Raw genomic sequence first — 56,825 nt, forward strand, 5'->3', positions numbered from 1 at the left:
CTCGTCGAAACCATCGAGGCAGCCGAATGCAAGAACTACTTCGAAAACGCAGGCTACGCTTCCGTCAAAATATGAAACGCTCTAGATATTTCAGTCGATTTTATCCGGTCCCAGCGACGCCACGGTCTTCAACGCGCCGTCGAGCATGTCGCCCTTCTCGTCCTTCAGCGCCATCTCGCGCAGGCGGCGGATCCAGTCGGCGGCGTCGGCGCGGCCCTTGACCAGGTCGAGCGCCGACAGCACCCGGTCGAATTTCGACTGTGCGCGGACATGGGTGTCGCTGTAGCCCTTGATCAGCCGGCGGCAGTTGAGGATCTCGACGGCCAGCGCGTAGTCCTGGCGAACATGGTCGAGCGCCAGCGTGTACCAGCGATCGAGATGCGCGATCTCGACCTTGTGACGCAGCAGGCTGCGGCGCCACCGGCGCAGGCCGCCGATGAACCAGAGCGCTGCAAAGCCGGCGAAACTGTCGGTGCGGATGCGGCGGCCGTGGTTGATGCGACGATCGAGAAAGGCGGCGAGCTTCGGCAGGCTTTCGATGTAGCTGCCCAGACCCGCCGGCAACGTGCCGCAGAATTCCTCGATGCGCGGATGGAAATACTCGGTCACCTGCAGGATCGAGCCGTCCTTGACGCCGACCTCACGGCGCACGCGTTTGTCGCGCGTCGAGCGCGTCTTGAGATCGGCGACGCGGATCATGTCGTCGTAGCATAGCGCGTTGGCCAGATGCTTGGCGGCAGCGATCGACAGGCCATAGCCGCGATCCGGCCCGTCCAACGCGACGGCCTTGTCCAGCCAGTCGAGATACTCGCGCCCGTAAGCGATGTCCTGATAGTCGACGACCTTTCTCAAGCCCCGAAGTGCCATGTCGCGTACGGCCACCGGCAACAGGTCGATGCGGGCAGCCAAGGTCTGCCAGCCCTGCAGCAGGTTTTGCGGGCCACTCACCTGTCCTGTGCCCAGGGCAGATTCGACTATCGCGGGCTCGGCCGGCTTCGGCGCCGGTGCTGCCGTGCCGCGCGCGCGGTCAAACGCAGCGCCGAAGGCAGCGAGGCTGGCCTTGACGCCCCGGCCGCCGGCACCGATCGCCTGTTCGTAGCTCTCGCGGGTGAAGGGCAGCGCATCGGACCCCGCCAGCGCGCCAAGCAGGCTGGCCGAGATCATCGAACCATTGTCGGCGGCGATCTTTTCCATGTCGAAAGCGATGAAGCGCTTCGATGCTGCTTCCGCCGTCGCATGAACCTTGGAGGACGAGGCCCGGCCATCGCCCGGCTCGATCTTTTCCGACACGGCGGCGATGCGGTGCGACGAGGCGATCAGCGTCGTGCGGTCGGGCGTGACGAAGCCGCGAATGATGGCACGGCCGGCTTCCATCAATTCGGCGGCGATCAGGATGTCGACGTCGCCCTGCGACGGCGACAGCGCGAAGACCGGCAGCCGGCCGGTGTCGCGGGCCATCTCCACATAGTAAATGGTGGCGCCGGTACGCTGGGCGACGCCGGCGACCGAGGTCGATTGCGCAACAAAGCCGTTGCGCTCGGCGACATCGGTGATCCAGTCGGCGAGCACGCCACCGCCTTGGCCGCCGACCGCCAGCACGGCGAGCTTGATGACACGTTCGCTATCCTGAGCGCCGGCGCGGGCGCGAAATGGCGGGACAGCGTCAAGCATCGGCGAAGGTCAGGCGCCGGCTTTCGCGGCGGCGCTGCAACAGGCTGATGGTGGCACGGCGCGCGGCTTCCAGGAAGCGATCCCAGCGGCTCGGATTGTGTACGACGTCGGCGCGATAGAAGGATGGGCACAGCACCGCCGCATCGGCGACCTCGCCGCAATTGCCGCAGCCGACGCAGCTCTGGTCGATATGCGCGACCGGATCGTCGCGCAGCGGATCGTCGAGCGACTTGACCGACAGCGACGGGCAGCCGGACAGCCGCATGCAGGCATGGTCGCCGGTGCAGATGTCCTCATCGACGCCGAACTTCGGCTTCACGACACGGGTCCCGCCCTTGATCGCCTTGTCGACCAGCGGCTTTTCGCGGCGCTGCCGGTTGAGCATGCATTCGGACGAGGCGACGATGACCTTCGGCCCCTTCTCGTCCGTCGTCAGCGCCTCGCGCAGCGTGTCCTGCATCTTGGTGACGTCATAGGTGCGGTCGACATGGCGCAGCCATTTGACGCCCATGCCTTTCACCGCCTCGGTGATCGGATGCTTGGTCGACTTAGTCTTGTTGCCGGCGCGGGACGACAGAATGTCCTGCCCGCCGGTGGCCGCCGAATAGAAATTGTCGACGATGACGATCACGCCGTCGTTCTTGTTGAACACCGCATTGCCGATCGAGGAGGTCAGGCCGTTGTGCCAGAAGCCGCCATCGCCGACGAAGGAGATGGAGCGGCGCTTGGCATCGGGTGAATTGAACGCAGAGGCCGAGGCCGGTCCCAGACCGTAGCCCATGGTGGTGGCGCCGAGCTCGAAGGGCGGCATGATCGAGAACAGATGGCAGCCGATGTCGGAAGCGATGTGATGCTTTCCGAGCTCCTGCTCGACCAGCTTGGTCGCGGCAAAGATCGGCCGTTCCGGGCAGCCGATGCAGAAGCCCGGCGGACGGCCCGGCACGACATTGATCAGGTCGGCTGCGTCGACGCCATCGCCGACCTTGTTGGGCGCCCGCACTTCGCCGGGCAGCAGATGCGGCGCCTCGGCGCGCAGGAAGGCGCCGATGCCGTCGAGCATGACCTGGCCGGTGTATTCGCCGGCCATCGGCAGATGTTCCTTGCCGACCAGCCTGGTGCCGCGCCCGGCCTTGTGCAGCATCGAAGCAAAGGCCTGTTCAATGTAGTTGGGCTGGCCTTCCTCGACGACCAGCACCGACTGCTTGCCCTCGCAGAAGGACAGGAACTCGTCATCGATCAAGGGATAGACGGCGTTGAGCACATAGAGCGGCACGTCGGTGTCGCCATAAGTGTTGGCAAGGCCTAGCCGCTGCAGCGCGCGAATGACCGAATTGTACATGCCGCCCTGCATGACGATGCCGACCGAACCATGATCCGAGCCGAAGAACTCGTTGATCTTGTTCTTGCGGATGAAATCGACCGCCGCCGGCCAGCGCTTCTGCACCTTCTCCTTCTCATGCAGGAAGGAAGCGGGCGGCAGCACGATGCGGCCGGTGTCGCGGCGGGGCGCGTCGAGCGCATCGGCGACCGTCATCGGCGGCCGCTTGTTGTCCTTGGCGATGAAATGGCCATGCACGTGGCAGCAGCGGATACGCACCTGCAGCATGACCGGCGTGTTGGAAATCTCCGACAGTTCGAAACCGTCCTCCACCGACTTGACGATCGACGGCAGGTTGGGGCGCGGGTCGAGCAGCCAGACTTGACTTTTCATGGCGAAGGCATGGCTGCGCTCCTGCATGATCGAGGAGCCTTCGCCATAGTCCTCGCCGACGATGATCAGCGCGCCGCCGGTGACGCCGCCGGAGGCGAGATTGGCCAGCGCGTCGGAGGCGACATTGGTGCCGACCGTCGACTTGAAGGTCGCCGCACCACGGATCGGGTAATGCACCGAGGCGGCCAGCATGGCGGTGGCGGTGGCTTCGGAGGCGCTGGCCTCGAAATGCACGCCGAGCTCGCCCAGAATGTCCTGTGCGTCGGTCAGCACGTCCATCAGATGGCTGATCGGCGCGCCCTGGTAGCCGCCGACATAGCCGACGCCGCATTGCAGCAGCGCTTTAGTGATGGCGAGGATGCCTTCGCCGGCAAATTCCTCGCCGGCACCCAGCCGAAGCTTTTCGACTTCCTTGGCAAAAGAGCGTTCGGCCATTTTTTTCTCCTTCCGGTACCGCCCGAGGCTGGCGACGCGTAGGTCTAGATGTCGTGCTTGCGAATGTTCTTCAGCATCTTCAAAAGCGTGGCGATAAGTGCGGAATATTCGGCGTCGTCGATATCGTCGAACATCGCCTCGAACGCGTCATGCATGGCCGGCCAGGCGCGCGCGAACTCGGCGCGGCCGTCGTCGGTCAGGAACACGTGGCGGATGCGGCTGTCGGTGACGCCCTGTTCGCGTCGTACCAGGCCCTGGCCCTCCAGCGAGTCGAGCGTCCGGCTCAAGGTTGACTGCTCGATGACCGTATAGACCGAGAGGTCGTTGACGGTGATGCCGTCGGTGACCGACAGCACGGCCAGCGTGCGCACCTGCGGAATGGTCAGGCCCTGCTTGCGGAAATCGTCGCGCAAGGTGGCGTTATAGCGGCCCATGATGCGGTTCATCAGATAGGGCGCGAATTGCTGCAGGCCGATCTGCCCCAGGGTCGAAATGCGCTGGCGCTTCTCAGTGACCTTCTCTTCCATCACAGCCTCCCCGCAAGGAGAAAGCCGGAGCCGCCGCCAAGGCCGGCACCCGGATGGGTCGAGGCGCCGATATGGTAGAGGCCCTTGATGCCGGTCTGATGGTTGCGGCTGCTCTTGAACGGCCGCCACAGGAACGACTGGTCGATGGTCGAGGAACCGCCATAGGGGTCGCCGCCGACCAGATTGATGTTCATCGCTTCGAGGTCAGCGGGCGAATAGGCGCGACGCGCAATGACGCTATCTCTGAAGCCGTCGATATGGCCGGCGAGGATGGCCTCGGCGCGATCGGCATAGGCTTCGCGTAGCGCAACGGTCCACTGCCCGTCTGCCGGTGCCTGCAGCTTGCCGGCTGCGTCACCCTTGATGTGGCGAGGCGCCTCGGGCAGTTGCAGCCACAGGATCGCCTTGCCTTCGGGGCAGCGCGACGGATCGAGCGCATGCGGCTGGCCGGCACAGATGGTCGGCACCTCCGGCAGCATGCCGCGCGCCGCCTCGTTGCAGGCTTTCGAGACGCCATCCAGTCCCGGCGTCAGATGCAGCAGCGCCACCTTGTCCAGGCCTTCGCCCCGCCATGCGGGCGGTTTGTCCAAGGCGTAGTGGATCTGGAAATTGCCTTTGCCATAACGGTACTTTTGCGTCGCCTCGACATCGGCTTTGGGTGCATCCGCGCCAAGCAGCCTGCCATAGAGCTGCGTCGGTGTAACCGAGCAGATGACGCCCTTGTTGGCCGTGATTGTCTCGCCCGAGGCCAGTCGCACGCCGGTCGCGCGGCCATTGCTTTGAACGATCGAAGCGACATCGGCGCCGGTGCGGATGTCGCCGCCGCGTTCCCGGATCAAAGCCTCGAAGGCCGCCAGCAGGTTTTTTGCCCCGCCCTTGACGATCGGCGCGCCCGCCGCCTCAAGCGCGAAGGCGATAACCCTGGCGATCTGGCCGGAAAAGGCGTCTTCGGGGCCGAGCCCGGCATGCAGCACCCAGGGCGCCCACAGCGCGCGGATGGTTTCGGACCGGTAGGTGTTTTCCAGCCAGCCGCGCGCCGGCACCAGTGCCTCGCCGAGAAAGGCGGCAAGACCGCGCGGGCCGCGCCGCCAGCCATCGCCGGCCAGCAGCTTGGCGGTCGGATAGGACCACAGGCTGCCGCCGAGCAAGCCGAACAGCAGGCCGGCATTGCGCTCGATGCCGCCGACATCATCCGCGTGCCGGTCACCGTCGCCTGCCGCGATCGCATTGAGGGCGGCGACGTTGGCGGCACGGTCGGTGCTGAGCACGGCATGGCTGCCATCCGGCCGCAGCACGCCGGTCGGCGTGCCCGTGTGGCAGAACTCCAGCCCGTGCCGTGCAAGGTCGGCGCCCAGCGCCGCAAAGGCCGGCGAGGTGATGAACAGCACGAAGGTCGTCGCCATCACATCATGGATGAAGCCGGGCGCGGTGATCTCCTCGGTGCGCATGCAACCGCCAATGCGGTCGTTGCGCTCCAGGACGAGCACACGCGCCCCTTTGCCGCCGAGCATCGCCGCGCAGACCAGCGCGTTGATGCCGCTGCCGACGATGATGTGATCCGGCTGGGTCACGGCAAACGCTTTCGCTTAGCCCTTCGACACCAGCGCCAGCGCGCGGATCGGGCTGCCGGTGCCGTGTTCGATCTTCAGCGGCGCCGCGATCAGGATAGCGCCCTTCGGCGGCAGCTGGTCGAGGTTGCAAAGGCTGGCAAGACCGTAGCGGTTGGCCTTGTGCATCAGCGTGTGCGCCGGGAATGGCGGCTCCATGCCGCCGGCTTTGCCGGCATCCGTGCCGATCGTCTCCGAGCCCCAGCCCTTGATGTCCTTGCTGATCAGGAACTGGATGGCTTCGGCCGTCGGGCCGGGCGTGTGCGGGCCGGTCTCGTTGGCGTTGAGGAACTCGGCTTCCGAGCCGTTGCGCTTGTACCAGTCGGTGCGCATCACCACCCATTCGCCGGCATTGATCGCGCCATGCTTGGCTTCCCATGCCTTGATGTGGTCGACAGTGAGCAGGAAATCAGGGTCGGCGGCGGCTTCCTTCGAGCAGTCGATGACATTGACCGGGCCGACGAAGTTCTGCGCCGGAATGGTGTCGGTGGCACCGTCCGGATAATCCTTGCCGGAGATCCAGTGCTGCGGCGCATCGAAATGCGTGCCCGAATGCTCGCCGAGCTTCAGCCAGTTCCAGGCCCACCACGGACCGTTCTTGTCGTAACGGGAGATGTTGTGGATCTCGACCTTCGGCGTGTCGACGGCCAATTCCGGCGGCAGCTTGATCAATGGCGTGTCCGGCCCGAGTGGCGCCGACAGGTCGACCACCTTGATGGCGCCTGAAAGAAGCTGGCTGGCGACTTCGCCGAGGAGTTTTTGGGTGTCCATGGTCTGAAGTTCCCTCTTTCGTGTGATGATCAAGGCTCGTCTCGGCCCTTAATATCCTACTAGACGAAAACATATGCATCTGCAATTATCTTTAAGCATAAAGGAAATGGGGACGAGGCGTGAGCGAGTTCGACGCCATCTTTGTCGGGGCCGGCCACAACAGTCTGGCATGCGCCGCGCATTTGGCGCTCAAAGGCTGGAAAACCGGGATATTCGACCGCAACGCAGCGATCGGCGGCGCCGTCCAGACGCGCGAATTCACCCTTCCCGGCTTCCGCCACGATTTCGGCGCGATGAATGTGAGCCTGTTCGCCGGCTCGGCCTTCCACCGGAAATATGCAAATGAATTGAAAGCGCAGGGGCTGGAGTTCGCGCCCGTTGCCGACTGTTTTGCCAGCGCATTCCCGGACGGACGCTGGTTCGGCGTCAGCAACGATATGGAAAAGACCGCTGCGCGCATGGCCGCCTTCTCCGCCACTGACGCCACGACATGGCGCAGGCTGGTCGCCGCCTTCCCGGCGGAGGCCGAACATCTGTTCCGGCTGCTGGGCTCGCCGATGAGCGCCCGCGCGCTTGCCGGCATCGCGTGGAACCTGTGGCGCAAGAAGGGCATGTCTGGGGCGCTCGATACAGGCCGGCTGCTGTTGTCCTCGCCCCGCGCCTGGCTGGAGGAAAATTTCCAGTCGCTGCATATCAGGGCAACGCTCGCCACCTGGGGCATGCATCTCGACTTCGCGCCCGACATCGCCGGGGGTGCGGTGTTCCCCTATCTGGAATCAATGGCCAACCAGAGCTTTGGCATGGTGCTGGGCAAAGGCGGCGCCGACACCATCATCCGCGCCCTGTCGGGCATGGTGACCTCCGCCGGCGGCAAGATTGTCACCGGCGCCGAAGTGGCCGAGATCACCGTTTCCGCCGGCAAGGCGACCGGCGTCCGGCTCGCTTCGGGCGAGACGCATACCGCCGCCAAAGCGGTCATTGCCGGCGTCGCGCCCAAGGCGCTGACCGGCAAGCTGCTGCCCAATGGTTCGGGTAACGCCGGCTTCGACACGGCGATGCAAAAGTTCCGCCACGCGCCGGGCACGATGATGATCCATCTGGCGCTCGACGATTTGCCCGAATGGCGCGCCGGAGCCGAGTTGCGGCAGTTCGCCTATGTGCATCTGTCGCCGTCGCTCGACGCCATGTCGCGCACCTATCAGCAGGCGATGGCGGGCATGCTGCCGGACGAGCCGACGCTGGTGGTCGGCCAGCCGACGGCGATCGACCCCTCGCGAGCGCCTCAGGGAAAGCATGTGCTGTGGGTGCAGGTGCGCATGCTGCCCGCCGAAATCACAGGCGATGCCGCCGGCAAGATCGCACCCGCGCATTGGGACGAGGTGAAGGACGCCTACGCCGAGCGTGTCCTCGACATCATCGAGACCTATGCGCCCGGCCTGCGCAACAAGATCCTCGGCCGCGCCGTCTTCTCGCCCATCGATCTCGAGCGCGAGAACCCGAACCTCGTCGGTGGCGACCAGGTCTGCGGCAGCCATCATCTGGCGCAGAATTTCTTGTTCCGCCCTGCGCGCGGCTATGCCGGCTGGAACACGCCGGTGGCGCATCTGCACCTCACCGGAGCCGCGACATGGCCGGGCGCCGGCACAGGTGCGGCGTCGGGCTTCATGCTCGCACAACAGCTTGGCGGGAGGTAGGAGCCGGAGATTTCCTTGAGGCTACGAGGGGCAAGGCGCTGCTGCCCAAGAAGCCTGAACCAATGGCCTGAAGACGCCGCGCAGAAACAAAACCAACAAGGGGAACGACCATGACAATCAACAGACGGGAATTGCTGGGATACAGCGCCGCGGCACTCGGGGTGGCCGCTGTCGGCCTGCCGCAGATCGCCAAGGCAGCCGCCGGCGAACTGACCATCGCCTACAATGTCAACTTGCCGTCCTGGGATCCGACCACCGGCCCTTCGGCCGTCAACCCGACGATCCAGGGCCTCTACCAGTCGGTGTTCGACCAGTTCATTCCGCAGAAGCCCGATTTGTCCTTCGCGCCGGGCCTGCTGACCGAATGGGGCTGGAACGACGACCGCACCAAGATCACGATGACGGTGCGCGAAGGCGTGACCTGGCATGACGGCTCGCCGTTCACGCCAGAGGACGTTGTCTGGTCGCTGCAGCGGGCAGGCGACGAAAAGACCGGCAACCCTATCCAGTTCGTCTGGAAGAACGTCAACAATTTCAAGATCGACGGCAACAAGATCACCGGCGACGTCGTGCAGTTCGACCCGGTCTATTTCAAATGGATGTCGTTCCTGACCGGCTACATCATGCCGAAAGCCTACTACGAAAAGGTCGGCGCCGAAGGTTTCGAGAAGGCGCCGATCGGCACCGGCCCCTACATGGTGGAAAAGTTCGAGCGCAACGCCTTCCTGCGGCTCAAGGCAAACCCGAACTATTGGGGCGGCAAGCCGGCCTTCGAGAATGTGACAATCAAGTTCGTCGCCGATGCGGCAAGCCGCGTCGCCGAGATCGAATCCGGCTCCTCGCAGGTGACGCTCGAAATCCCCTATGAGGAGTATGACCGGCTGATCGCCAAGGACGGGCTGGCCGGCTCGTGCAAGAACGTTTCCGACATCGGCATGATCTTCTTCAACGACATCGAGGCGATGCTGGACAAGAACGTCCGCCAGGCCGCCGTGATGGCCGTCGACAAGAAGCTGCTGGTCGATCGCCTGCTGCGCGGCTACGGCCAGCCGATCGATACGCTGGAAACGCCGGAATACGCATCCTACGACGCGTCGATCAAGGTCGAGCACAATCCGGAAAAGGCCAAGGAATTGCTGGCCGCTTCCGGCTATTCGCCGGAAAAGCCGGTCAAGTTCACCATCCAGACGACCAAGGGCTTCAAACCCAAGGACTATGAGATGGTCCAGGCGATCGTCGGCATGTGGCGCAAGGTTGGCATCGAGGCGACGATCGAAGTCTACGAGATCGCCAAGCACTACGAACTGCGCGCCGCCGACAAGCTGGCGCCGGCGGCCTTCTACAATTGGGGCAATGCCATCGGCGATCCGACCACCTCGACCGGCTTTGCCATGTACGGCCCGAGCCCGCATTCGGTGTGGGACAGCCAGGATTTGATCGACATGATCAATCCGCTGTGGGGCGAAAAGGACGAGGCCAAGCGCATCGCCGGCTGGAAGGCGGTCGACAAATACATCGCCGAGCAGGCCTATGTGCTGCCGCTGATGCAGTATGCGCAGCCGATCGTGCATGCCAAGGGCGTCAATGTGGTGCAGCATGTGTCCGGCGCGCTGCTGCCGGCCCTGATGACCCCGGCCTGACCGATATGGGAAGGCACGCTGTCGTGAGGTAGCGTGTCTTCTTTAACGACGCAGGCCCTCTCATCCGGCCCTTCGGGCCACCTTCTCCCCGCTGGGGAGAAGAGACTTGGCTCAGCCGTCGGCGACCTCTTCTCCCCTCGGGGAGAAGGTGGCCGCGAAGCGGCCGGATGAGGGGGCTGTTCGTTCCATCAGCCACCGAACGCAGTAAACCTACGCCGGAATGCTCCTACAAAGATTCCTGATCCGTCTGCTGACGATGCTGATCACGCTGTTCGGCGTGGCCGTCGTCGTCTTTGTCGTGATCCGCGTCGCGCCCGGCGATCCTATCGCCATGATGCTGCCGCCCGGCGCGACGGATGCCGACCTCGCCCGGCTGCGGGCGCTCTATGGGCTCGACAAGACCATCGTGCAACAATTCTTCATTTGGCTGTCGGGCGTCGCCAGGGGCGATTTCGGCACCTCGATCTCGCTGCGGCAGGATGTGCTGGGTCTCGTCTTCAACCGGCTGCCGGCGACGCTGGAGCTTGCCATCGTCGCGCTCATCATAGCGGTGGCGCTCGGCGGCACGACGGCAATCATCGGCGCGCGCGAGCGCGGCACGGCGGTCGAGGCCGGCATCGACATCGCCAGCGGCGCGGCGCTCTCCATTCCCGACTTCCTGTGGGGCCTGGTGCTGATCCTGCTGTTCGGCGTGCTGGTGCCGATCTTCGACATTTCCGGCCGGGTGTCGCCGCAGCTCGACCTGCCTTTCGTCACCCAGTTCTATCTGTTCGAGAGCCTGTTGCGCCTGCGCCTCGACCTGACCTGGGACCTCCTGAAGCACATGCTGATGCCGGCGGTGGCGCTGGCGCTGCCGCTGGCGGCAATCATCTCGCAGCTGTTGAAACAGTCGCTGAAGGAAGTGCTCGACCTCGACTATGTCGTGCTGGCTCGGGTGAAGGGGTTCTCGGAAACGCAGGTCATCCTGCGCGAGGCGCTGAAGAACGCCGCGCTACCAACGCTGACGCTGGTCGGTGTGCAGTTCACCTTTCTCATTGGCGGCACGGTCATCGTCGAACGGCTGTTTTCTTATGAAGGCCTCGGCAACATGGCGATCGACGCCGTCATCAACCGCGACCTGCCTTTGATTCAAGGCATCGTGCTGGTCTTCGCGCTGCTGTTCGTGCTGATCAACCTCAGCGTCGACATGATGTACGCGCTGCTCAATCCGAGGCTACGCCATGGATGAGGGTCGTGCTCAAAGGCGAGGTGTGTCGCCACGTTTGTGGCTTGCCGGCGGCTGGCTGCTGCTGGCGCTGCTGGCCGCGATCTTCGCACCGCTGGTCGGGCCGCAGGACCCACTGGCGCAGGATTTGATGCTGGAACGGCTGCCGCCATTCTGGATGAATGGCGCCGAACCCGGCTATTGGCTCGGCACCGACAGCCTCGGCCGCGATCTGTTGTCGAGGCTGATCTTCGGCGGCCGCATCGCCTTCATCGTCGCCTTTTCCGCAGCCATCGCTGCGTGCCTGGTCGGTTCGACCCTCGGCCTGATCGCAGGCTATTTCGGCGGTTGGGCCGACCGCATCATCTCGCGCGTCGTCGATGTCTGGATGGCGTTTCCGCCGGTGCTGTTCGCCATATTGCTCGTGGCGGTGCTTGGCACGGGCTTGAGTTCCGTCATCCTGGCCATCGCCATCATCGACTGGACGCGTTTTTGCCGGGTGATCCGTGCCGAGACGATGGGTCAGTCGCGCATGGACTATGTCGAGAACGCCCGCATCGCCGGCTATGGCCGCATCGGCATCATGCTGCGCGAAGTGCTGCCCAATGTGGTGCCGTCGATCGTCGCATTGCTGTCGCTGGAAATGGGCATCGCGGTCATCGTCGAGGCGATCCTGTCCTTCGTCAATCTGTCGATCTCGACCGACGATCCGACCTGGGGCGGCATCATCGCCGAGGGCCGGCTGTCGATCCATCAGGCCTGGTGGGTGCTGGTGTTCCCGCTGATCACGCTGATCCTGACCGTGCTGTCGTTCAGCCAGTTCGGCGAGGCGCTGAAGACGCGTTTCGATCCGGTGCTGCGATGAGCGGCTGTCTCGACATCAGGGATCTGAGCGCGGTGCTGCCCAACGGCCAGCGCGTGCTGCGATCGGTGTCGCTTGCGGTCCAGCCCGGTGAAGTCCGCGCGCTGGTCGGCGAAAGCGGCGCCGGCAAGACGATGATCGGCAAGGCGGTGCTCGGCGTCCTGCCTTCGAGTGTGCGCATTGTCGAAGGCGACATGCGGCTTGAAGGCGAAGACCTCGGCAAGCTTCCGCCCAAGGCACGGCGCACGCTGATCGGGGCACGCACGGCGCTGATCCCGCAGGACCCGCTGACAGCGCTTAACCCGTCGCGCCGCGTCGGCTCGCAGATGACTGACCGGCTGGTGCGCATCCTCGGCTGGAGTGGCGAGAGGGCCGATACCCGCATTCGGCAATTGCTGGACGAGGTGCAAATCCGCGATCCCGACCGTGTGCTGAAAAGCTATCCGCACGAACTGTCAGGCGGCATGCGCCAGCGCGTGCTGATCGCCGCCGCCTTCGCCGCGGAGCCAAGGCTGATCGTCGCCGACGAGCCGACCACGGCTCTCGATGTGACCGTACAAAAACAGATCCTGCGGCTGATCGTGCAGTTGCAGCGCGAGCACGGCACGGCGATCCTGTTCGTCACCCATGACCTCGGCGTCGTCGCCAAGATCAGCCAGAAGGTATCGGTGCTCTATGCCGGCAAGGTGGTGGAGGAGGCCGAGACCGCAGCGCTCTTCGCCGCGCCGCAGCACCCCTATACACGAGCGCTGATGGCGGCGACGCCACGCTACACCGATCCTTTCGCCTCGCTGAAGCCGGTGGACGAGGCGGTTCTGGCCGGGCTTGCTTCGGAGATCGCTGCCGCCGACCAAGCCTGGAGGCGGCCGCATGGCTGAGCCACTGTTCTCCGTGCGCGGGCTGAAGGTCGCGCTGCCCGACATGACGCGCAAGCCACTGATCGGCCGCGCGCCATTGGTCGAAATCCTGAAGGGCCTGGACTTCGACCTGCCCAAGGGCTCGGTGACCGGCATCGTCGGCGAATCCGGATCGGGAAAATCAACGCTCGGCCGCGCTTTGGTACGCCTGCTGGAACCCAGCGCAGGCAGCATCACTTTCGACGGCCGCGACATCACCCATCTGCCGGAAGCCGAACTGCGGCCGCTGCGCCGCAATCTGCAGATGATCTTCCAGGATCCGATGTCGTCGCTCAACCCGCGCCGCACCATTGCCAGCATCATCGCCGCGCCGCTGAAACAGAACGGCCTTGGCGACAATCTGAAGGCACGCGTCGCCGAGGCGCTGCAGCGTGTCGGCCTGCCGCAGAGTTTTGCCAGCCGCTACCGCCACGAACTGTCGGGCGGCCAGCGCCAGCGCGTCGGCATTGCGCGCGCTCTGGCGCTGTCGCCGAAATTCGTGCTGGCCGACGAGATCGTCTCAGGGCTCGACGTGTCGACGCAAGCGCAGATCCTGACGCTGCTGGAAAAGCTGGCGGCGGAAATGGGGCTGACCGTCGCTTTCATCAGCCACGATCTGTCGGTCATCCGGCGGCTGTGCCGGCAAGTGATCGTCATGCGCGAAGGCGTGATCGTCGAAGCGAGCGCCACCGACGCCTTGTTCGACAAGCCGCAGCAGGCCTACACGCGCGATCTCATCGCGGCCATTCCGCTGCCCGAGATCGATGCGAGCTGGCTGGACATTCCTTCCGCCGCCAAGGCGCCGACATGAATGCATACGCACGCCGAAGAGCGGGCCTCGGGCGTGCGACCAAAAGACCCAAGTCCCGCCAAATGGAGAGGACTGACATGAAGACCACTATCGCAATTGCAACGCTGGCCGCCGCGATGCTCGGCAGCGCCGGCATGGCCTCGGCGGATTCGATCCCGGGCATGCGCGGCCACGACCACACCGGCATCACCGTTCCCGACATGAAGCAAGCGGTCGACTTCTTCACCGAAGTGGTCGGCTGCAAGAAGGCGATGTCGTTCGGTCCGTTCGCCGACGACAAGGGCACCTTCATGCAGGATCTCCTGGGCGTCGACCCGAAGGCGGTGATCGAAGAGGTCACCATGGTCCGCTGCGGCTATGGATCGAACATAGAGCTGTTCAAATACACAGCACCGGACCAGAAGGACCTGACGCCGAAGAACAGCGACATTGGCGGCTTCCACATAGCCTTCTATGTCGACGACGTCGCTGCCGCCAAAGCCTATCTCGAAGGCAAGGGCGTCAAGACGCGGATGGGGCCGCTGCCGGTCAAGGAAGGGCCGGCCGCCGGCCAGACCATCCTCTATTTCCAGGCGCCGTGGGGGCTGCAACTGGAAGCGATCAGTTATCCCGACGGAATGGCCTATGAGAAGGACGCCGAGACGGTGCTGTGGAGCCCGAAGAACCCGGAAAAGTGATCCGGCAGCGCGCTTGCGCGATGATACGCAGGCGCGCTTTCGCCATGTCAGGACAATCGTTTTGATATAAAACTTTAAGCTTGAAATATCTTGTCGCCGGCGCGATACTGAACTCCAGCAAGCGAAGAGGAGATCGCAGACATGAAGGTTGCGGTTCTCGGCGGCGGACCAGCCGGCCTCTACTTTGCCATTTCGATGAAGCTGAGGGACGCCGCGCACGATGTGACGGTGTTCGAGCGCAACCGCGCCGACGACACGTTCGGCTGGGGCGTCGTGCTGTCGGCCGAGACGCTCGACAATCTGTCGAAAAACGACCCGGTCAGCGCCGTCTGGATCAAGAAGCACTTTGCCTACTGGGACGACATCGCCGTCATCCATGACGGCGTGCGTACGGTCTCGTCAGGTCACGGTTTCTGCGGCATCGGCCGCAAGCGGCTGCTGGTCCTGCTGCAGCGCCGGGCGCGCGAACTCGGCGTCAAGCTGATGTTCGAGACCGACATTGCAGATCCCAAGCCCTACATGGAGACGCATGATCTGGTCGTCGCGGCCGACGGCCTGAACTCCAGGGCGCGCAACAGTTTCGTCGACATCTTCAAGCCCGACATCGACACCCGCAAATGCAAGTTCGTCTGGTTCGGCACCCAACAGAAATTCGACGACGCCTTCACCTTTATCTTCGAGAAGACCGAGCATGGCTGGGTGTGGGCGCACGCCTACCAGTTCGACAGCGACACCGCGACCTTCATCGTCGAGTGCAGCGAACAGACCTGGACTGCTTTCGGCTTCGGCGCGATGTCGCAGCAGGAATCGATCGCCGTTTGTGAGCGGATCTTCGAAAAACATCTCGGCGGCCACGCGCTGATGACCAATGCCAACCATATCCGTGGTTCCGCCTGGATCAATTTTCCGCGCGTGCTGTGCGAGCGCTGGTCTTACAAGAATCTGGCGCTGATGGGCGATGCGGCCGCGTCAGCCCATTTCTCGATCGGCTCCGGCACTAAACTCGCCTTGGAAAGCGCCGTGGCGCTGGCCGAATATGTCGAGTCCGAGCCGGACCTCGACGCGGCGTTTCGTAGATATGAGGATGCTCGCCGCACCGAGGTGCTGAAGCTACAATCGGCGGCGCGCAATTCGCTGGAATGGTTCGAGGAGGTCGAGCGCTATCTCGGCCTCGATCCGGTGCAGTTCAACTATTCGCTGCTGACCCGCTCGCAACGCATCAGCCACGAGAATTTGCGGCTGCGCGATGCCGAATGGCTGGGCGGGGCGGAGGAATGGTTCCAGCGCCAGGCGGGTGCCGGCGGCATGCGCCGCGCGCCGATGTTCGCGCCGTTCAAGCTGCGCGATATGGTGCTGCAGAACCGTGTCGTCGTCTCGCCGATGGCGCAGTACAAGGCCGTCGACGGCTGCCCGACCGATTGGCATTTCACCCATTATGCCGAGCGGGCCAAGGGCGGCGCCGGGCTCATCTATATCGAGATGACCTGCGTCAGCCCGGAAGGGCGGATCACACCCGGCTGCCCCGGCTTCTACGCGCCCGAACATGAGGTGGCGTGGAAGCGGCTGGTCGACTTCGTCCACACCGAGACCGAAGCCAAGATCTGCGCCCAGATCGGCCATTCCGGCGCCAAGGGCTCGACCCGGCTTGGCTGGGAGGGCACCGACGTGCCGTTGGTCTCAGGCAATTGGCCTGTGATGGCAGCCTCGACCGTCGCGTGGTCGCCGCAGAATCAGGTGCCGAAGGCGATGGACCGCGCCGACATGGACCGCGTGCGCGACGAATTTGTGGCCTCTGCCGAGATGGCCAATCGTTGCGGCTTCGACATGCTCGAGATCCACGCCGCGCACGGCTATCTCCTGTCGTCCTTCATCACGCCGGTGACCAACCGGCGCACGGATGCCTATGGCGGTTCGCTGGAAAACCGCATGCGCTATCCCCTCGAAATCTTCCGCGCGGTGCGCGCCGCCTGGCCGGCGGAAAAACCGATCTCGATGCGCATTTCGGCCAATGACTGGGTCGGCATCGAAGGTGTGACGCCAGCCGATGCGGTCGAGATCGCCCGGCTGCTGCATGAGGCCGGCGTCGACATTTGCGACGTCTCGGCCGGCCAGACCTCGGCACTGGCGAAGCCGGTCTATGGCCGCATGTTCCAGACGCCGTTTTCCGACCGCATCCGCAACGAGGTCGGCATGGCCACCATGGCGGTCGGCAACATCTACGAGCCGGACCATGTCAACTCGATCCTGATGGCCGGCCGCGCCGATCTGGTGGCGCTGGCACGGCCGCATCTCGCCGATCCCTACTGGACGCTGCATGCGGCGGTGACGCTCGGCGACCGCGGTGTCAAATGGCCGGACCCCTATCTGCCCGGACGCGACCAGCTCTACCGGCTGGCCGAGCGCGACGCCGCAGCGGGGCTGAAAGTATGAGTGTTTTTCGTTTGCCACGTCAGCGCTATACCCCCACCCCTAACCCCTCCCCACAAGGGGGAGGGGGACCAAGTCACCGTCGGCTCTGGAACCGCAGAAGTTTACAACGGATGGGTGCTGCCGCTGCCTTCTCCCTCCCCCTTGTGCGGAGGGTTAGGGGTGGGGGTACTTGGCGCCAGGTTTCGAGGATTGGCGCATGATCGCGGGCAAGCATGCGCTGGTCACAGGCGGCGGCTCCGGCGTCGGCCGGGCCATCGCGCTGGCGCTGGCTGCTGCCGGCATCGACGTGACCATCTGCGGCCGCCGGGAACCGGAGCTCACTGAGGTGGCCGGCGAGAACGACCGCATCTTCGGCATTGTCGCCGATGTCACCGACGAGGCGGCAATGGCGGCGCTCTACGAGAGGGCGCAAGCCGCGCGTGGCCCCTTCGACATCGTCGTCGCCAATGCCGGCATGGCCGGCAGCGCCCCGGCGCACAAAACCACCCTTATCGACTGGCAGCGAACACTCGACGTCAATTTGACCGGCGCCTTCCTGACGGTGAAGCCGGCGCTGGCCGGCATGGCCGCGCGGAAAACGGGACGAATTGTTTTCATCGCCTCGACCGCCGGCCTGAAAGGCTACGCCTACGTCGCGTCTTACGTCGCCGCCAAGCATGGCGTCATCGGCCTGATGCGGGCTCTTGCCGCCGAAACAGTGAAATCCGGCGTCACCGTCAACGCGGTGTGCCCAGGCTTTGTGGAAACCGAAATGCTGGAAGAGTCCATCCAGCGCATCATCGAGAAGACCGGCCGCTCGGTCGAGCAAGCGCGGTCAAGCCTCGCCTCGACCAACCCGCAAGGCCGCTTCATCCAGCCGGATGAGGTCGCCGCGGCTGTGCTGTGGCTCTGCGGCGACGCCGCCCAGTCGATAACGGGACAGGCGATTTCCATCTCAGGAGGCGAAACATGGTAGCCGGCCCCCTGCCCGCGCCGTCGGGACCCGGCAAGGACCGCTTGCGTCTGTGGATCAGGCTGCTGCGCGCCTCACGCACGATCGAGGCCGAGTTGCGCGAGCGGCTGAAGAAGGAGTTCAACACCACGCTGCCGCGCTTCGACGTGATGGCCGCCCTCTATCGCGCGCCGGAAGGCATGCTGATGAGCGACCTGTCGCGTTTCCTGCTGGTCTCCAACGGCAATGTCACGGGCATCGTCGACCGGCTGGTTTCGGAAGGACTTGTCGCCCGCGCGAGGCGCAATGGCGACCGCCGCACGTCGATGGTGCGGCTGACCGAGGAAGGCACGCAGGCCTTCGCCACCATCGCCGCGGCGCATGAAGGCTGGATCGGTGAATTGCTGGGCAAGGTCAGCGAGGACGACGCGCGCCGGCTGACCGGCATGCTGACCTCGTTCCGCAGCAACTGGGAGGGACGCGAATGACCGCAATGGCCGGACGCAAGCCGAAGCATTTCCTCTGGGAGGTCGAGGGCAGGATCGCAAAGATCCGGCTCGACCGGCCCGAGCGCAAGAACCCGCTGACCTTCGACAGCTATGCGGAACTCCGCGACACATTCCGCGACCTCGTCTATGCCGATGACGTCGACGCCGTGGTGTTCCTGTCCAATGGCGGCAATTTCTGCTCCGGCGGCGATGTCCACGACATCATCGGCCCGCTGGTCAAGATGGACATGAAGCAGCTTCTCGCCTTCACCCGCATGACCGGCGATTTCGTCAAGGCGATGCTGAATTGCGGCAAGCCGATCATTGCGGCGGTCGACGGCGTCGCGGTCGGCGCCGGCGCCATCATTGCGATGAGCTCCGATATCCGCATCGCCACGCCGGAAGCCAAGACCGCGTTCCTGTTCACCCGCGTCGGCCTCGCCGGCTGCGACATGGGCGCCTGCGCGATCCTGCCGCGCATCATCGGCCAGGGCCGCGCCGCCGAACTGCTCTACACCGGCCGCACCATGACGGCGGCGGAAGGCGAACGCTGGGGTTTCTACAACCGGCTGGTCGATGCCGCCTCGCTGGAGGCCGACGCGCTCGATATGGCGGCGCGCATCGTCTCCGGCCCGACCTTTGCGCACGGCATCACCAAGACGCAGCTCAACCAGGAATGGTCGATGGGTCTCGACCAGGCGATCGAGGCGGAAGCGCAGGCGCAAGCGATCTGCATGCAGACCAGCGACTTCGAGCGCGCCTACAAGGCGTTCGTGGCCAAGGAAAAGCCGGTGTTCGAGGGGGATTGAGGATGAGCGGTTTGCGCCCAGGCACCCCCCTCTGCCCTGCCGGGCATCTCCCCCGCAAGGGGGGAGATCAGCGGTTTCGTTGGCAGCGCCCATACTGCAATTTTGGAGATTGGCGAAAGCCAAAACAACGTCCGATCTCCCCCCTTGCGGGGGAGATGCCCGGCAGGGCAGAGGGGGGTGTGAAGGATCGCTGCGCGGAAGGAGGCGCCCATGCCTGACCGTTCCTTCCTCTCCTGGCCGTTCTTCGAAGACCACCACCGCCAGCTTGCCGAGCGCCTCGAGGCATGGTGCGCTAAAAACCTGCCAGTCGATCACCATGATGTCGACGCCGCCTGCCGCGAGCTGGTCAGCAAGCTCGGCAGGGACGGCTGGCTGAAGCCGACGGCGCTCGACACGGACAATCCTGGCCCCCTCGACGTCCGCACTTTGTGCATCACGCGCGAGACACTCGCCCGTCATGACGGGTTGGCCGATTTCGCCTTCGCCATGCAGGGGCTCGGCACCGGCGCGCTCAGCCTGTTCGGCACGCCGCAACAGCAGCAATGGCTTTCGAAGACGCGCGCTGGCAAGGCGATATCAGCCTTTGCCCTGTCGGAGCCGCGCTCGGGATCGGATGTGGCCAACACGGAGATGACGGCGATCCGCGACGGCGACAGCTACGTCTTGTCCGGCGAGAAGACGTGGATCTCCAATGGCGGCATCGCCGACCTCTATGTCGTCTTTGCCCGCACCGGCGAGGCGCCGGGCGCCAAGGGGCTTTCCGCCTTCCTCGTGCCTGGCGACGCCAGGGGCCTTGGCATCGCCGAACGGCTGGAAGTAATCGCGCCGCATCCGCTGGCGCGGCTGTCTTTCGACCAGGTCCGCCTGCCGGCCGCCGCACTGATCGGCAAACCGGGCGATGGCTTCCGCATCGCCATGTCGGTGCTCGACGTGTTCCGTTCGACCGTCGGCGCGGCGGCGCTTGGCTTTGCCCGCCGCGCACTGGACGAGAGCATCAAACGCGTGGCGGAGCGCAAACTGTTCGGCGCCCCGATGGCCGAATTGCAGATGGTGCAGGGGCATATCGCCGATATGGCGCTCGACGTCGATGCGGCGGCGCTTCTGGTCTACCGCGCTGCGTGGACCAAGGACATGGGGGCCGCGCGGGTCACACGCGAGGCGGCGATGGCCAAGCTGTTTGCCACCGACAAGGCGCAAGAGGTGATCGACAAGGCTGTGCAGCTGCATGGCGGCGACGGTGTCCGCAAGGGCCACATCATCGAAAGCCTGTATCGCGAGATCCGCGCGCTGCGCATCTACGAGGGTGCCTCCGACGTGCAGAAGGTGGTGATCGCGCGGCAGGTGATGGGCGCGGCCTGACGGCAGAGATTTTGACGAGCGTTCGATTTTGAAAATTGGGTTTTGGAATACCGGGAGGTTTTGAATGCACAGGATTCTGCAGCCCGAAGGCTGGGCAAAACCTGTCGGCTACGCCAATGGCGTCGCCGCGCGCGGGCAGCTCGTCTTCGTCGGCGGACAGGTCGGCTGGAACGGGCAATGCCAGTTCGAGACCGACGATTTTGTCGGCCAGGTGCGGCAAACGCTTCAGAACATCGTGGCGGTGCTGGCCGAGGCCGGTGCCGGACCGCAGCACATCACCTCGATGACCTGGTATTTTACCGACAAGGCCGAATACCTAGCCAACCTCAGGGGCATCGGCGAGGCCTATCGCGAGGTCATCGGCCGGCATTTTCCGGCGATGGCCGCCATGCAGGTGGTGGCGCTGGTCGAAGACCGGGCCAAGGTGGAGATCCAGGCGACTGCCGTTATTCCGGAATAGGGAATTCGTTCGTCCGGAGTAAACGCCCATTACTTCGTCATCCACGGGCGAAGCAAGGAGCGAAGCGACGCGGCGCAGACCCGAGGATCCATGCCGGGACTCCAAAGCGTCACCACGGTCCAGAATTCTGCACCGCTGCACACTCCACGGCCGAAGTCGCGGCATGGATCCCAGGGTCTCCGCGACGGAGCTGCGCTCCTGCTTCGCCCAGGGATGACGACGTTGGGGAGGGCTTCGGCTAATTCCGAATATCCGCGATGATCCACCGCAACTGATCACCACTACTATGCGCGAAGCCCCGCCTTCCGCAAAATCGGCAGCACGTGATCGCAGAAATAGGGCAACTCCCTGGTGTAATTGACGAAGGACAGCGCGATGCCCTGGTAGCCATGCCCGGCAATGGCGACCATGTCGGCGGCGATCGTTTCCGGCGTTCCGATCAGCGGGTAGGTGCCGGCGCCGCCGGCGAAACGCTGCCGGTAGCGGTCATAGGCGTGCGGGTCGTGCGACTGCGAGAATTCCTTCTTGCCGGCCATGTGGGCATCGACGGCGTCGTGGTCGGCCATATGGACCGCATAGCGCGTGTAATATGCCCGCGCCTCTTCCATCGTCGGGCGGCAGACGACATGCGCCACGGTGTAGACGCCGACATCACGGCCCACCTTGTCTGCCCGCTCGCTGATGTCGGCGACATGTTTGCCGGCATCGCCCATTTCGGAAAAGGTCGTGAACAGATAGTCGCATCTCGCGGCGGCGAAATCGCGGCCGGGCCCGCCGAAAGCGGCGTTCATGGTCACCGGGCGCGGCACCTGCAGACTGGCCGGACGGCTGACGGCTTCCTTGAGGCGGTAGTAGGTGCCCTCATAGTCGAGCGGGTCGGGCGAGGCATAAAGCTTTTCGAGGATTTCGATCCATTCCGCTGCCTGGTCGTAGCCCTTCTCGACCAGAGGCGTGCCGAACATGCCGAATTCCTTCGGATTCCAGCCGCAGACGATATTCAGGCCGGCGCGACCCTGGCTGATGTGGTCGACCGTCGCCAGCGCCTTGGCGGCATAGAGCGGATGCACCAGCGGCACATGCACGGTCATGAACAGGCCGATCTGCTCGGTGGCCATGGCAAGGGCCGCCGCCCAGGTGAAGGTCTCGAACGACCATTCCCGCACCTTGTTGCGGCCGCCAAAACCGCGCCAGCGGGCGATCGGCAGCATGAACTCCAGCCCGGCACGGTCGGCGATCTGGGCTGCGGTCAGATTGTCCTGCCAGCTTGCCGTCCAGCGTTCAGGCACATCGGTTATGGCCAGCCCGCCATCGGCATTGGTCGAAAAGACCCCCAGCTTCAATCTGTTCGGGCCGTGCAAGGGGTGTGGTTTGTTCATGTCGCGACCTCCCGGCGAGAGAGCACACGCTAGGCCCGCGCGGAGATATTTCAAGCCTGAAATAGCTTCGCGTCGCCATCGCTCGCGGGTATCGGTTCCAGCGGGCCGCACCGTGTCGGCCACGCAACGGACACCGCAGCTTTTTAAGCTTAAAACTTTCGCCTTGAAAAGCGCCGCACTTTGGATAAGCATTCCAGAGTCGATGGCGATTGCCGTGCCGGACGGGCTTGCCGGCCAGTCCATCGTGCAGACCAGTTCATCGTGCCGGCCAGTCCATCGTGGGTGCTCCGGGTGGGAGTCTCAGTTCTTGTCGTTCATACTGCCCCAGTCATCATCCAATGCGCGCCATGCCTTCGATGAAGTGCGCGCGCAGATCCGCGATCTGCAACACAAAACGTCGCCAACCATGACCGCATGGTCGCTGCCATGAATTGACGTCCTGCGTGAAGCGGGGCGGCAAAAAACCGTGCGGGAGCAACCCGCCCGATCAACAACAGAGGGAACACAAATGAGCTTCACGCGCCGCAAATTGCTTCTTCTTGCCGCCGCCGTCGGCATCGCCGCCGGCCCCGCCACCGCCTATGCCGCCGATGTGCTCAATGTCGGCGCCTATCCGACCAACCCGCCCTTCGAATTCAAGAACGAGAGCGGCACCTTCGAAGGCTTTGAAGTCGACATCGTCAACGAAGCCGCCAAGCGCATCGGCATGACCACCGACATCGCCGATCTCGGCTTCCAGGCGCTGTTTGCCGCCACCACGTCGAAGCGCATCGACGTCGCCATCTCGTCGATCACCATCACGGCCGAGCGGCTGAAGTCGCAGTCGTTCACGCAGCCCTATTATGATTCCGACATGGGCATTGCCACCAAGGCCGACAGCCCGATCAAGGCCGAGGCCGACCTCAAGGGCAAGATCGTCGGCGTGCTGTCCGGCTCGACCGGTGAAACCTGGGTCAAGGCACATCAGGAAGCCGGCGGCTTCAGCGACGTGAAGGGTTACGACACGCAGCAGAATTTGCTGCTCGACCTCAGCGCCGGCCGCGTCGATGCCGCCGTCAGCGACATTCCAGGCATGGAGTATTCCTTCACCAAGATGAAGGACCTGGTCGTCAAGGAGCGCATCAAGACCGGCGAACAATACGGCCTGATGATGAGCAAGGACCACCCGCTGCTCGGCAAACTGAACGACGCGCTGAGCGCTATGAAGAAGGACGGCACGCTGGCCGCCATCCACAAGAAGTGGTTCGGCAGCGACGCGCCCGCCGACTCTTCGACCATGAAGGAAATGCCGCTGCCGAAGGCCTGAGCTGAAAGCTGCGCTGACATCGTGCCGGCTTTCCAGGCCGGCACGATTCATTTCATGCGCCAGCGCCGGCTTCCGCGCAGACCGTCTCGCCATTGGCGAGGTCGATTGGTTTTAACCTGAGCATCCTTGCTCTCGGGTTCGGGAACGCTCCCATGTCGCTGCTGGATACCTTCTTCAATCCCGATGTCATCATGTCCAGCCTGCCGGCGCTGCTGCGCGGCTTCCTGAACACGCTGCTGCTCGGCATTTTGAGCATCGGCATCGGCATCCCCATCGGCCTGGGGATCAGCCTGGTGCGGCTCTATGCGCCGAAGCCGCTGCGGTGGCTGGCGGTCGGCTACACCGACATCTTCCGCGCCCTGCCGGTGCTGGTCGTGCTGATCCTGATCTACTATGCACTGCCGTTCCTCGGCATACGCCTGTCGTCCTGGGCCTCCGCCGTGACTGCTTTCGCCTTCATCATGTCGGCCTACTCGGCGGAGGTGTTCCGCTCCGGCATCGAGAGCATCCCGCGCGGCCAGTTCGAGGCGTCGCAGGCGCTTGGCCTGCCGTTCCTGCTGACCTTGCGCAAGGTGGTGCTGCCGCAAGCGATCCGCGTCGTCATCCCGCCGATGACCAGCAACTGCGTCTCGATGTTCAAGGACACTTCGCTCGCCTCCACCGTGGCGCTGCCGGAACTCTTGAAGGAAGCGACCAACGCGCAGTCGCTCTACGCCAACCCCTCGCCGCTGATCGGCGCAGCGCTTGTCTACCTCATCTTCCTCTGGCCGATGGTCCGCCTCGTCAGCCTGCTTGAAGAGCGCTTCAAGACCGAAAAGAAGCGCTGACCTCCACTACCTGATCCCCGCTCAAGTCCTTTGCAGGAGCCTACCCGTGAACAAGCATCAAACCGACAATGCAAACGCCACCGCGTTCCCCGTCGACGCCATCCGCGCCATGTTTCCAGCCTTGCAGCGGGCTGGCGACTTCATCTTTTTGGACAACGCCGCCGGCGCGCAGATCCCGCAAAGCGTGCTCGACGCGGTGACCAACCATCTGGTTTCGCACAATGTGCAGCGCGGCGGCCGCTATGGCCGCAGCGTCACCGTCGACCAGTCGGTCGCCGATGCTCGGACAAGCGTAGCGCTGCTCATCAACGCCTATAGCCCGGCGGAAATCTGCTTCGGCATGAACGCCACCTCGTTCATCCGCCTGGTCAGCCTCGGTATCGGTCAGATGCTTCAGGAGCGTGACGAGATCATCATCACCGACATGGACCACGACGCCAACATCGCGACCTGGCTGGCGCTGGAATCCGCCGGTGCGAAATTCAAATGGTGGCGGATGCGCGAGGACGGTAATCTGCATGTCGACGATCTGCGCCCGCTGGTTTCCGACCGCACCCGTCTCGTCGCCTGCACGGTCACCGCGCACTCGATCGGCTCGATCGTCGATGTCGCCGCGGTGGCCAAGATCGCGCACGCGGCCGGCGCCGAAGTGTTCCTCGACTGCGTGCATTACGGACCGCACGGGCTGATCGACGTGCAGGCCTGGGACTGCGACTATCTCGTCTGCTCCGGCTACAAGAATTTCTCGCCGCATATGGGCTTCCTCTGGGGTCGTTTCGAAACGCTGAAACGGCTGCCGACCTTCCGCGAGGATTTCATCCCCAACGAGCCGCCCTACAAGGTCGAGGCAGGCACGTTCATCTACGAGAACGTCTCCGGCATGGATGCCGCCGTGCAGTACCTGGAACTGATCGGCCGCAATCTCGCACCCTCCAACAACCGCTCGCGGCGCGACAACATCGTTGCCGGCATGGGCGCCATCCGCGACTACGAATTGGTGCTGGCGCGCGAGATGCTTGCGGTGCTGAAAGGTTGCGGCGCGACCATCTATGGCGTCGCAGACGAGGCCCGCATCACCGAACGCGTGCCGACGTTCTGCTTCAACATCGGCACACTGTCGCCGCAGCGGATCGTCGAAGAGATGGCCGAGATGCAGATCGGCATCCGCGACGGCCACATGTATGCGCCGCGGCTGATGAAGCGCCTCAACCTATCGATGGACAGCGGCGCCATCCGCGCCTCACTGGTCCACTACAACACAGTCGAGGAAGTCCGGCGCTTCGGCGAAGCGCTACGCAGCATCATCGCCAAGCTGTCCTGAGCGAGCTGAATGCTACGGCCTGACGCCGCGGCGTCAGGCGGCTTTCTTCTTCGCTAGCCTCGCCTTGATCGAGGCGACGTCGGCGCGCGGGGTCGCCGCGAACAGCGTCCTGGTGTAGCTGTGCTTGGGGTCGGCGAAGACCTCGTCGCGCGAGCCGTATTCGACCGCTTCGCCGAAATACATCACCATCACATCGTCGGCGATGTAGCGCACCACGGACAGATCGTGGCTGATGAAGACATAGGTCAGCTGGAACTCGTCCTGCAGGTCGGCGAGCAGGTTGAGCACCTGTGCCTGCACGGAAAGATCGAGCGCCGAGACCGGCTCGTCCAGCACCAGCAGGCTTGGGTTGAGCATCAGCGCACGGGCAATGGCAATGCGCTGGCGCTGGCCGCCCGAGAACATGTGCGGGTAGCGGTTGTAGTGCTCGTGACCGAGGCCGACCTTCTTCAGCATCTTCATCGCCAGGTCGCGCCGCTCGGCCGCCGGCTTGTCGGTGTTGATCAGCAGGGGCTCGCCCAGCACGTCGCCGATCTTCTGGCGCGGATTGAGCGATCCATAGGGGTTCTGGAAGACGATCTGCACCTTGCGGCGCATCTCTTTGGTCAATCCGCCCTTGGCGATGTCGACCTTGTTGCCGTCGATGAACAGGTCGCCTGACGTCGCCGGATCGATCAGCGTGATGATGCGGGCGAGCGTGGACTTGCCGCAGCCGCTTTCGCCGACGATGGCCAGCGTCTTGCCCTTGTCGACCTTGAACGAGACGCCCTTGACCGCGTGCACTGTGCGCGGCCCGGTGAACAGGCCACCACCGATATGGTAGTCGCGGACGATGTTCTTGCCTTCGAGGACCGTGGTGCTCATCAGGCGGCTCCAACTGCCGAAGGCGCCGGCTCGAACATCATGTCGGAAACGGTAGGCAGCCGGTCGCCGACGGCGTTCTCCGGCAGCGCCGACAAAAGCGCCCGCGTGTAATTGCTCTTCGGCGATTCAAACAGCGACAGCACGTCGGCCTCTTCCATCTTGCGGCCCTTGTACTGGACGATGACACGGTCGGCGGTCTCGGCCACCACGCCCATATTGTGGGTGATCATGATCAGGCCCATACCGTATTTGGCCTGCAGCGAAACCAGCAGATCGAGGATCTGCTTCTGGATGGTGACGTCGAGCGCCGTCGTCGGCTCGTCGGCGATCAGCAGCTTCGGATTGCAGGCGATGGCGATGGCGATCATGACGCGCTGGCATTGGCCGCCCGACATCTGGTGCGGAAACGAGCTAAGCCGTTCTTCCGGATCGGCGATGCCGACCAGCTTCATCAACTCGATGGCCCGCGCGCGCCGCTGAGCGCGATCCATACCCATATGGAAGCGCAGCACCTCCTCGATCTGGAAGCCGACGGTGAAGCACGGATTGAGGCTGGCGATCGGCTCCTGGAAGATCATCGAGATGTCCTTGCCGACGATCTTGCGGCGTTCGGACGGGCTGAGCTTCAGGAGATCGACGCCGTCGAAGGCCATGCGGTCTGCCTTGACGGTTGCGGTGTTGGGCAACAGGCCCATTACCGCGAGCATCGCCACAGACTTGCCGGAACCGGACTCGCCGACGATCGCCAGCACTTCGCGCGGCTCGATCGAGAGGTCGATGCCTTGCACGGCCATGAACGGTCCGGCCGCGGTGTCGAAGGAAACGGTGAGGTTCTTGATCTCGAGCAGAGGCATGCTCACGACCTCTTCAGCTTGGGGTCGAGCGCGTCGCGCAGGCCGTCGCCGATCAGGTTGATGGCGAAGACGGTGATCAGGATGGCGAGACCCGGGAAAGTAACCACCCACCAGGCACGCAGGATGAACTCGCGCGCCTCGGCCAGCATGGTGCCCCACTCCGGCGTCGGCGGCTGCGCGCCCATGCCGAGGAAGCCAAGGGCCGCCGCCTCGAGGATGGCGTTGGAGAAGGACAGCGTCGCCTGCACGATCAACGGCGCGATGCAGTTGGGCAGGATGGTGACCAGCATCAGCCTGAGATGACTGGCGCCGGCGACCTTGGCGGAGACGACATATTCGCGGGTCTTCTCGGCCATCACGGCGGCGCGGGTGAGCCGGGCGAAATGCGGCTGCAGCACGAAGGCGATGGCGATCATGGCGTTGACGAGGCCGGGGCCAAGCACCGCGACCAGCACCAGGGCCAATAGCAGCGACGGGAAGGCCAGGATGATGTCCATGATGCGCATGATCAGCGTGTCGACCCAGCCGCGGCAGTAGCCGGCGAGTAGGCCGAGAATGACGCCTGAAATCAGCGCTGACGTGACGACGACGAAGCCGATGGCGAGCGAGAACCGCGAGCCGTAGATCAGGCGCGACAGCATATCGCGGCCGACAGCGTCGGTGCCGAGCAGGAACTGCGCGTTGCCGCCCTCCTGCCAGGCCGGCGGCGTCAGGAAGAAGTCGCGGAACTGATCGTCCGGCGAATGCGGCGCCAGCAGCGGCGCGAAGATGGCGATCAGGATCAGCAGCGCAAAGACGAAGAGCCCGATCACCGCGCCCTTGTTGACGGAGAAGTAGTGCCAGAACTCGCCGAACATCTGCAGCCTGGCATCCTGCGGCTTGACGACGGTCGCGGCTTCGATGGTGGCTGGGCCTTCATTGCTCATGTCAGTTGGCCCGGATGCGTGGGTTGATGACCGCGTAGAGCACGTCGACGATGAGGTTGACCGACATGACGATCAGCGCGATCAAAAGCAAGCCGCCCTGCACGGTGAAATAGTCGCGCTTGGAGATGGCATCGATCATCCATTTGCCGATGCCGGGCCAGGAGAAGATGCTCTCGGTCAGGATGGCGCCGGTCAAAAGCGTGCCGACCTGCAGACCGATGGTGGTGACGACCGGGATCAGCGCGTTGCGGAAGGCATGCAGGCCGATGACGCGGCGCGGCGCCAGGCCCTTGGCGCGCGCGGTGCGGACATAGTCCTCACCCAGCACTTCGAGCATCGCCGAGCGTGTCTGCCTGGCGATGACTGCGAGCGGGATAGTGCCGAGCACGATGGTCGGCAAGATCAGGTGCGACAGCGCCGAGCGGAATGCGCCCTTCTGCCCCGAGATCAGCGAATCGATGGTCATGAAGCCGGTCACCGGCTTGAAGAAATAGAGAAGGTCGATGCGGCCGGAAACCGGCGTCCAGTGCAGCGTGCCGGAGAAGACGATGATCAGCAGCAGGCCCCACCAGAAGATCGGCATGGAATAGCCCGCCAGCGCCGTGCCCATCGTCAGCTGATCGAACCAGGAGCCGCGGCGGATGGCGGCGAAGATGCCGGCGGCGACACCCAGGACAACGGCAAAGATCATGGCGAAGATGGCGAGTTCGACCGTTGCCGGGAAGCGCACCAGGAAATCCTTGAGCACCGGCGTCTTGGTTGAAAACGAGGTGCCGAAATCGCCGCTCAGGACATTCGTCAGATAGGTCAGGTATTGTTGCCAAATCGGCAGATCGAAACCGAACTGGTGCATCAGCGCCGTGTGGCGTTCGGGCGACAGGCCGCGTTCGCCCGCAAGCACCAGCACCGGATCACCGGGCAGGATGCGCACGAAGCCAAAGGCGAGGATGGTTATCCCGATGAAGGTCGGGATGATGAGGGCGAGCTTGCCGAGGATATAACGCAGCATGGCGGGCGAGTGGGGGCGTCACCACATGGTGGCGCCCCCGTTTCGCAACCTTATTCGGCGATATCGACGCCGTCGAAGCGGTGGATACCGAGCGGATCCATCGCAAAGCCGGTGACGGTCTTCTGCATCGGCATGAACACCTTGGAGTGAGCGAGCGTCGCCCAGGGTGCCTGTTCCTTGAAGATGACCTGTGCCTGTTCATAGAGCTTGGTGCGCTCGGCCTGGTCCGAAACGGTCTTAGCCTTGTTGATGAGCGCATCGAAGTCCTTGTTGCACCATTCCGCGCGGTTGTTCGAACCGACGGAAGCGCAGCTCAGGAGCACGCCGAGGAAGTTGTCCGGATCGCCATTGTCGCCGGTCCAGCCGACGATGACGGCGCCGTCGTGATCGACCGCGGAAGCGCGCTTAAGGTATTCACCCCAATCGTAGCTGACGATCTCGACGGTGACGCCGACCTTGGCGAAGTCCGCCTGGATCAGCTCGGCGGTGCGACGCGCATTCGGCATGTAGGGGCGCGACACCGGCATGGCCCAGACGTTCATCTTGAGGTCCTTGACGCCGGCTTCTTCAAGCAGCTTCTTGGCTGCATCCGGATCGTAAGGATCGTCCTTCACTTCCTTGTTGTAGGACCACATGGTCGGCGGGATCGGATTGATCGCCACCTGGCCGGCGCCCTGGAAGACGGCATCGATGATGGCCTTCTTGTTGATGGCCATGTTGAGCGCCTTGCGAACGCGCACGTCGTCGAACGGCTTCTGCTGGGTGTTGTACATCAGCGCGCCGACATTGAGGCCTTCCTGCTCCTCGACCTTCAGGTTCGCATCGGCCTGCAGGCCGGCGATGTCGGCCGGTGCCGGGTACGACATGATGTTGCATTCGCCGGCCTTGAGCTTCTGCGCGCGCACCGCCGGATCGGTGGTGATGGCGAAGACCAGATCGTCGATCTTCTGCTTGCCGCCCCAATAGTCCGGGTTGGCCTTGTAGCGGATGGCGGCGTCGGTCTGGTAGTCGACGAAGATGAACGGGCCGGTGCCGATCGGCTTCTGGTTGAACAGCTCAGGCGTCTTGTCGGCCTGCAGCTTGTCGGCGTATTCCTTGGAGACGACCGAGGCGAAATCCATGCCCAGCGTCGGAATGAAGGTGATCGCCGGCTCCTTGAGGGTGAACTTCACCGTCAGGTCATCGACCTTCTCGACCTTGGTAATGTTGTCGCCGAACTGGTCATTGTAATACTGGTAGGCAATGCCCGGAATGTACTGGAACCAGGGGCCGTTCTTGTCGACCTGGCGTTCGAACGAGAACACCACGTCGTCGGCGTTGAAGTCGCGCGTCGGGGTGAAATAGTCGGTTGCGGCGAACTTGACGCCCTTGCGCAGCTTGAAGACATATTCCTTGCCATCGTCGGAGATCGTCCAGCTCTCGGCCAGGCCCGGCGAGGTCGTCGTCTTGCCGTGATCGAATTCGACAAGGCGGTTGAAGACGGTGCGCGATGACGCGTCGAACGTCTGGCCTGCGGTATACGGCGCCGGATCGAAACCTTCCGGCGAAGCTTCCGCGCAGTAGACCAGAGTTTTCGCATTGGCCATGCCGCTCAGGACGCTTGCAGCCAGCAACGCGGCTGCAAAAGTCAGCTTCTTATTCATTGAGCACTCCCTGATGTTCTTCCAAGCCCCTCTATCAGGCTCGCGAAGCGCGCATATAAGCACCGTTTTTCCGGCTTTGGAACACCCCGTTTGCTTACCCCGCGGGAAGCAGGAAAAAAATCCGCTATTTTGCCAAATTGCAGAAAAAATTAGCAGTTTTTTCCATTCACGAGATTATTAACAACCGAATTTTTTTATTGATCGCCAAGCTGACGATATAAATGTTCCCGGCGCTTCCGAGCGGCCGAGGGATACGCCAGGACACCGCCTGGGAGCGCTGGCGGCGGCAAAGACTTTCGACGGCAAATCTTTCGCCATGTTGCCGCAAGGGCAAGACTTGCACGGTCACCAACGGAGGCAATACATAGGGTGTAGCGGCCGCAGCGGAGGGCGTCCTTGTCAATTCAGGGGCGAGCGCGGCGCGGATGAACAAGACTTGTCCAGGGAGGAACGGTTGGCAAAAGCATCAAGGACGACGGCGCCGGTGAAAGCGGGAGCCAAGGCGCCGTCGAAAGCAGCCGGTACTGCCAAGCCGAAAGCACCCGTTTCCAAAGCCGCCACGCCGAAGGCGGCCGCGGCGCCCGTAAGGGCAAGCACAAGGCCAGTGGTGAAAGCCCCGGCCAAGGCTGCGGCCGGAAAGACGGCGTCGGGAAATAAAGCGGGGGCGGCAAAGCCCGCTGCCAGGCCGGCGTCGAAAGCCGCCGCGGCGATGAAGACCCCACCGGCGGCAAGGCCGGCCGACGCCACCGCCAACCGATTGCCGAAAACGCTGACGGCGCTGGCCGCCGGCTTGCCGGAAAAGCCGTGGCTCAAGAGCTATCCGAAAAACGTGCAGGCCGAGATCGGCGCCCTGCCCTACAGCTCGATCGGCGATTTCCTCGTCGCCGCCTGCAAGCAGTTTTCCGCGCAGCCGGCCTTCACCTGCATGGACAAGTCCATCAGCTACACCGATGTCGAGCGGCTGTCGGCGGCCTTCGGCGCCTACCTGCAATCGAAAGGCCTGCGGAAAGGCGCGCGCGTCGCGCTGATGATGCCGAACGTGCTGCAATATCCGGTGGCGATGATGGCGATCTTGCGAGCGGGTTATGTGGTGGTGAACATCAATCCGCTCTACACGCCGCGCGAGCTCGAACACCAGTTGAAGGATTCCGGTGCGCAAGCCATCGTCATCCTGGAGAACTTCGCCAACACCCTGCAGGCGGTGATCGCCAGGACCACGGTCAAGCATGTGGTGGTCGCCGCGATGGGCGACATGCTTGGCGGCCTGAAGGGCACGATCGTCAATTTCGTCGTGCGCCGCGTGAAGAAGATGGTGCCGGCATGGTCCTTGCCCGGCCATGTCAAGTTCAATGCCGCCATGAAGGCCGGCGCCGGCATGGGCTTCAAGCCGGCCAAGGTGGAAGCCGACGATGTCGCCTTCCTGCAATATACGGGCGGCACCACGGGCGTGTCGAAGGGCGCCACACTGCTGCACAGAAACGTGCTCGCCAACGTTGCGCAGAACGCGCAGTGGATGGAGGATGCCTACACGATCAAGCCGAAACCGGCGCACCCCAACTTCATCTGCGCGCTGCCGCTCTATCATATTTTCGCGCTGACCGTGAACGCGCTGATGGGCATGCAGCAAGGCGCCCGCAATGTGCTCATTCCCAACCCGCGCGACATTCCCGGCTTCGTCAAGGAATTGCAGAAATATCCGGTGCACATCTTTCCCGGCCTCAACACGCTTTTCAACGCGCTGCTCAACAATGAGGATTTCCGCAAGCTCGACTTCAAGCCGCTGGTGCTGACGCTGGGCGGCGGCATGGCGGTGCAGAAGGGCGTCGCCGAACGCTGGAAGATGCTGACCGGTTGTTCGGTCACCGAAGGCTACGGCCTCTCGGAAACCTCGCCGGTGGCCACCGCCAACAAGTTCACCGCCGGCGACTTCACCGGCACCATCGGCTTGCCGCTGCCCTCGACCGAGATCGCCATCCGCGACGACGACGGCAACAATTTGCCGCTCGGCGAGGTCGGCGAGGTCTGCATCCGAGGACCGCAAGTGATGGCGGGCTACTGGAACCGGCCCGATGAGACCGCCAAGGTGATGACCAAGGATGGCTACTTCAAATCCGGCGACATGGGCTTCATGGACGAGCGCGGCTACACCAAGATCGTCGACCGCAAGAAGGACATGATCCTGGTTTCGGGCTTCAATGTCTATCCGAACGAGCTCGAGGAAGTCGTGGCGATGCATCCGGGCGTGCTCGAAGTGGCGGCGGTCGGCGTGCCGGACGAGCATTCGGGCGAGGTGCCGAAACTGTTCGTGGTCAAGAAGGATCCGGCGCTGACCGCGGAGACGCTCACCGCCTTCTGCCGCGAGAACCTGACCGGCTACAAGCGGCCCAAATACATAGAATTCAGGACCGAGTTGCCGAAGACGCCGGTCGGCAAGATCCTGCGGCGAGCACTGCGCGAATGATTGCAGCCGGCGGCGCGGATGCCGTAAATGCACCTTGCCGTCCTGACCCGGCAGAATTCATCAGAACGAACATGCGCCTCGCCCCGGTGCCGTCGGTGCCTGACATCCAGCTTTATACACCGCATCCGGCCAGTGGCCTGAGACGGCTCATAGATCCGCACCAAAGCGCTGGCGACGATGACGACACGATCGAGGCTGACAACGATGGACCCGAGCCGCAGCCGCCTTACTGGGCTTATGTGTGGGCCGGCGGCGCGGTGATTGCGCGCCACATACTGGATCATCCGCAAACGGTAGCCGGCCGCCGCGTGCTCGACCTCGGCGCCGGTTCGGGTCTTGTCGGCATTGCCGCCGCCAAGGCTGGGGCACGCGAAGTCATCGCCGCAGAGATCGACCGCAACGGCGTTGCCGCGCTCGCTCTAAACGCGGCGGCCAACGGTGTCGCCATCACCGTGATCGGAGACGACATCACCAGGGGTCCGCCGCCGGCCGTCGACCTCGTGCTTGCAGGCGATGTCTTCTACAGCCAAGGCGTCGCCGACCGCGTCATGCCTTTTTTCGAACGCTGCCTGAATGCCGGCATCGAGGTCCTGGTCGGCGATCCTAGCCGCGCCTATCTGCCACGATCACGGCTGCGCCTGCTCGCCGAACATAAGGTGCCGGATTTCGGCCAGGCGAAAGACAGCGCGCTCCAGCCAAGCGGCGTCTTTCGCTTCGAAGGCTGACGAGGCGGCCGCGTCTACCGACGGGATCAGATCGTCTCCTTGACCCGCGCCGAGAGAAAATCCGGCAGATCGGCAACGGAATCCAGGATGGCGTCGGCAATGCCGGCCAGCGATTCGCGGGTTCCGGTGCCGGAGAGCACGCCGACCGCCAGCCCGCAGCCGCCGGCACGCGCCATTTCGAGGTCGTGGCGGTTGTCGCCGACCATGGCGATTTCCGCCGGCCTGAGGCCGGTGAGATCGCTGAAGGCCAGGATCGTGTCGGGCGCCGGCTTCGGATTGGCCACCGCGTCGTAGCCATAGGCCGCGTCGAACAATTGGGCGACGCCGAGCGTGACAAGCGTCTTTTCCGCGCCGCTGGTCGAATCGTTGGTGGCGACGCCAAGCCGGTAGGACTTCCTGTGCAGTGCCGTCAGCGTGTCGACGATGCCCGGCAGCGCCACGGCCATCGCCGAGCCTTGCACCGAGGTGATCTCGTTGAAGCGGGCGACCGCCAGCATCTGATCCTCGTTGGAGAGGCGCGGAAACCACAATTCGACGACGTCGAGATTGGTGCCGGAGGCAAATATCGAGTCAGGCTTAAAGCGCTTGTTGGCGAAATCGAAGCCGGCGGCGGCCAGCAGCCTGTCGGCTTTCCAGCGATCGCCTTCGGACGCATCCATGGCCATGAAGTCGGCAACGCCGAGCCAGGTGGCGTTGAAGTCGACAAGCGTGCCGTCCTTGTCGAACAATATTCCCTTGATGTCTGCCAAGCTTTTCACTCCGAGCCACGCAAATGGTGGATGAATCCCACAAGGCCTGCGGTCGATGCGTCCCGCTTGGCGGCACTTTCCTTGCCCTCCACGACAGGCAGAAGGCCGGTGGCCAGTTCCTTGCCGAGTTCGACGCCCCACTGGTCGAACGAGTTGATGTTGAACAGCGTGCCCTCGACGAAGACGCGGTGCTCGTAGAGCGCGATCAGCCGGCCGAAGGTGCGCGGGTCGAGTTTGCGGTAAAGGATGGTCACCGAGGGGCGATTGCCGGAGAAGACGCGGTGCGGGGCTATCTTGTCGACCTCGGCCGGCTTCATGCCCTTGGCCAGCATCTGGGCGCGGGCTTCGTCCAGCGTGCGGCCCTTCATCAGCGCTTCCGACTGCGCCAGGCAGTTGGCGAGCAGCAGATCGTGCTGGTGCTTGAGATCGGGCTCGTGGCCGACGGCCGCGGCGAGGAACTCGACCGGGATGAAATCGGTGCCCTGGTGCAGCAGCTGGAAGAAGGCATGCTGGCCGTTGGTGCCGGGTTCGCCCCAGACAAGCGGTCCGGTCGGCGTCGTTGCCGCCGTGCCTTCGAGGGTGACGCTCTTGCCGTTCGATTCCATGTCGAGCTGCTGCAGATAGGCGGGCAATCTGGACAGGCGCTGGTCGTAAGGGATGACGGCGCGCGCCGGGTAACCGCAGATGACGCGATGCCACCAGCCGACCAGCCCCAGCAGCGCCGGCAGGTTCTCCTGCACCGGTGCGGTACGGAAATGCTCGTCCATCCCATGCGCGCCATCGAGGAAGGCGCGAAAATTCCGCGGGCCGACAGCGATCATCACCGGCAGGCCGATGGCGCCCCAGAGCGAATAGCGGCCGCCGACCCAATCCCAGAAGCCGAAGACGCGATCGGGCGCGATGCCGAACTTGGCGACCAGATCGAGCGCAGTGGACACGGCGGCGAAGTGCTTGCCGACCGCTTCCTTGCCGAGCGCCTTCTGCACCCAGTCGCGCGCCGTCTGCGCATTGGTCATCGTCTCGACGGTGGTGAAGGTCTTGGAAGCGATGATGAAAAGCGTGGTCTCGGCGGACAGCCCCTTCAGCGTGTCGTGGATATGGGCGCCGTCGATGTTGGAAACGTAATGCGCGCGCGGCCCGTCATGATAGGGCGCCAGCGCCAGCGTCGCCATGGCCGGGCCGAGATCGGAACCGCCGATGCCGATGTTGACGATGTCGGTGATCTTCTTGCCGGTGGCGCCGGCCGCCTTGCCGGAGCGCACGGCATCGGCAAAGGCGCCCATGGCGTCGAGCACGGCGATGACGTCAGCCTTGACATCCTGGCCATCGACGGTGACGCCCTTGCCGGTCAGGTTGCGCAGCGCCGTGTGCAGCACGGCACGGTCCTCGGTGACGTTGATCTTCTTGCCGGCGAACATGGCGGCGCGACGAGCTTCGAGATCGGCGGCCAGGGCGAGCTTTTCCAGCAGTTCCATGGCGGTCGCATCGACCGCGCATTTCGACCAGTCGAGCAGCAGATCGCCATCGGTGGCGGAGAATTCCACGAACCGCTTGGGATCGGCGGCGAAGGCCTGGCGCATGCTGGCGGGCGCTGCAGCGCGGTGATCGCGCAAGGCGGCGAGCTGTTTTTGAAAGGACGATTGATCCACTGCCAAACTCCGAGACCTCGAGCCATCATTACGGACCGGATGTTTCCGGCGCGTGTCGTCGCGACAATCTATCGGGCCGAACTCCACCCGTTTCAATGCGCAGCGATGACGCACAGAGTCACGCAACTATGCCGCGGCGCAGCATCAAAATGGCGTGAAGGATCACTGGCATAAATCCCAACGATCAGAAAAATTGATTGGCGCAACCCCTTGTGCCACGGTTACGTTCGGCTGGTCCAGCCAAGCGAAAAAGGCTGGCCATCGAGGAAATCTCCCATGCCACAGCGAAACGACACGGCGATATGGTCCGGCCTGTTCCGGATTTCGGCTGAATCCGGCCAAACCCTGCAAGCGCAGATCCGCCAAGCCATCGTGGCCGCCATTCTGGACCGCCAGATCGCCGCTTCGATGCCGCTTCCTTCCTGCCGGATCCTGGCCGAAAAACTTGGCGTGGCGCGCGGAACCGTGGTGCTGGCGTTCCAGCAGCTCGTCGACCAGGGTTTCCTGGTGGCGCGCGAGCGGCGTGGACATTTCGTCAATCCCGATGTGCTGGCGACACCGGCCAAGCCGCACCAGAAGGCGCCCGACCAGGCCAACGAGATCGACTGGAAGGCACGCCGCAAGATCTTCGCCAGCGACATGCCGCCGCCGGCCAAGCACGAGAACTGGATCAAGTCGTCCTACCCCTTCGTCTACGGCCAGTTCGATCCGGCGCTGTTCCCTACCGCCGAATGGCGCGAGTGCAACCGCATGGCGCTGGCGGTGTTGGAAATCCGCAACTGGGCGTCCGACATGGTCGACCGTGACGATCCGCTGCTGATCGAGCAGATCCAGGCGCGGCTCCTGCCCCGGCGCGGCATCTTCGCCAATCCCGACGAGATCATCGTCACGTTGGGCGCCCAGAACGCGCTCTACATGCTGGCGACGCTGCTGATGTCCAAAGGCTCCAAGGTGGCGATGGAGGACCCCGGCTACCCCGACGCCCGCTCGATCTTCCGCCTTGCGGGCGCGGAGATACAGCCGGTGCCGGTCGACCAGTCCGGCATCGTAACCGCTTCTATTCCCAATGATTCCGGCTTCGTCTTCGTCACGCCCAGCCATCATTGCCCGACCATGGTGCCGTTGTCGGCTGAGCGGCGGCAGGATCTTCTGGCGCGAGCCAACCGCTACAACCAGATCATCATCGAGGATGGCTATGACAGCCAGCTTCTCGACGAGGCACCGCAGCAAGCGCTGAAGAGCCTCGATCGCTCCGGCCGCGTGGTCTATGTCGGCTCGATGTCCAAGACGCTGGCTCCCGGCCTGCGGCTCGGCTACATCGTGGCGTCCGCGGGACTGATCGCGGAACTCAGGGCGCTGCGCCGCTTCATGCTGCGTCATCCGCCGGCCAACAATCAGCGCGCCGTCGCGCTGTTCCTGTCGCTCGGCCACCACGAGGCGCTGGTGCGGCGGCTGTCGTCGGCCTTCGACGAACGGCGCAAGCGGCTGGTCCATGCGATTTCCGCCTTCCTGCCGGAATGGCGCTCGACCGATTCGGCCGGCGGCACGTCGCTGTGGCTCGAAGGGCCGCGCGGCACCGATTCGCACGGCCTGGCTGAGGCAGCGGCCTCGCGCAGCGTCATCATCGAGCCAGGCGACCGTTTCTTCGATCGCACTGAAAAGCCTTCGCGTTTCATGCGGCTGGGCATCTCGTCGATCGCACTGCAGCACATCGAGCCAGGCATCCGCGAACTGGCCACGGCCGCCGGACGCAGACCCGCGGCCGCCTGATCCATCGTCGATCTCTCGTAACCGGAGCCGCTCGCAGCGGCTCCGGTATTTTAGTTCTGGCACATGCAACTGGGCCAGCTGGCTCATAGGATGGGCCAGTGCCGGCGGCATAGTCGGCGCCAGGGGAAGAAGCAGGCCGATGGTGGACCAACCGCCACGAGTTCCCTGCCGACGAAGGTGGAGTGCTTCCATGCCAGTGGCTGTCGAACAGCAGGACACGCCGGCGAACCGTCGTCCACAACGCTCCGGTCTTCGCGAAACAACAGGACATGCCATGCGATCATCTCCCCTAGTGGAGGATACCAGACCACAGCACAAGGCCATCGAGGGCGGCGGCTACGGGCCGCTGCGCGGGGATGACCGCGAGCGTATCCACGAGGGCGTGCTGACGCTTCTGGAGACGGTGGGTTTCGCCAACGCCATTCCTTCCTGCATAAAGGTGCTGACCAAGGTGGGGGCGGTCCACGGCGACGATGGCCGTGTCCGCTTTCCGCGCGCGCTCGTGCTCGACACCATCAAGCGGGCGGCACGACATTTCACGCTTCATGGCCAGGACCCCAGGCACGACATGGTAGTCCAGGGCAAGCGCGTGCACTACGGCACGGCAGGCATCGCCGTGCACCTGGTGGATCTGGAGAAGCGCGAGTACCGCGAATCCAAGCTGCAGGATATTTATGATGCCGCCCGCATCGTCGACGGGCTGGACAACATCCATTTCTTCCAGCGGCCGATGGTGGCGCGCGACATCGCCGATCCGCTCGAAATGGATTTCAACACGCTTTATGCCTGTGTGATGGGAACATCGAAGCACGTCGGAACATCCTTCACCGTGCGTGAGAACGTGAAGCCTGCGCTTGAAATGCTGTACGCCATCGCCGGCGGCGAGGAGAATTTCCGCGCCCGGCCATTCGTTTCCAACTCCAACTCATTCGTCGTGCCGCCGATGAAATTCGCCGAGGATGCCTGCGGCGTGCTTGAGGCCTGCGTTGAAGGCGGCATCCCGATCCTGCTGCTGTCGACCGGCCAGTCCGGCACCACGGCACCCGCGGCGATGGCCGGCGCCGTCGTGCAGGCGGTGGCCGAAGTGCTGGCCGGCCTGGTTTATGTCAACGCGCTCAAGCCCGGCCATCCGGCGATCTTCGGCGCCTGGCCGTTCATGTCGGACCTGCGCACCGGCGCCATGGCGGGCGGGTCGGCCGAGCAGTCGGTGGCAACGGCGGCCTGTGCCCAGATGGCGCAATTCTACGACCTGCCCGGCGGCTCCGCCGCCGGCATGACTGATTCGAAATTGCCCGATATTCAGTCCGGCTACGAAAAAGGCATCACCAATGTGATGGCCGGCCTCTCCGGCCTCAACCTCGTCTACGAGGCGGCCGGCATGCATGCCTCGCTGCTCGGCTTCTGCCTGGAGAGCCTGGTCATCGACAACGACATGCTCGGTCATTGCCTGGGCTGCGCGCGTGGCATCGACGTGACCGACGAGGCCCTGTCGATCGACAGCATCGCCGAGGTCTGCCTCAAGGGTCCGGGCCACTATCTCGACAACGAACAAACGCTCAAGCTGATGCAGACCGAGCACTTCTATCCCGCCCTCGGCGATCGTTCCTCGCCGAAGGAATGGAACGAAAAGGGCCGGCCTGATATATTGCTGCGTGCGATCACCGAGAAGAAACGCATTCTTGCCGAACGATTTCCGCGCCATGTGCCAAAACAGGTCGACGACAGATTGCGTGCCCGCTTCGGCAACCTGATCCACCTGCCGCGCACGCAAATGGGCGGCTGACCGGAGACGAGTTCGTGCAGCCATGCAGCCACCACCCAGGATCAACCATCGGGCAGAACGACAAATGAGTGTGCATCCTATCCAGCAAGCCCACACAGACGGCGACACGATCGATCGGCTGGTGGCATCTCATCGGCCAGGTCACGGCCTGGTGCGTGCCTTCTATCATGACCAGGCAATCTTCGAGCGCGACATGGAACGTGTCTTTCGCCGCCACTGGCACTGCCTGGCCCATGCCAGCGTCATCGCGAACCCGGGCGATTTCGAGCTGTTCAAACTGGGCGACGAGGCGGTCATCCTGACACGCGGCATGGATGGCACCGTGCATGCCATGCTCAATGTCTGCCGCCACCGCGGCGCCGAGGTCTGCACCAAGGAAAAGGGCAACGCGAAGATGTTCGTGTGCCCCTACCACGCCTGGAGCTATTCCAATGACGGCTCATTGCGCGCTGCCCGCCTGATGCCGAAGGATTTCGACCGCTCGGCGCACGGGCTGAAGAAGCTTCATGTCCGCGTCGCCTCCGGGCTGGTCTTCATTTCCTTCGCCGAGACGCCGCTCGATTTCGATCCGATCGAACAGTCGCTGCGCACGAGTTGCGGCCAATATGGCTGGGGCGACGCCAAGGTGGCGTATCGTCAGTCCTATCCGCTCGACGCCAACTGGAAGCTCGCCGTCGAGAACTATGTCGAATGCTACCATTGCGGGCCGGCGCATCCTGAATATTCGCAGACGCATGCGCTGGAAAAGCCGGCCGAGATGATCGAGCAACTCAATGCGGCGATGGAGCAGCGCACCTGCGCGCTCGGCATCGAGATCGGCAGCGCCAACCGCTGGCAGAACTCGGCGGCCGGTCAGGAAGCAATCGACACCTTCCGCTACGCGCTCTACGACGGCGTTTCGAGCGGCAGCCAGGACGGCTCTCCGGTGGCCCCGCTGATGGGCCGCTTCACCGACTATGACGGTGGCGTCACCTCCATCCATCTCGGCGGCACGACCTTTCTCGTCTGCTATCCCGATCACGGCATGATCTACCGATTCATCCCGAAAACGGCTGGTACATGCGAGATGGAACTGATCTGGCTGGTGCGCGGCGACGCGGTCGAGGGACAGGACTACGATCTGGAGAAGCTGACCTGGCTGTGGAAGATCACCACAGAAGAGGACAAGAAGATCATCGAGCACACCGCGCGCGGCGTGCGCTCGCACTATTTCGTGCCCGGACCTATCGCGCCTATGGAATACAACGAACTGCGCTACATCGGCTGGTATCTCGAGGAGATCAGCCGGGCCTGAACGGCTCGGCTGCCTTGGGAGAATCAGGCAGATCCTGCCTTTCGCGTCATTCCGCGCTGAGCCCGTATCGGTCGACGACTTCGGGGTTGATGAGCTTGGCATGCAGTGTCATCAGCACGATCTGCGCGTCGAGGCTGTCGCCGGTTTCAAGCGCCGCCTCGATGCGGCGCTCGGCTTCCAGCGTCCGCTCATGGCCATTGGCTTGCTCGAAGGTTTCGGGACCCGCGATGCAATAGCTGCATAATTGTGCCACCGACGCATAGGTACCCCGTGGCGGCTCGTCGGGCCAGCGATCCTTCATGAGATTGACCAGGGTAAGCTTCACGCCCTCCGGCACAAGGGCTGGATGCAGATCCGCGCCGCGCAATGCATCGTCGAGCTGCCTCAAGTCGCCCGAGCGGCCGAACATTCCGAGGAAGCCGAGGGAAGAGCGCCGTCCGGCCATGATGTTTCCTTCCGTTCCAGCCCACTTAGGTGGTGGGCAAGCGAATTACAAAGGCGGTGCTATCTAACCAGCCGCCGCCAGCAAGACCCCTGCAAGGGCGGATAGCGCGAGTGTCGGCAGCATGCCGATCTTCAGCTTCAGGATGGCGATCATGGCGGCACCCGAAAGCAAGGCCGCACGCCAGTCGATCGACGAAAGCACCGGCACATTCATGCCAAGACCCGTCGCATGCACCTCACGGAAGATGACGTGCAAGCCAAACCATAGGGCCAGATTCATAATCACCCCGACAATTGCGGCGGTGATCGCGCCCAGTGCGGCCGACAGTGCCTTGTTGCCGCGCAACGCCTCGATGTAGGGCGCCCCGAGGAATATCCAGAAAAAGCAGGGCGTGAACGTCACCCACAGGGTGAGCAACGCCCCCAGCGATCCGGCAAGCAACGGGTCCAGCGAGCCGGAGTGGCGGAACGCGGCGATGAAGCCGACGAACTGCAGCACCAGGATGAGCGGCCCCGGCGTCGTTTCGGCAAGCCCAAGGCCATCAACCATTTCACCAGGGGCCAGCCAGCCGAAGGACTGGACGGCTGCCTGCGCGACATAGGCAAGCACCGCATAGGCGCCACCGAAGGTGACGACAGCCATGAGACTGAAGAACCGGCCTATCTCGGTCCAGACGCTTGCAGAGCCGGTGAACCACCAGATCAAAAGAACAGGCCCGAGCCAGAGCGGCAGCCAGATGGCGACGGTGCGCGGCGCATGCCATTTGGTCGGTTTGACATGGGCGAGTTCGCCGCGTTCGAACATCAGGTCGACCGCTCCCTTGAAGTCGGCAACATCGTCCTTGCCATGGGCCGAGCCGGAAAACAGGCCGGGAGCAATGCGATCCCCCAGCCATCCCGTCAGGCCGGCGAACAAGACGATGAGCGGAAACGGCACATTCAACGCATAGATGGCGATGAACGCCGCGACCGCGATCGACACCATGACCCGGTTCTTGAGGGCGCGCCGTCCGATCCGGATCACCGCCTCGATGACGATGGCAAGCACCGCCGCCTTCACCCCGAAAAACAGCGCCGCGACGAGTGGCATGTCGCCGTAGAGCATGTAAAGGCTGCTCAAGACGAGCATGACCAGCGCGCCCGGCACGACGAACAGGATGCCGGCGACAAGGCCGCCGATCGTCCTGTGCAGCAGCCAGCCGACATAGATGGCGAGTTGCTGGGCTTCCGGGCCAGGCAGCAACATGCAGTAGTTCAACGCATGCAGGAAGCGCTGTTCACCGATCCAGCGCCGGTCCTCGACCAGCTCCTTGTGCATCAGCGCGATCTGCCCGGCAGGTCCGCCGAAGCTGAGCAATCCGATCCTCGCCCAGACCTTCGTGGCTTCCGCGAAGGTCGGCGCAGCCGGCGGCTCGACGGCCACCGCCTTGTTGTCGGGGACAAGAATGGTCATGACGGCTTACCCGCAGCGGGCCAGTTGTGCGTTTCTTCGGTGGCGTCGCGACACCAGCGGAAGAACGCGTCGTAGAGCAGCATGCCTGCTTCCAGTTGTTCCAGATCGTCGCGGTACATACGCGACAGACCCAGCGAGGCAGCCAGAAAACCGGCCGCCTGGGGCACCAGGTCGAGGCTTGCGGTGTCGGCCGCACGCACGATTGCGGCGAGGCGATCGAGCGCCTCGGATTCCAACCCGAACTCCTCGATCATCGTGTCGAAGGTGCAGCGTTCGCCACGATGGCTCCAGAACACATTGTCGATGTCGAACGGCACGGCCTGAAAGCGGTCGGCAACAGCCAATACTTCAGCGGGCTCGACAAACAGGAACACCGCGTCGGGGTCGAGGAAACGCCGGATCAGCCATGGGCAAGCGATGCGGTCGACCTTCGGGCGCGATCGCGTCACCCAGACGGTGGCGCCCTTTTCATTGCGTGGCGGCATTTTGGCGGTGCGGACCAGAAGTCCCCCGGCATCGCGCCAGGCCTCAAACCCGCTTTCAAGGGATTCGGCTGATATCCCCTCATGGCGCAGCCATGCAACGACGCCTTGCGAGAGCTTTTGCCCCTTCTGGCATACGACGGCCACCGGCTTGCCGGCGAATGCGGCCGCCCAGGTCGAAACGGTTTTGAAATCGCGCCGGCACGAAGCCGGCAACAGGCGCGGGTCGGCGTCGAAATCGTCATCGATGCGAACATCGATAATGACAGGCGCGCCCGGCAGACCGATGAGCCGGGACAGTTGCGATACAGTGATAGCGGTTGTTGACGGCATGGCGTCCACCTCCTGGAAGAGAAGCTTGGACGCGAACGTTGGGCTGACGCCTCACGGGGTCGTCGCGATGCACCCCTTGTCATGATGGTGGATTTGTTGGGCGCGCTTGTCAAGGACGGTGACCGTTCTCGACCTACCCGGCAACACGCTGACCGGAAAACCGACGGCGGCTTGATTTGATCAAGCCGCCATCCGTCGATCCAGAATCAATGATTGTCCCCGGAGCAATCAGTGATTGTCCCCGGAGCAATCAGTGATTGTCTCTGGGAACGCCGCTGGTGTGCGCGACGTCCTGATACTTCACCGCCGGCTTCAGCACCATTCCCTCCGAGAACTGCGCGACCATGCCGCGCTGGATCTCCTGCCAGGGTGTCTGGTGCTTGGGATAGTGGAAGCCACCATTGTTCTGCAGTTCGGCGCGGCGCCGGGTGATCTCGTCGTCGGTAACGAGGATGTCGGCCGTGCCCTTGCGCAAGTCGATGCGGACCCTGTCGCCCGTCTTGAGCAGCGCCAGTCCGCCGCCGATCGCCGCTTCCGGCGAGGCGTTGAGGATCGATGGCGAACCCGACGTACCCGACTGGCGGCCGTCCCCGATGCAAGCGAGCGCGTGGATGCCCTTCTTGATGAGATAGGCCGGCGGCTGCATGTTGACGACTTCGGCACCGCCTGGATAGCCGACCGGGCCAGCGCCGCGCATGAACAGGATGGTGTGTTCGTCGATGCCTTGCGCCGGGTCGTCGATGCGGGCGTGGTAATCCTCCGGCCCATCGAAAACCATGGCGTTGCCTTCGAAAGCCTCGGGATCCTTGGGGTTGGAGAGATAGCGTTCGCGGAATTCCGGCGAGATGCCGCTGGTCTTCATGATCGCCGAATCGAACAGATTGCCCCGAAGATTGATGAAGCCGGCATTGGCCTTCAGCGGCTTGGCGACAGAGCGGATGACGTCGGGATTTTCGTTGGCGACGCCCTCGCTATTCTCACCGATCGACTTGCCGTTGACGGTGCGCGCGCCGGGATGCGGCAACAGCCCGCCCTTCATCAGTTCGGCGATGACCGCCGGCACGCCGCCGGCATGGTGGTAGTCCTCGCCAAGGTATTCGCCCGTCGGCTGCAAATTGACCAGTAGCGGCACATTGAGGCCGACCGTCTGCCAGTCGTCATTGTCGAGCTTGACTCCGAGGTGGCGCGCGATGGCGTTGAGATGGATCGGCGCGTTGGTCGAGCCGCCAATGGCCGAATTGACGACGATGGCATTCTCGAAAGCCTCTCTCGTCATGATGTCGGACGGCTTCAGATCCTCATGCACCATCTCGACGATGCGCTTTCCGGTCTCATAGGAAATCTGGCCGCGCTCGCGGTAGGGCGCGGGAATCGCGGCCGAGCCCGGCAACTGCATGCCAAGCGCTTCGGCCAGCGAGTTCATCGTGGTGGCGGTGCCCATGGTGTTGCAATAACCGGTGGACGGCGCCGACGAGGCGACGATGTCCATGAACTCGTCATAATCGATCTCGCCGGCCGACAGGCGCTGGCGCGATTCCCAGACGATGGTGCCGGAGCCGGTGCGCTTGCCCTTGTGCCAGCCATTGAGCATCGGCCCGACCGACAGCGCGATCGCCGGGATGTTGACGGTGGCCGCCGCCATCAGCAGCGCCGGCGTCGTCTTGTCGCAACCGATGGTGAGCACGACGCCATCGAGCGGATAGCCGTAGAGCACTTCGACAAGGCTGAGATAGGCAAGGTTGCGGTCAAGTGCCGCGGTCGGGCGCTTGCCGGTCTCCTGGATCGGATGGCAGGGGAATTCGAAAGGAATGCCGCCCATCGAGACGATGCCTTCGCGCACACGCTTAGCGAGTTCGATATGGTGACGGTTGCAAGGCGACAGATCCGAGCCGGTCTGTGCGATGCCGATCAGCGGCTTGCCGGACATCAGTTCGGCGCGCGTCAGGCCGTAATTGAGATAGCGCTCGAGATAGAGCGCCGTCATGCCCGGATTGTCGGGATTGTCGAACCACTCCTGCGAGCGAAATTTTTTCTTGTGGGTGGGGGCGCCTGCCATCATGGTCTCCGTATTTGTAAGACAAATCGATATGGCAACGCGCGGGAGCAGGCAAGAGGGCGTGCGGTCGCAACCGGACTTTGGTGCGATAGACACGCACCAAGCCGTGCGTTACGGGTTCCGACAGTCTTGTCCGGGAGGTTTTCATGGCTTTGGTGATCGAAGGCGAGGAGCGCATTGCCGCACCGCTGCAAAAAGTGTGGGAAGCGCTGAACGATCCCGAGGTCTTGAAGGCGACCATTCCCGGCTGCCAGAGCCTGGAGATGAAGTCGCCGACCGAGATGGCGGCAACCGTGGTGGTGAAGATCGGACCGATCAAGGCGACATTCAACGGCGAAGTGACGCTGAAGAACCTGAAGCCGCCGCACTCCTACACCATCCAGGGCGAAGGCAAGGGCGGCATTGCCGGCTTCGCCAAGGGTGGTGCCGACGTGACGCTGACGGCAGATGGACCTGACGCCACGATATTGAACTACGCGGCCAAGGCCGATGTCGGCGGCAAGATCGCCCAACTCGGCAGCCGGCTGATCGAATCGACCTCGAAGAAACTGGCCGGACAGTTTTTTTCGTCGTTCGGCGAAAAGGTCGGCGGCTGAGCCCTCAAGCGGGCGTCACTCGAACACAATACTCGGCACCGCCGCTGCCGCCGCGCCACGCTCTTCATTGACCCGGTCCCAGACCTTCGAAGCGATGTCGCGATAGATTTTCGCCTCGGCGCCGTCAGGCTTCGAGACGACAACCGGCGTGCCGGCATCCGAACTTTCGCGGATGCCCATCTCGAGCGGCACTTCGCCAAGGAAGGTGACGCCGAGGCGCTCGGCCTCGCGGCGCGCGCCGCCATGGCCAAAGATGTCGTAGCGCTTGCCGGTGTCCGGGGCGATGAAATAGCTCATGTTCTCGACGATGCCGAGCAACGGGACGTCGACCTTCTTGAACATGTTGAGGCCTTTTCGCGCGTCGATCAGGGCCAGATCCTGTGGCGTCGAGACGATGACAGCACCAGCCAGCGGCACCTGCTGGGCCATGGTCAGTTGCGCGTCGCCGGTACCGGGCGGCATGTCGACGACGAGCACGTCGAGACGGCCCCATTCGACCTCGCGCAGCATCTGCGTCAGCGCCGACATCACCATCGGGCCGCGCCAGATCATCGGCGTTTCCTCGTCGACGAGGAAGCCCATCGACATCACCTTCAGGCCGTAATTCTCCATCGGTTTCAGGATCTTGCCGTCGACGGTCTGCGGCCGTCCGTGGATGTTGAGCAGCCTGGGCATGGACGGTCCGTAGATGTCGGCATCCAGCACGCCGACGCGCAAGCCGTTGGCGGCGAGGCCGAGTGCGATGTTGACGGCGGTGGTCGACTTGCCGACGCCGCCCTTGCCGGAGGCAACGGCAATGATCGCCTCGATACCGGGCACGCCACGCTTGCCCGAGCTGTGCGAGGCCGGTGCGTGCGGAGTCGCACGCGCCGCGGCGGCAGCGGGCTGAGCCGGCGGCGCGGGCCTGGGTGCGGGGCGCGAGGGAACCGGCGCCTCCATGCCGCCGCCCTTCTTTTCGGCCGTCAGCGCGACGACGGCGCCGGCGACACCGGGGATCGCCTTGACGACACGCTCGGCGGCAGCGCGCAGCGGCTCCATCTCCTGGGCGCGGGCGGCGGGAACGGTAATCGAGAAGAAGACCTTCCCGTCGGCGATGAAAATTTCCGAAACCATGCCGAGGTCGACGATGTTGCCGGTGAAATCCGGCCCGTTGACCGTCTTCAGACGCTCGGTGACGATTTCCTTGGTGACGGACATGGCAGTTTTTCCTTACGCAGCTTGCGCCTGAGATGCAGCTTGCACCTGAGATAATGCAGTTTCCGGACAGAACCAAGCCGTGGAGCAATGGCTGTCTTGGCGTGCCTGAAAAAGCGGCGGGTCCTGTCGGATTTCATCCGCGCCAAACGTCTTCCAGATAATCGAGCGCCGATGCGGCCAACAATCAGGTCAAGCGACAGTCGTCAAACGATCGCGGCGACCTATTTCGGTGACCAGCACGGGCCGACAACCAGGAAAGGAGACCATCATGCTCGCAAACAGCAACGCAACGGCAAATCTGGCGGTAAGCGACCTGGCAAAGGCCAAGGCTTTCTACGAGGGAACGCTTGGCCTGCAACAGGTGCACGATGAGGGCGGCGAACTGATCGTCTACAAAAGTGGCGATACCACCCTCAACGTCTATCATTCCCAATTTGCCGGAACCAATAAGGCGACAGCGGTGACCTGGATGGTTGGCGACGGGATCGGCGATATCGTCAAGGCGCTGAAGTCGAAGGGCGTCGCCTTCGAGCACTATCAGATGCCGGGCCTGACACTGGAGGGCGATATCCACGTCGGTTACGGAATGAAGGTCGCCTGGTTCAAGGATCCAGACGGCAACATCCTGAACCTTGTGGACAGGTAGATTTCCTCACCTCACCTCGCCAGGCCAACCGCGAGGTAGGTGAGCGCCGAAATCAAAGCGGTGGCCGGCAGGGTGACGATCCAGGCAATGACGATATTGCCGGCAATGCCCCAGCGCACGGCCGAGACGCGGCGGGCGGCGCCGACGCCGATGATGGCGCCGGTGATCGTGTGCGTGGTCGATACGGGAACGCCGAGCCAGGTCGCGGCAAACAGCGTGATCGCCCCACCGGTCTCGGCGCAAAAACCCTGCATCGGGTTCAGCCGGGTGATCTTCGAGCCCATGGTGTGGACGATGCGCCAGCCGCCGAACAACGTACCGAGCGCCAGCGCCGTCTGACAGGTGAGCACGACCCACAGCGGCACATAGAAAGTCGCGCCGAGCATGCCTTGCGAATAGAGCAGCACGGCAATGATGCCCATGGTCTTCTGGGCGTCGTTGCCGCCGTGCCCGAGGGAATAGAGCGAGGCGGAAAAGAACTGCATGACGCGGAAGGTGCTGTCGACCGCAAACGGTGTCTGGCGCACGAAGAGCCAGGAAACGGCAAGGATCAGGACAAGAGCCAGGATAAAGCCGGTCGCTGGCGACAAGACGATTGCCGCAACCGTCTTGCCAAGCCCTGTCCAGACGATGGCGCCCACGCCTGCCTTTGCCACACCGGCGCCGACCAGACCGCCAATCAGCGCGTGCGAGCTGCTCGACGGGATGCCGGCGATCCAGGTGACGATGTTCCAGACGATGGCGCCGACGAGCGCTGCAAAGATCACCGCCGGGGTGACGATGCTGACGTCGATGATACCCTTGCCCACGGTCTCGGCAACGTGGAGGCCGAAGAACATGAAGGCGATGAAATTGAAGAATGCCGCCCACAGCACCGCATATTGCGGCCGCAGCACGCGGGTGGAAACGATGGTGGCGATGGAATTGGCGGCATCGTGCAGGCCGTTGAGAAAGTCGAAGAACAGTGCGACGGCGACGAGGCCGGCCAGCACGGGAAAGGCAATGGTGGCTTCCATCACCTAGACATTCTCAATGACGATGCCGCTGATCTCGTTGGCGACGTCCTCGAAGCGGTCGACCACCTTTTCCAGCTGGCCATAAATCTCTGAGCCGATCATATAGGCCATCGGATCGCTGCTGCCGTGCTTCCTGAAGAGATCCTTCAGCCCTTGCTCATGCAGGTCGTCGGCCCGGCTTTCGACGCGCATTACCTCTTCGGCGATGGCGTTGAGGCGCACAGTATGCGTCGCGACCTTGTTGAGCAGCGGGATCGCCTCGGCCACCAGCTTGGCGGCGGCGACGATGACGCCACCCATTTCCTGCATCAGCGGATCGAACTCCTTGCGCTCGAACAGCTTCACCGTCTTGACCGTCTTGTGCATCATATCGATGGCATCATCCATCGACTGGATCAGGTCCTTGATGTCGCCGCGATCGAAAGGCGTGATGAAGGAGCGCCGCACCGCCAGCAGGACTTCCGCGGTGATGTGGTCGGCCTCATCTTCGAGATCGATGATTTTCTGGCACCAGAGGTCGATATCCCTGCCATGGAGAAGCTGCTCCAGCGCCTCGGCGCCGCCGACCACGGTGCGCGAATGTCGTTCGAACAGGTCGAAGAAGCGATCTTCGCGCGGCAAAAGCTTGCGGAACCAGCCCAGCATGGTCGATCTCCCAGTTTCATCCACATAGCGCCGCATTGCGCCGCGGGAAACAGGTAGCCGGCTTAAAGGTGTGGATGCCGGGCAATTGTGCGTGGTGCTTGCGGTAGAGCACAATTTCCCCGACCTTGCAGCGAACGACCGGAAAGATCGCATGATCGACAAGCTGGAATTCTTCATCGCGCTCGCCAGGGAGGAGCATTTCGGCCGGGCGGCGGAGGTGTGCGGTGTCACCCAACCGACGCTCTCGGCCGGCATCAAGCAGTTGGAAGGCCAGCTTGGCGTCATGCTGGTTCTGCGCGGCTCACGCTTCCAGGGGCTGACGCCGGAGGGAAAACAGGTGCTGGTGTGGGCACGCCGCATCGTCGGCGACACCAGAACCATGCGCGAGGAAATGCGCGCGGCGCGCCACGGACTTTCCGGCCGTATCCGCATCGCCGCCATCCCGACGGCGCTCGCCATGCTGCCGCGGCTGACGACGCCGTTTCGCGAAAAGCATCCCGGCGTCACCTTTTCGGTGCTGTCGCGGACCTCGATCGAGGTGCTGTCGCTGCTCGGCAATTTCGACATCGATGCCGGGATCACCTATCTCGACAACGAGCCGCTGGGGCGGGTGACCAGCGTGCCGCTCTATGACGAGCGCTACCAACTGATCACCGCGATGGGGAATCCCTATTCCGACCGCGACAAAGTGACATGGGCGGAGCTCTCGAGCCTGCCGCTGTGTCTGTTGACGCCGGACATGCAGAACCGCCGCATCATCGATCAGCATCTGGCCGAAGCTGGCGTGCAGGTGCGACCGACGCTGGAATCCAATTCCATGATCGTGCTGTTTTCGCACATCCGCACCGGCAAATGGTCGTCGATCATGCCGCTCAACCTTGCGGAAACATTCGGCTTTTCCGAGCCGATCCGGGCCATTCCGATCATCGAGCCAGATGCCAGCCACACGGTCGGCCTGGTGGCGACACCGCGCGAACCGCACACACCTTTGGTCTCGGCGCTGCTGGACGAGGCAATGGCGCTGGCGGACGATTTCCACGCCAACCGTTCCGCTAGACAGAGTTAGCCAAACGGAACGATAGAAAATTTCTATCGTACAACGAAACCGCTTTATTGATTTCAGAGGTTTTCTCTGGTTTCTTAAGCACTTAGCGATAAAGCGGCACGCGCATGTCGTTGTTCCAAAACAGCTTGATGCTCTTGGCCGATAGTATGGGTCGCTACGATAGGGAGGGCGCTGCATGACAATGCAGCCTGCAAGTACCGAGATTACGTCGCGCACGGCCGCGATCATCCAGGAGATGAAGGGCCTCGAAGGCCCATTGCTGCCGATCCTTCACGGCATCCAGGAAGAGTTCGGCCATGTGCCCAAGGATGCGCTGCCGGTCATCGCCGAGGCGCTGAACATTTCCAGGGCCGAGGTGCACGGCGTCGTCAGCTTTTATCATGATTACCGCAGCCACCCGGCAGGCAGGCATGTGCTGAAGCTCTGCCAGGCGGAATCCTGCCAGTCGATGGGTTCGGACGCCATCGCCGCCAAGCTGAAGCAATTGCTGGGCATCGGCTTCCATGAGACGACCCGCGACGGTTCGGTGACGCTGGAGCCGGTCTATTGTCTCGGCCTGTGCGCCTGTTCGCCCGCCGCAATGCTGGATGGCGAGGTGATCGGGCGGCTCGATGACGAGAAGCTCGACGAGATCGTTGCAGAGGTGCGCTCATGATCCCGCGTATCTACATTCCCGGCGATTCCGGTGCGCTGGCGCTTGGCGCCGAAAAGGTCGCCAAGGCGATCGCCGGCGAACTCGCCGAGCGCGGCATCGAAGCCAAGATCGTGCGCAACGGGTCGCGCGGCGCCTATTTCCTCGAGCCTATGGTCGAAGTCGCGACAGCCAATGGCCGCATCGCCTACGGGCCGGTCAAGCCGTCCGACGTCAAAAGCCTGTTCGACAGCGGCTTCCTCACCGGCGGCCACCACAAGCGCTGGCTGGGCACGCCGGACAAGATCCCCTTCCTGGCCAAGCAGACGCGGCTGACCTTCGCGCGCTGCGGCGTCACGGATCCGCTTTCGCTCGAATCCTACAAGAAGCATGGCGGGTTGAACGGACTGACGAACGCGCTGGCGCTGACGCCTGCCGCCACCGTCGCCCAGGTTACCGAGTCGGGCCTGCGCGGGCGCGGCGGCGCAGGCTTCCCGACCGGCATCAAGTGGAAAACGGTGCTCGATACCGCAGGCGACCGCAAATACATCGTCTGCAACGCCGACGAAGGCGATTCGGGTACCTTCGCCGATCGCATGATCATGGAGGGCGATCCCTTCGTGCTGATCGAAGGCATGACGATCGCCGGTATAGCCACGGGCGCGACGAAGGGCTTCGTCTATGTCCGCTCGGAATATCCGCATGCGGTGGCGGTGATGAACAAGGCCGTCGAGATCGCCCGCAAGGCTGGCGTTCTTGGCGCCAGCGTGCTGGGCTCACCCTACGCTTTCGACATGGAGATCCGGGTCGGCGCCGGCGCCTATGTCTGCGGCGAGGAGACGGCGCTGCTCGATTCGCTCGAGGGCAAACGCGGCATGGTTCGGGCAAAGCCGCCACTGCCGGCGCATAAGGGGCTGTTCGGCAAGCCGACGGTGATCAACAACGTCATCTCGCTGGCCTCGGTGCCTGTCATCATGGACAAGGGTGCGGCCTACTACAAGGATTTCGGCATGGGCCGCTCGCGCGGCACGATCCCGATCCAGATCGCCGGCAACGTCAAATATGCCGGTCTGTTCGAAGCCGCTTTCGGCATGACGCTGGGCGAGATCGTCGACGAGATCGGCGGCGGCACGGCCACGGGGCGCCCCGTCAAGGCCGTGCAGGTCGGCGGGCCGCTCGGCGCCTATTTCCCGCGCGCGCTGTTCGACACGCCATTCGATTATGAAGCCTTCGCCGCCAAGGACGGGCTGATCGGCCATGCCGGCATCGTGGTGTTCGACGACACCGCCGACATGCTGAAACAGGCGCGCTTCGCCATGGAGTTCTGCGCCATCGAAAGCTGTGGCAAATGCACGCCCTGCCGCATCGGCTCGACGCGCGGGGTTGAGACCATCGACAGAATAGTTGCGGGCATTGAGCCGGAGAAGAACCTCGCTCTGGTCACCGATCTCTGCAACACGATGAAGTTTGGTTCGCTCTGCGCGCTGGGCGGCTTCACGCCCTATCCCGTGATGAGCTCGATCACCCATTTCCCCGACGACTTCAAGCCAGCGCCCGTGCGCGTGGCTGCCGAATAGGAGCTGGCAGATGAACATCAAGGCCGACTTCCCCTCCCTCGTCGAAGAGATCGACTACGGAACCCCCCAATCGAAGGCGCAGAAGCAGGTCACGCTGAACGTCGACGGGCGCAGCATCACCGTGCCGGAAGGCACCTCGATCATGCGTGCGGCCATGGAGGGCGGGGTCGAGATCCCGAAGCTTTGCGCCACCGACATGCTGGACTCCTTCGGGTCGTGCCGTGTCTGCCTTGTCGAGATCGAAGGACGTGGCGGCACGCCGGCGTCCTGCACGACGCCCGTCGGCGAAGGCATGATCGTGCGCACGCAGACCGAGCGGCTCGACGCCATTCGCCGAGGCGTCATGGAACTCTACGTCTCCGACCATCCGACCGGCTGGAACGAACAGGCCGGAACCGGCGCCAGCGAGTTCGATGCAGTGGCGAAGTCGATCGGCCTGATCGAGAACCGCTACGGCATCGAAGGTCGCAACCACGTCAAGCCGGAAGGTGGCGTGGCGCCCGGCCATGGCTCGCTGGCGGTCGACTACATCGCCCGCGACGAGTCCAACCCCTATTTCACCTATGATGCCTCGCAATGCATCGTCTGCTCGCGCTGCGTGCGGGCCTGCGAAGAGGTGCAGGGCACCTTCGCGCTGACCATCGAGGGACGAGGCTTCGAATCTCGGGTTTCGGCGGGGATGCACGAGGCGTTCATCGATTCGGAATGCGTGTCCTGCGGCGCCTGCGTCCAGGCCTGTCCAACCGATGCGCTGCGTGAGAAGACGGTGCTTGCCAAGGGCCTGCCGGAGCGCTCCGCCGTCACCACCTGTGCCTATTGCGGCGTCGGCTGCTCATTCAAGGCCGAGGTGAAGGGTGACGAAGTCGTTCGCATGATGCCCTATAAGGAGGGCAAGGCGAACCACGGCCATTCCTGCGTCAAGGGCCGTTTCGCCTATGGCTATGCCACCCACAAGGACCGCATCCTGTCGCCGATGATCCGGGAAAAGGTCACCGACCCGTGGCGCGAGGTGAGTTGGGAAGAGGCGATCGCCCATACGGCCAAGGAATTCCGCCGCATCCAGTACCAGTATGGACGCACCTCGATCGGCGGCATAACCTCCTCGCGCTGCACCAATGAGGAAACTTACCTAGTCCAGAAGATGGTGCGGCAAGGTTTCCGCAACAACAATGTCGACACCTGCGCACGAGTCTGCCATTCGCCGACGGGCTACGGGCTCGGCCAGACCTATGGCACCTCCGCTGGCACGCAGGATTTCGATTCCGTCGACTTCACCGACGTCGCCGTCATCATCGGCGCCAATCCGGCTTCCGCCCACCCGGTGTTCGCCTCGCGGCTGAAGAAGCGGCTGCGCCAGGGCGCCAAGCTGATCGTGCTCGATCCGCGCCGCACCGAGATGGTCAAGTCGGCCCATATCGAAGCGGATTACCACCTGCCGCTGAAGCCCGGCACCAATGTGGCCGTGCTGACGGCGCTGGCGCATGTGATCGTCACCGAGGGCCTGTTCGACGAAGCCTTCATCCGCGAACGCTGCGACTGGACGGAGTTCCAGGATTGGGCATCGTTCGTCGCCTTGCCGGAAAACAGCCCCGAAACCGTCGGCAAATTGTCCGGCGTCGATCCCGAGCTGATCCGCGGTGCTGCGCGTCTCTACGCCACCGGCGGCAACGGCGCGATCTATTACGGCCTCGGCGTGACGGAACACAGCCAGGGTTCGACCACTGTGATGGCAATCGCCAATCTCGCCATGGCCACCGGCAATATCGGCCGGCCCGGCGTCGGCGTGAACCCGCTGCGCGGCCAGAACAACGTGCAGGGCTCCTGCGACATGGGCTCCTTCCCGCACGAACTGCCCGGCTACCGCCACATCTCCGGCGAAGCCGTGCGCGATATCTATGAGACCTTGTGGGGCGTGAAGCTGGACGACGAACCCGGCCTGCGCATCCCCAACATGCTGGACGCCGCCGTCGACGGCAGCTTCAAGGGCATCTACATCCAGGGCGAAGACATTCTGCAGTCCGATCCCGACACCAAGCATGTCGCCGCCGGCCTTGCCGCGATGGAATGCGTCGTCGTGCACGACCTGTTCCTCAACGAGACCGCAAACTATGCGCATGTCTTCCTGCCGGGCTCGACTTTCCTGGAGAAGGACGGCACCTTCACCAACGCCGAGCGCCGCATCAACATGGTGCGCAAGGTTCTTGAGCCGAAGGCGCGCTACGCCGATTGGGAGGCGACGCAGGAGCTTGCCCGCGCGATCGGGCTGGACTGGAACTATCAGCATCCCTCGGAGATCATGGACGAGATCGCGATGACGACGCCGAGCTTTGCCGGCGTCTCCTTCGAGTTGCTCGACCGCGTAGGATCCGTGCAATGGCCCTGCAACGAGAAGGCGCCGCTCGGCACCCCGATCATGCACATCGATGCGTTCGTGCGCGGCAAGGGCAAGTTCATCCGGACCGAATATGTGGCGACGGACGAAAGGACGGGGCCGCGCTTCCCGCTGCTGCTCACCACCGGCCGCATCCTGTCGCAGTACAATGTCGGCGCGCAGACCAGGCGCACCGACAACAGCATGTGGCACTCGGAGGACCGGCTAGAGATCCACCCGCACGATGCCGAGAACCGCGGCTTGCGCGACGGCGACTGGGTCCGGCTGACGAGCCGCTCGGGCGAAACGACGCTGCGCGCGCTGATCACCGACCGGGTGTCGCCCGGTGTGGTCTACACGACGTTCCACCATCCGGACACGCAGGCCAACGTCATCACCACCGACTTCTCGGACTGGGCGACGAACTGTCCGGAATACAAGGTGACGGCGGTGCAGGTCGGCGCCTCCAACGGACCGTCGGAATGGCAGCGCGATTATGACGAGCAAGCCAAGCAGAGCCGGCGCATCGCGTCTTTGCAGGCGGCGGAGTAGCTGTGTCGAGGCATTCGACAGCAAGAGCTTCAATCTCGACGGTTGGTCGACCCCCCCTCCTAGGTGTTTCGGTCTACACCTCTCCCCCGATCGACGGGGGAGAGGAAAGGCGCGAGCCTTCGCTGGGAGGCACCCTTCCTCTCCCCGTCGATCGGGGAGAGCGACTATCTGGGGTGTCAAGTTGCAATTACGAACTCGTTGCGCGCATCGCGTGCTTTTG

The 56,825-nt window shown here is 63.7% G+C and carries 48 protein-coding genes; 28 read left to right on the forward strand and 20 right to left on the reverse strand.

Going from position 1 to position 56,825, the window contains the following annotated elements:
* Positions 1 to 90: 90 nt before the first annotated feature.
* The 5 genes from NKH95_RS30845 to NKH95_RS30865 are packed head-to-tail and all read right to left on the reverse strand — an operon-like array spanning position 91 to position 6,722.
* Complete coding sequence (locus tag NKH95_RS30845; protein WP_352894232.1) at positions 91 to 1,671, reverse strand: indolepyruvate oxidoreductase subunit beta family protein; 1,581 nt, start codon at positions 1,669 to 1,671, stop codon at positions 91 to 93.
* The gene (locus NKH95_RS30850; protein WP_352894235.1) at positions 1,664 to 3,817 is read right to left on the reverse strand and encodes a thiamine pyrophosphate-dependent enzyme; all 2,154 of its coding nucleotides are present in this window, start codon (positions 3,815 to 3,817) and stop codon (positions 1,664 to 1,666) included. The genes NKH95_RS30845 and NKH95_RS30850 overlap by 8 nt, the downstream gene beginning before the upstream one ends.
* A 44-nt stretch (positions 3,818 to 3,861) precedes the next feature.
* Positions 3,862 to 4,344 (reverse strand): MarR family winged helix-turn-helix transcriptional regulator, encoded by a 483-nt coding sequence (locus NKH95_RS30855; protein ID WP_023811464.1) that lies wholly within the window; start codon positions 4,342 to 4,344, stop codon positions 3,862 to 3,864.
* On the reverse strand, positions 4,344 to 5,915 hold the full coding sequence (locus NKH95_RS30860; RefSeq protein ID WP_352894237.1) for a phytoene desaturase family protein: 1,572 nt from the start codon (positions 5,913 to 5,915) through the stop codon (positions 4,344 to 4,346). Before NKH95_RS30860 ends, NKH95_RS30855 begins: the two co-directional genes overlap by 1 nt.
* Before the next feature lie 15 nt (positions 5,916 to 5,930).
* Positions 5,931 to 6,722 (reverse strand): cyclase family protein, encoded by a 792-nt coding sequence (locus NKH95_RS30865; protein WP_128305660.1) that lies wholly within the window; start codon positions 6,720 to 6,722, stop codon positions 5,931 to 5,933.
* Positions 6,723 to 6,841: 119 nt separating this feature from the next.
* On the opposite strand from NKH95_RS30865, the gene NKH95_RS30870 reads away from it, so the two are divergent.
* The 13 genes from NKH95_RS30870 (at position 6,842) to NKH95_RS30930 (ending at position 20,983) form a co-directional block, all read left to right on the forward strand.
* A complete protein-coding gene (locus NKH95_RS30870) occupies positions 6,842 to 8,416 on the forward strand; it encodes a phytoene desaturase family protein (RefSeq protein ID WP_352439689.1) in 1,575 nt (524 codons plus the stop codon).
* Between the two features lie 110 nt (positions 8,417 to 8,526).
* Positions 8,527 to 10,056 (forward strand): ABC transporter substrate-binding protein, encoded by a 1,530-nt coding sequence (locus tag NKH95_RS30875; RefSeq protein ID WP_023811467.1) that lies wholly within the window; start codon positions 8,527 to 8,529, stop codon positions 10,054 to 10,056.
* Between the two features lie 220 nt (positions 10,057 to 10,276).
* Complete coding sequence (locus tag NKH95_RS30880) at positions 10,277 to 11,284, forward strand: ABC transporter permease (RefSeq protein WP_023811468.1); 1,008 nt, start codon at positions 10,277 to 10,279, stop codon at positions 11,282 to 11,284.
* The gene (locus tag NKH95_RS30885) at positions 11,277 to 12,125 is read left to right on the forward strand and encodes an ABC transporter permease (protein ID WP_352439690.1); all 849 of its coding nucleotides are present in this window, start codon (positions 11,277 to 11,279) and stop codon (positions 12,123 to 12,125) included. Before NKH95_RS30880 ends, NKH95_RS30885 begins: the two co-directional genes overlap by 8 nt.
* On the forward strand, positions 12,122 to 13,000 hold the full coding sequence (locus NKH95_RS30890; protein ID WP_352439691.1) for an ABC transporter ATP-binding protein: 879 nt from the start codon (positions 12,122 to 12,124) through the stop codon (positions 12,998 to 13,000). Before NKH95_RS30885 ends, NKH95_RS30890 begins: the two co-directional genes overlap by 4 nt.
* Complete coding sequence (locus NKH95_RS30895; protein WP_352894241.1) at positions 12,993 to 13,829, forward strand: ATP-binding cassette domain-containing protein; 837 nt, start codon at positions 12,993 to 12,995, stop codon at positions 13,827 to 13,829. Before NKH95_RS30890 ends, NKH95_RS30895 begins: the two co-directional genes overlap by 8 nt.
* Before the next feature lie 77 nt (positions 13,830 to 13,906).
* Complete coding sequence (locus NKH95_RS30900) at positions 13,907 to 14,506, forward strand: VOC family protein (protein WP_127808064.1); 600 nt, start codon at positions 13,907 to 13,909, stop codon at positions 14,504 to 14,506.
* A 141-nt stretch (positions 14,507 to 14,647) separates the two neighbouring features.
* Positions 14,648 to 16,936, forward strand: a complete 2,289-nt coding sequence (locus tag NKH95_RS30905) for a bifunctional salicylyl-CoA 5-hydroxylase/oxidoreductase (protein WP_352894244.1) — start codon at positions 14,648 to 14,650, stop codon at positions 16,934 to 16,936.
* Between the two features lie 196 nt (positions 16,937 to 17,132).
* A complete protein-coding gene (locus NKH95_RS30910; protein WP_352894247.1) occupies positions 17,133 to 17,891 on the forward strand; it encodes an SDR family NAD(P)-dependent oxidoreductase in 759 nt (252 codons plus the stop codon).
* Positions 17,885 to 18,355, forward strand: a complete 471-nt coding sequence (locus NKH95_RS30915; RefSeq protein WP_023811475.1) for a MarR family winged helix-turn-helix transcriptional regulator — start codon at positions 17,885 to 17,887, stop codon at positions 18,353 to 18,355. Before NKH95_RS30910 ends, NKH95_RS30915 begins: the two co-directional genes overlap by 7 nt.
* Positions 18,352 to 19,164 carry an enoyl-CoA hydratase family protein gene (locus NKH95_RS30920; protein ID WP_352894249.1) on the forward strand — a complete coding sequence of 271 codons (813 nt, stop codon included), beginning with the start codon at positions 18,352 to 18,354 and terminating at the stop codon, positions 19,162 to 19,164. The genes NKH95_RS30915 and NKH95_RS30920 overlap by 4 nt, the downstream gene beginning before the upstream one ends.
* A 210-nt stretch (positions 19,165 to 19,374) precedes the next feature.
* Positions 19,375 to 20,523: an acyl-CoA dehydrogenase family protein gene (locus NKH95_RS30925; protein WP_352673511.1), complete on the forward strand. Its 1,149-nt coding sequence runs from the start codon at positions 19,375 to 19,377 to the stop codon at positions 20,521 to 20,523.
* A gap of 64 nt (positions 20,524 to 20,587) precedes the next feature.
* The gene (locus tag NKH95_RS30930; RefSeq protein WP_023811478.1) at positions 20,588 to 20,983 is read left to right on the forward strand and encodes a RidA family protein; all 396 of its coding nucleotides are present in this window, start codon (positions 20,588 to 20,590) and stop codon (positions 20,981 to 20,983) included.
* A gap of 284 nt (positions 20,984 to 21,267) precedes the next feature.
* Here the strand turns inward: NKH95_RS30930 and NKH95_RS30935 are convergent, their stop codons facing one another.
* On the reverse strand, positions 21,268 to 22,359 hold the full coding sequence (locus NKH95_RS30935; RefSeq protein ID WP_023811479.1) for an LLM class flavin-dependent oxidoreductase: 1,092 nt from the start codon (positions 22,357 to 22,359) through the stop codon (positions 21,268 to 21,270).
* Between the two features lie 112 nt (positions 22,360 to 22,471).
* Between NKH95_RS30935 and NKH95_RS30940 the strand changes: the two genes are divergently transcribed.
* From NKH95_RS30940 to NKH95_RS30955, 4 genes are all read left to right on the forward strand, one after another.
* Positions 22,472 to 22,789, forward strand: coding sequence for a hypothetical protein (locus NKH95_RS30940; protein ID WP_164893002.1), 318 nt, complete (start codon positions 22,472 to 22,474; stop codon positions 22,787 to 22,789).
* 78 nt (positions 22,790 to 22,867) lie between these two features.
* Positions 22,868 to 23,665, forward strand: a complete 798-nt coding sequence (locus NKH95_RS30945; protein ID WP_023811480.1) for an ABC transporter substrate-binding protein — start codon at positions 22,868 to 22,870, stop codon at positions 23,663 to 23,665.
* Positions 23,666 to 23,817: 152 nt separating this feature from the next.
* Entirely contained in the window at positions 23,818 to 24,492 is a 675-nt protein-coding gene (locus NKH95_RS30950) for an amino acid ABC transporter permease (RefSeq protein ID WP_023811481.1), read from the forward strand.
* A gap of 46 nt (positions 24,493 to 24,538) precedes the next feature.
* Complete coding sequence (locus tag NKH95_RS30955) at positions 24,539 to 25,813, forward strand: cysteine desulfurase-like protein (protein WP_352894254.1); 1,275 nt, start codon at positions 24,539 to 24,541, stop codon at positions 25,811 to 25,813.
* 33 nt (positions 25,814 to 25,846) lie between these two features.
* Here the strand turns inward: NKH95_RS30955 and NKH95_RS30960 are convergent, their stop codons facing one another.
* The 5 genes from NKH95_RS30960 to NKH95_RS30980 form a co-directional block, all read right to left on the reverse strand.
* Complete coding sequence (locus NKH95_RS30960) at positions 25,847 to 26,677, reverse strand: dipeptide ABC transporter ATP-binding protein (protein ID WP_023811483.1); 831 nt, start codon at positions 26,675 to 26,677, stop codon at positions 25,847 to 25,849.
* Positions 26,677 to 27,531, reverse strand: a complete 855-nt coding sequence (locus NKH95_RS30965) for an ABC transporter ATP-binding protein (RefSeq protein WP_023811484.1) — start codon at positions 27,529 to 27,531, stop codon at positions 26,677 to 26,679. Before NKH95_RS30965 ends, NKH95_RS30960 begins: the two co-directional genes overlap by 1 nt.
* Positions 27,532 to 27,533: 2 nt before the next feature.
* Positions 27,534 to 28,388, reverse strand: coding sequence for an ABC transporter permease subunit (locus tag NKH95_RS30970; protein WP_224618710.1), 855 nt, complete (start codon positions 28,386 to 28,388; stop codon positions 27,534 to 27,536).
* Positions 28,389 to 28,458: 70 nt separating this feature from the next.
* Positions 28,459 to 29,466, reverse strand: coding sequence for an ABC transporter permease subunit (locus tag NKH95_RS30975; protein ID WP_023811485.1), 1,008 nt, complete (start codon positions 29,464 to 29,466; stop codon positions 28,459 to 28,461).
* Positions 29,467 to 29,516: 50 nt separating this feature from the next.
* Complete coding sequence (locus NKH95_RS30980) at positions 29,517 to 31,109, reverse strand: ABC transporter substrate-binding protein (RefSeq protein WP_023811486.1); 1,593 nt, start codon at positions 31,107 to 31,109, stop codon at positions 29,517 to 29,519.
* A gap of 454 nt (positions 31,110 to 31,563) precedes the next feature.
* Between NKH95_RS30980 and NKH95_RS30985 the strand changes: the two genes are divergently transcribed.
* The gene (locus NKH95_RS30985; protein ID WP_352894257.1) at positions 31,564 to 33,570 is read left to right on the forward strand and encodes a long-chain fatty acid--CoA ligase; all 2,007 of its coding nucleotides are present in this window, start codon (positions 31,564 to 31,566) and stop codon (positions 33,568 to 33,570) included.
* Complete coding sequence (locus tag NKH95_RS30990) at positions 33,567 to 34,295, forward strand: class I SAM-dependent methyltransferase (RefSeq protein WP_352894259.1); 729 nt, start codon at positions 33,567 to 33,569, stop codon at positions 34,293 to 34,295. Before NKH95_RS30985 ends, NKH95_RS30990 begins: the two co-directional genes overlap by 4 nt.
* 26 nt (positions 34,296 to 34,321) lie before the next feature.
* On the opposite strand, the gene NKH95_RS30995 is transcribed toward NKH95_RS30990, so the two are convergent.
* Positions 34,322 to 35,044 carry an HAD family hydrolase gene (locus NKH95_RS30995; protein ID WP_128304850.1) on the reverse strand — a complete coding sequence of 241 codons (723 nt, stop codon included), beginning with the start codon at positions 35,042 to 35,044 and terminating at the stop codon, positions 34,322 to 34,324.
* 5 nt (positions 35,045 to 35,049) lie between these two features.
* Positions 35,050 to 36,699 (reverse strand): glucose-6-phosphate isomerase, encoded by a 1,650-nt coding sequence (gene pgi / locus NKH95_RS31000; RefSeq protein WP_502895394.1) that lies wholly within the window; start codon positions 36,697 to 36,699, stop codon positions 35,050 to 35,052.
* Between the two features lie 270 nt (positions 36,700 to 36,969).
* Here pgi and pdxR point away from each other — a divergent pair, with 270 nt between their 5' ends.
* From pdxR to NKH95_RS31015, 3 genes are all read left to right on the forward strand, one after another.
* Positions 36,970 to 38,463 (forward strand): MocR-like pyridoxine biosynthesis transcription factor PdxR, encoded by a 1,494-nt coding sequence (pdxR, locus tag NKH95_RS31005; protein ID WP_352894264.1) that lies wholly within the window; start codon positions 36,970 to 36,972, stop codon positions 38,461 to 38,463.
* A 190-nt stretch (positions 38,464 to 38,653) separates the two neighbouring features.
* Positions 38,654 to 40,246 (forward strand): trimethylamine methyltransferase family protein, encoded by a 1,593-nt coding sequence (locus NKH95_RS31010; protein WP_352894267.1) that lies wholly within the window; start codon positions 38,654 to 38,656, stop codon positions 40,244 to 40,246.
* A gap of 64 nt (positions 40,247 to 40,310) precedes the next feature.
* Entirely contained in the window at positions 40,311 to 41,540 is a 1,230-nt protein-coding gene (locus NKH95_RS31015; protein WP_352894268.1) for an aromatic ring-hydroxylating oxygenase subunit alpha, read from the forward strand.
* A 46-nt stretch (positions 41,541 to 41,586) separates the two neighbouring features.
* Here NKH95_RS31015 and NKH95_RS31020 read toward each other — a convergent pair whose 3' ends face one another.
* From NKH95_RS31020 to NKH95_RS31035, 4 genes are all read right to left on the reverse strand, one after another.
* Positions 41,587 to 41,985 carry a hypothetical protein gene (locus NKH95_RS31020; protein ID WP_128304847.1) on the reverse strand — a complete coding sequence of 133 codons (399 nt, stop codon included), beginning with the start codon at positions 41,983 to 41,985 and terminating at the stop codon, positions 41,587 to 41,589.
* A 63-nt stretch (positions 41,986 to 42,048) separates the two neighbouring features.
* On the reverse strand, positions 42,049 to 43,437 hold the full coding sequence (chrA, locus tag NKH95_RS31025; protein ID WP_352439703.1) for a chromate efflux transporter: 1,389 nt from the start codon (positions 43,435 to 43,437) through the stop codon (positions 42,049 to 42,051).
* Positions 43,434 to 44,252 (reverse strand): chromate resistance protein ChrB domain-containing protein, encoded by an 819-nt coding sequence (locus tag NKH95_RS31030; RefSeq protein ID WP_023811495.1) that lies wholly within the window; start codon positions 44,250 to 44,252, stop codon positions 43,434 to 43,436. Before NKH95_RS31030 ends, chrA begins: the two co-directional genes overlap by 4 nt.
* A gap of 250 nt (positions 44,253 to 44,502) precedes the next feature.
* Positions 44,503 to 46,308, reverse strand: coding sequence for an IlvD/Edd family dehydratase (locus NKH95_RS31035; protein ID WP_023811496.1), 1,806 nt, complete (start codon positions 46,306 to 46,308; stop codon positions 44,503 to 44,505).
* A 146-nt stretch (positions 46,309 to 46,454) separates the two neighbouring features.
* On the opposite strand from NKH95_RS31035, the gene NKH95_RS31040 reads away from it, so the two are divergent.
* On the forward strand, positions 46,455 to 46,904 hold the full coding sequence (locus tag NKH95_RS31040) for an SRPBCC family protein (protein ID WP_127256475.1): 450 nt from the start codon (positions 46,455 to 46,457) through the stop codon (positions 46,902 to 46,904).
* 15 nt (positions 46,905 to 46,919) lie between these two features.
* On the opposite strand, the gene NKH95_RS31045 is transcribed toward NKH95_RS31040, so the two are convergent.
* Positions 46,920 to 48,101 carry an Mrp/NBP35 family ATP-binding protein gene (locus NKH95_RS31045; RefSeq protein WP_128304844.1) on the reverse strand — a complete coding sequence of 394 codons (1,182 nt, stop codon included), beginning with the start codon at positions 48,099 to 48,101 and terminating at the stop codon, positions 46,920 to 46,922.
* Between the two features lie 268 nt (positions 48,102 to 48,369).
* Between NKH95_RS31045 and NKH95_RS31050 the strand changes: the two genes are divergently transcribed.
* Positions 48,370 to 48,747, forward strand: coding sequence for a VOC family protein (locus NKH95_RS31050; protein WP_023811693.1), 378 nt, complete (start codon positions 48,370 to 48,372; stop codon positions 48,745 to 48,747).
* An 11-nt stretch (positions 48,748 to 48,758) separates the two neighbouring features.
* Here the strand turns inward: NKH95_RS31050 and NKH95_RS31055 are convergent, their stop codons facing one another.
* Both NKH95_RS31055 and NKH95_RS31060 read right to left on the reverse strand, forming a co-directional pair.
* Positions 48,759 to 49,763, reverse strand: a complete 1,005-nt coding sequence (locus tag NKH95_RS31055; protein ID WP_023811692.1) for an inorganic phosphate transporter — start codon at positions 49,761 to 49,763, stop codon at positions 48,759 to 48,761.
* Between the two features lie 3 nt (positions 49,764 to 49,766).
* On the reverse strand, positions 49,767 to 50,408 hold the full coding sequence (locus NKH95_RS31060; RefSeq protein WP_064995762.1) for a DUF47 domain-containing protein: 642 nt from the start codon (positions 50,406 to 50,408) through the stop codon (positions 49,767 to 49,769).
* Between the two features lie 151 nt (positions 50,409 to 50,559).
* Between NKH95_RS31060 and NKH95_RS31065 the strand changes: the two genes are divergently transcribed.
* The 4 genes from NKH95_RS31065 (at position 50,560) to fdhF (ending at position 56,605) form a co-directional block, all read left to right on the forward strand.
* On the forward strand, positions 50,560 to 51,474 hold the full coding sequence (locus NKH95_RS31065; protein WP_027039670.1) for a LysR family transcriptional regulator: 915 nt from the start codon (positions 50,560 to 50,562) through the stop codon (positions 51,472 to 51,474).
* A 175-nt stretch (positions 51,475 to 51,649) separates the two neighbouring features.
* Positions 51,650 to 52,129, forward strand: a complete 480-nt coding sequence (locus NKH95_RS31070) for a formate dehydrogenase subunit gamma (protein WP_023811689.1) — start codon at positions 51,650 to 51,652, stop codon at positions 52,127 to 52,129.
* Positions 52,126 to 53,682: a formate dehydrogenase beta subunit gene (locus NKH95_RS31075; RefSeq protein WP_128304842.1), complete on the forward strand. Its 1,557-nt coding sequence runs from the start codon at positions 52,126 to 52,128 to the stop codon at positions 53,680 to 53,682. Before NKH95_RS31070 ends, NKH95_RS31075 begins: the two co-directional genes overlap by 4 nt.
* Before the next feature lie 10 nt (positions 53,683 to 53,692).
* Positions 53,693 to 56,605 carry a formate dehydrogenase subunit alpha gene (gene fdhF / locus NKH95_RS31080; RefSeq protein ID WP_352894269.1) on the forward strand — a complete coding sequence of 971 codons (2,913 nt, stop codon included), beginning with the start codon at positions 53,693 to 53,695 and terminating at the stop codon, positions 56,603 to 56,605.
* The last annotated feature ends 220 nt before the right edge of the window (positions 56,606 to 56,825 follow it).

Origin of the sequence: Mesorhizobium sp. M0848 (genome assembly GCF_040319805.1) — a bacterium.
Classification (GTDB): domain Bacteria; phylum Pseudomonadota; class Alphaproteobacteria; order Rhizobiales; family Rhizobiaceae; genus Mesorhizobium.

Coding starts and splice junctions, on each gene's coding strand:
- NKH95_RS30845 (WP_352894232.1), bottom strand. CDS start 1,671: ATGCTTGACGCTGTCCCGCCATTTCGCGCCCGCGCCGGCGCTCAGGAT.
- NKH95_RS30850 (WP_352894235.1), bottom strand. CDS start 3,817: ATGGCCGAACGCTCTTTTGCCAAGGAAGTCGAAAAGCTTCGGCTGGGT.
- NKH95_RS30855 (WP_023811464.1), bottom strand. CDS start 4,344: ATGGAAGAGAAGGTCACTGAGAAGCGCCAGCGCATTTCGACCCTGGGG.
- NKH95_RS30865 (WP_128305660.1), bottom strand. CDS start 6,722: ATGGACACCCAAAAACTCCTCGGCGAAGTCGCCAGCCAGCTTCTTTCA.
- NKH95_RS30875 (WP_023811467.1), top strand. CDS start 8,527: ATGACAATCAACAGACGGGAATTGCTGGGATACAGCGCCGCGGCACTC.
- NKH95_RS30880 (WP_023811468.1), top strand. CDS start 10,277: ATGCTCCTACAAAGATTCCTGATCCGTCTGCTGACGATGCTGATCACG.
- NKH95_RS30885 (WP_352439690.1), top strand. CDS start 11,277: ATGGATGAGGGTCGTGCTCAAAGGCGAGGTGTGTCGCCACGTTTGTGG.
- NKH95_RS30890 (WP_352439691.1), top strand. CDS start 12,122: ATGAGCGGCTGTCTCGACATCAGGGATCTGAGCGCGGTGCTGCCCAAC.
- NKH95_RS30895 (WP_352894241.1), top strand. CDS start 12,993: ATGGCTGAGCCACTGTTCTCCGTGCGCGGGCTGAAGGTCGCGCTGCCC.
- NKH95_RS30900 (WP_127808064.1), top strand. CDS start 13,907: ATGAAGACCACTATCGCAATTGCAACGCTGGCCGCCGCGATGCTCGGC.
- NKH95_RS30905 (WP_352894244.1), top strand. CDS start 14,648: ATGAAGGTTGCGGTTCTCGGCGGCGGACCAGCCGGCCTCTACTTTGCC.
- NKH95_RS30910 (WP_352894247.1), top strand. CDS start 17,133: ATGATCGCGGGCAAGCATGCGCTGGTCACAGGCGGCGGCTCCGGCGTC.
- NKH95_RS30915 (WP_023811475.1), top strand. CDS start 17,885: ATGGTAGCCGGCCCCCTGCCCGCGCCGTCGGGACCCGGCAAGGACCGC.
- NKH95_RS30920 (WP_352894249.1), top strand. CDS start 18,352: ATGACCGCAATGGCCGGACGCAAGCCGAAGCATTTCCTCTGGGAGGTC.
- NKH95_RS30925 (WP_352673511.1), top strand. CDS start 19,375: ATGCCTGACCGTTCCTTCCTCTCCTGGCCGTTCTTCGAAGACCACCAC.
- NKH95_RS30930 (WP_023811478.1), top strand. CDS start 20,588: ATGCACAGGATTCTGCAGCCCGAAGGCTGGGCAAAACCTGTCGGCTAC.
- NKH95_RS30935 (WP_023811479.1), bottom strand. CDS start 22,359: ATGAACAAACCACACCCCTTGCACGGCCCGAACAGATTGAAGCTGGGG.
- NKH95_RS30945 (WP_023811480.1), top strand. CDS start 22,868: ATGAGCTTCACGCGCCGCAAATTGCTTCTTCTTGCCGCCGCCGTCGGC.
- NKH95_RS30950 (WP_023811481.1), top strand. CDS start 23,818: ATGTCGCTGCTGGATACCTTCTTCAATCCCGATGTCATCATGTCCAGC.
- NKH95_RS30960 (WP_023811483.1), bottom strand. CDS start 26,677: ATGAGCACCACGGTCCTCGAAGGCAAGAACATCGTCCGCGACTACCAT.
- NKH95_RS30965 (WP_023811484.1), bottom strand. CDS start 27,531: ATGCCTCTGCTCGAGATCAAGAACCTCACCGTTTCCTTCGACACCGCG.
- NKH95_RS30970 (WP_224618710.1), bottom strand. CDS start 28,388: ATGTTCGGCGAGTTCTGGCACTACTTCTCCGTCAACAAGGGCGCGGTG.
- NKH95_RS30975 (WP_023811485.1), bottom strand. CDS start 29,466: ATGCTGCGTTATATCCTCGGCAAGCTCGCCCTCATCATCCCGACCTTC.
- NKH95_RS30980 (WP_023811486.1), bottom strand. CDS start 31,109: ATGAATAAGAAGCTGACTTTTGCAGCCGCGTTGCTGGCTGCAAGCGTC.
- NKH95_RS30990 (WP_352894259.1), top strand. CDS start 33,567: ATGATTGCAGCCGGCGGCGCGGATGCCGTAAATGCACCTTGCCGTCCT.
- pdxR (WP_352894264.1), top strand. CDS start 36,970: ATGCCACAGCGAAACGACACGGCGATATGGTCCGGCCTGTTCCGGATT.
- NKH95_RS31010 (WP_352894267.1), top strand. CDS start 38,654: ATGCCAGTGGCTGTCGAACAGCAGGACACGCCGGCGAACCGTCGTCCA.
- NKH95_RS31015 (WP_352894268.1), top strand. CDS start 40,311: ATGAGTGTGCATCCTATCCAGCAAGCCCACACAGACGGCGACACGATC.
- NKH95_RS31020 (WP_128304847.1), bottom strand. CDS start 41,985: ATGGCCGGACGGCGCTCTTCCCTCGGCTTCCTCGGAATGTTCGGCCGC.
- chrA (WP_352439703.1), bottom strand. CDS start 43,437: ATGACCATTCTTGTCCCCGACAACAAGGCGGTGGCCGTCGAGCCGCCG.
- NKH95_RS31030 (WP_023811495.1), bottom strand. CDS start 44,252: ATGCCGTCAACAACCGCTATCACTGTATCGCAACTGTCCCGGCTCATC.
- NKH95_RS31035 (WP_023811496.1), bottom strand. CDS start 46,308: ATGGCAGGCGCCCCCACCCACAAGAAAAAATTTCGCTCGCAGGAGTGG.
- NKH95_RS31040 (WP_127256475.1), top strand. CDS start 46,455: ATGGCTTTGGTGATCGAAGGCGAGGAGCGCATTGCCGCACCGCTGCAA.
- NKH95_RS31045 (WP_128304844.1), bottom strand. CDS start 48,101: ATGTCCGTCACCAAGGAAATCGTCACCGAGCGTCTGAAGACGGTCAAC.
- NKH95_RS31050 (WP_023811693.1), top strand. CDS start 48,370: ATGCTCGCAAACAGCAACGCAACGGCAAATCTGGCGGTAAGCGACCTG.
- NKH95_RS31055 (WP_023811692.1), bottom strand. CDS start 49,763: ATGGAAGCCACCATTGCCTTTCCCGTGCTGGCCGGCCTCGTCGCCGTC.
- NKH95_RS31060 (WP_064995762.1), bottom strand. CDS start 50,408: ATGCTGGGCTGGTTCCGCAAGCTTTTGCCGCGCGAAGATCGCTTCTTC.
- NKH95_RS31065 (WP_027039670.1), top strand. CDS start 50,560: ATGATCGACAAGCTGGAATTCTTCATCGCGCTCGCCAGGGAGGAGCAT.
- NKH95_RS31070 (WP_023811689.1), top strand. CDS start 51,650: ATGACAATGCAGCCTGCAAGTACCGAGATTACGTCGCGCACGGCCGCG.
- NKH95_RS31075 (WP_128304842.1), top strand. CDS start 52,126: ATGATCCCGCGTATCTACATTCCCGGCGATTCCGGTGCGCTGGCGCTT.
- fdhF (WP_352894269.1), top strand. CDS start 53,693: ATGAACATCAAGGCCGACTTCCCCTCCCTCGTCGAAGAGATCGACTAC.